The organism is Zhengella mangrovi (genome assembly GCF_002727065.1).
Taxonomy (GTDB): Bacteria; Pseudomonadota; Alphaproteobacteria; order Rhizobiales; family Rhizobiaceae; genus Zhengella; species Zhengella mangrovi.
Genome location: NZ_PDVP01000018.1, coordinates 57672 through 102738, shown reverse-complemented (window position 1 = coordinate 102738; position 45067 = coordinate 57672). Strand labels below are relative to the sequence as shown.

General features: G+C 65.8%; 40 protein-coding genes, 1 tRNA gene and 1 pseudogene (1 of these 42 running past the window's edge). 19 read left to right on the top strand and 23 right to left on the bottom strand.

Annotation, left to right across the window (positions count from 1 at the left end):
* The first annotated feature begins 130 nt into the window (after window positions 1–130).
* Entirely contained in the window at window positions 131–568 is a 438-nt protein-coding gene (locus CSC94_RS20915) for a SufE family protein (RefSeq protein WP_099308320.1), read from the top strand.
* Between the two features lie 12 nt (window positions 569–580).
* Here CSC94_RS20915 and CSC94_RS20910 read toward each other — a convergent pair whose 3' ends face one another.
* On the bottom strand, window positions 581–1159 hold the full coding sequence (locus CSC94_RS20910; protein ID WP_099308319.1) for a DUF6456 domain-containing protein: 579 nt from the start codon (window positions 1157–1159) through the stop codon (window positions 581–583).
* The gene (locus CSC94_RS20905; protein ID WP_245408446.1) at window positions 1140–1604 is read right to left on the bottom strand and encodes a helix-turn-helix domain-containing protein; all 465 of its coding nucleotides are present in this window, start codon (window positions 1602–1604) and stop codon (window positions 1140–1142) included. Before CSC94_RS20905 ends, CSC94_RS20910 begins: the two co-directional genes overlap by 20 nt.
* Before the next feature lie 298 nt (window positions 1605–1902).
* On the opposite strand from CSC94_RS20905, the pseudogene CSC94_RS25080 reads away from it, so the two are divergent.
* Window positions 1903–2010 (top strand): annotated as a pseudogene (locus tag CSC94_RS25080) (cytoplasmic protein); the annotation flags it as partial.
* Window positions 2011–2197: 187 nt separating this feature from the next.
* On the opposite strand, the gene CSC94_RS20895 reads toward CSC94_RS25080, so the two are convergent.
* The 8 genes from CSC94_RS20895 to CSC94_RS20860 all read right to left on the bottom strand — a co-directional run bounded on the left by CSC94_RS20895 (window position 2198) and on the right by CSC94_RS20860 (window position 8813).
* Window positions 2198–2629 (bottom strand): Ros/MucR family transcriptional regulator, encoded by a 432-nt coding sequence (locus tag CSC94_RS20895; protein ID WP_099308317.1) that lies wholly within the window; start codon window positions 2627–2629, stop codon window positions 2198–2200.
* A 312-nt stretch (window positions 2630–2941) separates the two neighbouring features.
* Entirely contained in the window at window positions 2942–3295 is a 354-nt protein-coding gene (mnhG, locus tag CSC94_RS20890) for a monovalent cation/H(+) antiporter subunit G (RefSeq protein WP_099308316.1), read from the bottom strand.
* Window positions 3292–3624 (bottom strand): cation:proton antiporter, encoded by a 333-nt coding sequence (locus tag CSC94_RS20885; protein ID WP_099308315.1) that lies wholly within the window; start codon window positions 3622–3624, stop codon window positions 3292–3294. Before CSC94_RS20885 ends, mnhG begins: the two co-directional genes overlap by 4 nt.
* Window positions 3621–4094 carry a Na+/H+ antiporter subunit E gene (locus CSC94_RS20880; protein WP_099308314.1) on the bottom strand — a complete coding sequence of 158 codons (474 nt, stop codon included), beginning with the start codon at window positions 4092–4094 and terminating at the stop codon, window positions 3621–3623. The genes CSC94_RS20885 and CSC94_RS20880 overlap by 4 nt, the downstream gene beginning before the upstream one ends.
* A complete protein-coding gene (locus CSC94_RS20875; protein WP_099308313.1) occupies window positions 4091–5659 on the bottom strand; it encodes a Na+/H+ antiporter subunit D in 1569 nt (522 codons plus the stop codon). The genes CSC94_RS20880 and CSC94_RS20875 overlap by 4 nt, the downstream gene beginning before the upstream one ends.
* 7 nt (window positions 5660–5666) lie before the next feature.
* Window positions 5667–6044, bottom strand: coding sequence for a Na+/H+ antiporter subunit C (locus CSC94_RS20870; protein WP_099308312.1), 378 nt, complete (start codon window positions 6042–6044; stop codon window positions 5667–5669).
* Entirely contained in the window at window positions 6044–6463 is a 420-nt protein-coding gene (locus tag CSC94_RS20865) for a Na+/H+ antiporter subunit B (RefSeq protein WP_099308311.1), read from the bottom strand. The genes CSC94_RS20870 and CSC94_RS20865 overlap by 1 nt, the downstream gene beginning before the upstream one ends.
* A gap of 4 nt (window positions 6464–6467) precedes the next feature.
* Window positions 6468–8813 (bottom strand): putative monovalent cation/H+ antiporter subunit A, encoded by a 2346-nt coding sequence (locus CSC94_RS20860; protein ID WP_099308310.1) that lies wholly within the window; start codon window positions 8811–8813, stop codon window positions 6468–6470.
* 217 nt (window positions 8814–9030) lie between these two features.
* Here CSC94_RS20860 and msrB point away from each other — a divergent pair, with 217 nt between their 5' ends.
* Window positions 9031–9435, top strand: coding sequence for a peptide-methionine (R)-S-oxide reductase MsrB (gene msrB, locus CSC94_RS20855; protein ID WP_099308309.1), 405 nt, complete (start codon window positions 9031–9033; stop codon window positions 9433–9435).
* Window positions 9436–9445: 10 nt separating this feature from the next.
* Here the strand turns inward: msrB and CSC94_RS20850 are convergent, their stop codons facing one another.
* Window positions 9446–10078 carry a glutathione S-transferase family protein gene (locus CSC94_RS20850; protein ID WP_099308308.1) on the bottom strand — a complete coding sequence of 211 codons (633 nt, stop codon included), beginning with the start codon at window positions 10076–10078 and terminating at the stop codon, window positions 9446–9448.
* Between the two features lie 204 nt (window positions 10079–10282).
* On the opposite strand from CSC94_RS20850, the gene CSC94_RS20845 reads away from it, so the two are divergent.
* The 4 genes from CSC94_RS20845 to CSC94_RS20830 all read left to right on the top strand — a co-directional run bounded on the left by CSC94_RS20845 (window position 10283) and on the right by CSC94_RS20830 (window position 15605).
* The gene (locus CSC94_RS20845; RefSeq protein WP_099308307.1) at window positions 10283–12385 is read left to right on the top strand and encodes a S9 family peptidase; all 2103 of its coding nucleotides are present in this window, start codon (window positions 10283–10285) and stop codon (window positions 12383–12385) included.
* Window positions 12386–12389: 4 nt separating this feature from the next.
* Complete coding sequence (locus CSC94_RS20840) at window positions 12390–12842, top strand: YqaA family protein (protein ID WP_342585968.1); 453 nt, start codon at window positions 12390–12392, stop codon at window positions 12840–12842.
* A 108-nt stretch (window positions 12843–12950) separates the two neighbouring features.
* On the top strand, window positions 12951–14450 hold the full coding sequence (locus CSC94_RS20835; RefSeq protein WP_245408445.1) for an MFS transporter: 1500 nt from the start codon (window positions 12951–12953) through the stop codon (window positions 14448–14450).
* 63 nt (window positions 14451–14513) lie between these two features.
* Complete coding sequence (locus CSC94_RS20830; protein ID WP_133122958.1) at window positions 14514–15605, top strand: hypothetical protein; 1092 nt, start codon at window positions 14514–14516, stop codon at window positions 15603–15605.
* On the opposite strand, the gene CSC94_RS20825 is transcribed toward CSC94_RS20830, so the two are convergent.
* The 4 genes from CSC94_RS20825 to CSC94_RS20810 form a co-directional block, all read right to left on the bottom strand.
* Window positions 15594–16502 carry a c-type cytochrome gene (locus tag CSC94_RS20825; protein WP_099308304.1) on the bottom strand — a complete coding sequence of 303 codons (909 nt, stop codon included), beginning with the start codon at window positions 16500–16502 and terminating at the stop codon, window positions 15594–15596. The genes CSC94_RS20830 and CSC94_RS20825 overlap by 12 nt on opposite strands.
* Window positions 16503–16525: 23 nt before the next feature.
* Window positions 16526–16960, bottom strand: coding sequence for a c-type cytochrome (locus tag CSC94_RS20820; protein ID WP_099308303.1), 435 nt, complete (start codon window positions 16958–16960; stop codon window positions 16526–16528).
* A gap of 194 nt (window positions 16961–17154) precedes the next feature.
* Window positions 17155–17751 carry a superoxide dismutase gene (locus CSC94_RS20815; protein ID WP_099308325.1) on the bottom strand — a complete coding sequence of 199 codons (597 nt, stop codon included), beginning with the start codon at window positions 17749–17751 and terminating at the stop codon, window positions 17155–17157.
* 126 nt (window positions 17752–17877) lie between these two features.
* Entirely contained in the window at window positions 17878–18744 is an 867-nt protein-coding gene (locus CSC94_RS20810) for a branched-chain amino acid aminotransferase (protein ID WP_099308302.1), read from the bottom strand.
* A 163-nt stretch (window positions 18745–18907) separates the two neighbouring features.
* Here CSC94_RS20810 and CSC94_RS20805 point away from each other — a divergent pair, with 163 nt between their 5' ends.
* A complete protein-coding gene (locus CSC94_RS20805) occupies window positions 18908–19570 on the top strand; it encodes a haloacid dehalogenase type II (protein WP_099308301.1) in 663 nt (220 codons plus the stop codon).
* Between the two features lie 160 nt (window positions 19571–19730).
* On the top strand, window positions 19731–20486 hold the full coding sequence (locus CSC94_RS20800) for a L,D-transpeptidase (protein WP_099308300.1): 756 nt from the start codon (window positions 19731–19733) through the stop codon (window positions 20484–20486).
* Window positions 20487–20576: 90 nt separating this feature from the next.
* On the opposite strand, the gene CSC94_RS20795 is transcribed toward CSC94_RS20800, so the two are convergent.
* On the bottom strand, window positions 20577–22169 hold the full coding sequence (locus tag CSC94_RS20795) for a helicase HerA-like C-terminal domain-containing protein (RefSeq protein WP_099308299.1): 1593 nt from the start codon (window positions 22167–22169) through the stop codon (window positions 20577–20579).
* A 220-nt stretch (window positions 22170–22389) separates the two neighbouring features.
* Between CSC94_RS20795 and CSC94_RS20790 the strand changes: the two genes are divergently transcribed.
* Both CSC94_RS20790 and scpA read left to right on the top strand, forming a co-directional pair.
* Entirely contained in the window at window positions 22390–23826 is a 1437-nt protein-coding gene (locus CSC94_RS20790; protein WP_099308298.1) for a methylmalonyl-CoA mutase subunit beta, read from the top strand.
* Complete coding sequence (scpA, locus tag CSC94_RS20785; protein ID WP_099308297.1) at window positions 23823–25952, top strand: methylmalonyl-CoA mutase; 2130 nt, start codon at window positions 23823–23825, stop codon at window positions 25950–25952. Before CSC94_RS20790 ends, scpA begins: the two co-directional genes overlap by 4 nt.
* A 30-nt stretch (window positions 25953–25982) precedes the next feature.
* Here scpA and CSC94_RS20780 read toward each other — a convergent pair whose 3' ends face one another.
* Complete coding sequence (locus CSC94_RS20780; protein WP_099308296.1) at window positions 25983–27518, bottom strand: phospholipase D family protein; 1536 nt, start codon at window positions 27516–27518, stop codon at window positions 25983–25985.
* 8 nt (window positions 27519–27526) lie between these two features.
* Window positions 27527–28606, bottom strand: coding sequence for an AI-2E family transporter (locus CSC94_RS20775; protein WP_245408444.1), 1080 nt, complete (start codon window positions 28604–28606; stop codon window positions 27527–27529).
* 114 nt (window positions 28607–28720) lie between these two features.
* Here CSC94_RS20775 and CSC94_RS20770 point away from each other — a divergent pair, with 114 nt between their 5' ends.
* Window positions 28721–30091: a TIGR03808 family TAT-translocated repetitive protein gene (locus CSC94_RS20770; RefSeq protein WP_099308294.1), complete on the top strand. Its 1371-nt coding sequence runs from the start codon at window positions 28721–28723 to the stop codon at window positions 30089–30091.
* 9 nt (window positions 30092–30100) lie between these two features.
* Here the strand turns inward: CSC94_RS20770 and CSC94_RS20765 are convergent, their stop codons facing one another.
* Window positions 30101–31108, bottom strand: a complete 1008-nt coding sequence (locus CSC94_RS20765) for an asparaginase (protein WP_099308293.1) — start codon at window positions 31106–31108, stop codon at window positions 30101–30103.
* A 53-nt stretch (window positions 31109–31161) separates the two neighbouring features.
* Here CSC94_RS20765 and CSC94_RS20760 point away from each other — a divergent pair, with 53 nt between their 5' ends.
* On the top strand, window positions 31162–31899 hold the full coding sequence (locus CSC94_RS20760; protein WP_099308324.1) for a DUF3750 domain-containing protein: 738 nt from the start codon (window positions 31162–31164) through the stop codon (window positions 31897–31899).
* Window positions 31900–31905: 6 nt separating this feature from the next.
* Here the strand turns inward: CSC94_RS20760 and CSC94_RS20755 are convergent, their stop codons facing one another.
* Window positions 31906–32655, bottom strand: a complete 750-nt coding sequence (locus tag CSC94_RS20755) for an SDR family NAD(P)-dependent oxidoreductase (protein WP_099308292.1) — start codon at window positions 32653–32655, stop codon at window positions 31906–31908.
* Window positions 32652–33818 carry an acetyl-CoA acetyltransferase gene (locus CSC94_RS20750; protein ID WP_099308291.1) on the bottom strand — a complete coding sequence of 389 codons (1167 nt, stop codon included), beginning with the start codon at window positions 33816–33818 and terminating at the stop codon, window positions 32652–32654. Before CSC94_RS20750 ends, CSC94_RS20755 begins: the two co-directional genes overlap by 4 nt.
* A 230-nt stretch (window positions 33819–34048) precedes the next feature.
* Here CSC94_RS20750 and betC point away from each other — a divergent pair, with 230 nt between their 5' ends.
* Genes betC through betB form a run of 3 tightly spaced genes read left to right on the top strand, consistent with a single transcriptional unit; the run spans window position 34049 to window position 38741 of the window.
* A complete protein-coding gene (betC, locus tag CSC94_RS20745; RefSeq protein ID WP_099308290.1) occupies window positions 34049–35575 on the top strand; it encodes a choline-sulfatase in 1527 nt (508 codons plus the stop codon).
* A gap of 37 nt (window positions 35576–35612) precedes the next feature.
* Window positions 35613–37262 carry a choline dehydrogenase gene (betA, locus tag CSC94_RS20740; RefSeq protein WP_205853381.1) on the top strand — a complete coding sequence of 550 codons (1650 nt, stop codon included), beginning with the start codon at window positions 35613–35615 and terminating at the stop codon, window positions 37260–37262.
* Between the two features lie 15 nt (window positions 37263–37277).
* A complete protein-coding gene (gene betB, locus CSC94_RS20735; RefSeq protein WP_099308288.1) occupies window positions 37278–38741 on the top strand; it encodes a betaine-aldehyde dehydrogenase in 1464 nt (487 codons plus the stop codon).
* A 10-nt stretch (window positions 38742–38751) separates the two neighbouring features.
* Here betB and CSC94_RS20730 read toward each other — a convergent pair whose 3' ends face one another.
* Window positions 38752–40992 (bottom strand): AGE family epimerase/isomerase, encoded by a 2241-nt coding sequence (locus tag CSC94_RS20730; protein ID WP_099308287.1) that lies wholly within the window; start codon window positions 40990–40992, stop codon window positions 38752–38754.
* A 22-nt stretch (window positions 40993–41014) separates the two neighbouring features.
* Window positions 41015–42532 (bottom strand): phosphomannomutase/phosphoglucomutase, encoded by a 1518-nt coding sequence (locus CSC94_RS20725; RefSeq protein WP_099308286.1) that lies wholly within the window; start codon window positions 42530–42532, stop codon window positions 41015–41017.
* 194 nt (window positions 42533–42726) lie between these two features.
* Here CSC94_RS20725 and CSC94_RS20720 point away from each other — a divergent pair.
* From CSC94_RS20720 to CSC94_RS20710, 3 genes are all read left to right on the top strand, one after another.
* Window positions 42727–42803 (top strand) — tRNA-Pro (locus CSC94_RS20720).
* Window positions 42804–43090: 287 nt separating this feature from the next.
* A complete protein-coding gene (locus CSC94_RS20715; RefSeq protein WP_099308285.1) occupies window positions 43091–44806 on the top strand; it encodes a thiamine pyrophosphate-dependent enzyme in 1716 nt (571 codons plus the stop codon).
* A gap of 150 nt (window positions 44807–44956) precedes the next feature.
* Window positions 44957–45067, top strand: partial view of an acyl-CoA synthetase gene (locus CSC94_RS20710; RefSeq protein WP_099308284.1) — the 5' portion only. Its footprint extends 1494 nt past the window's final position; the window shows 111 of its 1605 coding nt (coding positions 1–111); it begins with the start codon at window positions 44957–44959; its stop codon lies beyond the right edge, outside the window.

The following is a 45067-nucleotide window of genomic DNA, read 5'->3' as shown; positions in this document are numbered from 1 at the left end:
AATTGCTCTTCTCTGCCGCAATCGCGAACGCGAAACCGGTTTCCACTTTCGCTGCAATTGCTCTTCTCTGCCGCAATCGCGAACGCGAAACCGGTTTCCACTTTCGCTGCAATTGCTCTATATCGCTCGCATGAGCGAAACCAGAACCCTGCCGACCATCGAATCCATCCGCGAGGACTTCTCCTTCCTGGACGATTGGGAAGACCGCTACCGCTATGTCATCGACCTCGGCCGCGAGCTGCCGGCGATCACCGAAGCGGAGCACTCCGACACCAACAAGGTGAAGGGCTGCGTCAGCCAGGTCTGGCTGGTCACCGATGCCGGTGACGGCGCCGATCCGGTCATGACGTTCCGGGCCGATTCCGACGCGCATATCGTGCGCGGGCTGGTCGCCATCATGATCGCGCTTCACACGGGCAAGCGCGCCAGCGAGATCCTTGCGCTGGATGCCGAGGGCACGCTTCGCGACCTTGGCCTGGACGAACACCTGACGCCGCAAAGGGCCAACGGCGTGCGGGCGATGATCGCCCGCATGCGCAAGGAAGCGGAAAGCCGCCTGGCCGGCTGAGCCCGCAGCGCCTCAATCCATCGGGACCCCATGCGTCGGCCTGTGGTCCCCGGTTCCCCAGTGGCGGAGCCTGCCGGGCACCGCGCCCCCGCGCGGCACGAGACCATAGTGACGGGCCAGCAGGCCAAGCCCGGTTTTCACGACGAGCTTGGCGGACCGGCGCGGCCACTGGCGCTCAAGTTCGACCTGTTCCATCCCCTTCAGAAAACAGCAGATATCGAGCAGCAGGCCGGACAGGTCCGGCCCGACGGCGTCCAGCGCACGGTCGATCCGGCGACGGGCGTCGAGCGCGGCCGCCGTGAGATCGGCCAGGCCCCCTGCTCCGCCGCCGCGATGGCCGGACGCAGCCTGGAACTGCCAGTTCGTGCCAAGGCCGGGGCGGATGCTTGCCTTCTCGCAATCGCTCCGGAACCGTTCCCCGGCCTCGATCTCCGCGGGCGTCAGAAACGCCGATCCGTCGCGTGACTTGTGGCGGGCAAGAACCGCGAGCGGCGATTCCGCCGGGTTCATCCTGCCGGCCGCGATCGTCTTGGGCGCTTCAACGGCCTTGCGCCTGCGCGATGCGCGCCCGTCACTCGGCCGCGGTGCCATGGTCCATGCCTCCCTGTGCAAACAGGCGCGTGGCGAGGTATTCCACACGGCCGGCAAGGGTATCGAAATCGGGATCGTCGCGCAGGTCCTCGATCAGGTGGCAGGCATGAACCACCGTTGTCCGGTCACGGCCGAAGCCCTTGCCCACTTCGCCCATCGTCAGTTGAAGGGCGACATGGGCGACGTACATGGCCAGTTGCCGCACGCGAACGACCGGTTTGATGTTGCGGCCGGGGGAGCGGATTTCCTTGCTCGAAACGTTGAAAAGGTCGGACACCAGGTCGATCAGCCCGTCGCAGACGGCGGCCGCATATTCGTCACGCCGCTTCGGCAAGGCTGCTGCCGGTGCGAACCGGTCCATGCAGGTCTCGGAAACGAGGGGCACCGCCGCCGGCCACTCTCCCTTCGCCGTTTCCTCGACGCCAGTTCTCAATGGTTCAGCCACGATCCGCACTCCCAGTTTGACAGGACTATTTTCCTTATAGTCCGAACCCGAGCTTGCGTGAACATAACAGGAACTTTGTGGTTGAGAAATTTCCCTCGACAGCCCTGGGCTGTCCACAGGCAGGGAGGCGGGCGGAAGATGCAGGCCGTCAAGACGATGGAGGATCATCATGCACCAGACGCCGGACGGCATCCGGATCACGTCCGCCACGCCCGCCCATGGCACAGGCGGAGAGACGCCACCCTGGCCAGTCCCCGCGGACAGGACGAAGCTGCAGGCGATGAGGGCGAAGGTGAGCCGTCTACTGGAGCGCGAGCGCCTGCGCGGCCTGGCCGGTCACTGGAGCTACGACTTCAACCGGCACGTCGCGTTGCGGCAATTGCGCGACCGGCTCGCGGCCCAATAGGGCTGGGTGTTGGAGGCTTGGCGACCTCGCCGGCGGATCCCGCCGTTCCCGTCCAAGCGCCCTTCGGCACGGCGTGCCGAGCGGTGCTGCCGCCAGGGCAGCGGGGCCAAAGAGGGGCCAAGAAACGAAACAGGCGGCCCTCATCGCTGGGGACCGCCTGTCTGAAATCCGGACTGATCTTCTCAGATCACTTTTCCTTGGGCTTGCGACCAAGCCCCATTTCCTTGGCCAGGCGCGAACGCGCTGCCGCGTAATTCGGCGCGACCATCGGGTAGTTGGGATCCAAGCCCCACTTTTCGCGGTAGGCTTCCGGCGTCAGGCCATAGTGGGTCATCAGGTGACGCTTCAAGGACTTGAACTTCTTGCCGTCCTCAAGACAAACAATAAAGTCGTCGTGAACGGACTTCTTCGGATTTACGGCCGGCTTCTGCTTTTCAGCCATCGGCAGACCTTCGACCCGGGCTCCGCCGGCACGGCCGAGCGCGGCGTGGACATCGGCGATGAGAACCGGAAGTTCGGTCACCGGAACAACATTGTTGCTAACATAGGCAGCAACAACATCGGCGGTAAGTTCGATCAGGTTTTCTACGCCTGCTTCAGATGTTTGCGTGGTTTCCATTTCATTTGCCCCGTTTCGATCAATGCTTCTTGTTCTTTGCAACGCGATTAGAATGTGGCTGAAATGCGATTTTTCACATCTACGCGAGTCGCGCTGACCGCACCATATATTGCATTCATTTTTGAAATTGCAAGAGTAATATATTGGCGTTCTTGCGGACCCCTAGTTTTGAGCTGGCGGAATTCGGCCTGCCCCAAGGGAAATTGAAACTCTACACGGAATGATTGTTACTGGAATATTTATTTGAATGCATTGATTCTTAATAATTGCCCGCTGAAATGGAATTTCCTTCCGTCGCGAGACCAAGCGAAATCAATCGTCGGCGCCGATCCGCGAATCCGGGGGCATTTCGTCAAGTACTGTTCCCTTCCACATCGGGTAGCCGACAGCATAAGCGGCCTTAGCAAGAAGATGTGAAGATATTGGGGCCGTCAGCAGGAAGAAGACCACGCCGGCCAGCGCACGCAGCGTCGTCCCCGTGTCCTGGGCATAGATGGCCAGCGCGATCAGCATCACGCCCGAACCGAGCGTTCCCGCCTTGGAGGCCGCGTGCATGCGGCTGTAGACATCGGGCAGGCGGTTGATGCCGATGGCCGCGACGACCGCGAAGGCCGATCCGATGATCAGCAGGGCTCCGGTGAGGTAGTTGGAAAGAATCTCGATCATGTCCGGTCCCGAACCTCCCGTTCGCGCCCGGGTGGCAGAACGCCTTCCGTCTTGCCGCGCGCCAGCACGAAGCGGGCAAAGGCAACGGTGGCCAGAAAGCCGACCAGGCCCAGCGCAATGGCGATGTCCACATAGAGCGTGTAGCCGGTCCGGATGCCGATGACCGCGATGAAGCCGATGGCGGCGGCGACCAGCATATCGAGGCCAAGAATCCGGTCGGGCAAGGTCGGCCCGCGGACGACCCGGTAGACGGTCAGCAGGAAGGCGGCGCTCAGCAGCGCCAGCGCGATGAGTTCGGATGCGGCCAGGAACAGTTCGTCGGGTCTCACCGGAACGCCTCCATGATCTTGCGTTCGAAACCTTCGGCAATGTCGGCGCGCGTGCTGTCGGGATCGGAGCAGTCGATCGCGTGCACATAGAGCGTCGATCGGTCTTCCGAAACGTCCACCGACAGGGTGCCAGGCGTCAGCGTGATCAGGTTGGCCAGAAGCGTGATCTCGAAATCGCGGTCCACCCGGAGCGGATAGGCAAAGATGCCCGGCTTGAGATTCATGTTCGGCGACATGACCATGACGGCCACCTTCCAGGCCGAGAGCACCAGTTCCCAGATGAACAGCCAGGCGAGCGAAAGGACGCGCCAGGCGCGCTGGAAATACCCGAGCGACCCCACCTGCTCGCGGATGAGGTAGAGGGCGCCCATGCCGAGGACGAATCCGAAGATCAGGTTGACCAGCGAAAAGGAGCCGGACATCAGCCCCCAGGTCAGGGCGAGCAGGATATTGACCAGATAGAGGTTCATGCGCCACCTCCCGCCGGCAGGACCGCGTTCACGTAGCCGGATGAAAACAGGATGGTGCGGGCGGCCGCGTGGGCGACATCCAGCACCGGCTGCGGATAGAAGCCGATGAAGACCACGGCCGCGGTCAGAAGCACGACGGGCGCATAGGTCTTCCACGTGATCGGATCGCCAGGCACCATGGTCGCCGGTTCCTCGGCATGATTTCTCCAGAACGCCAGGGCGAAGACGCGACCGAGCGTGATGGTCGTCAGCAGGCCGGTCAGCAGAACGGCGAAGGCCAGCCACCAGGCGCCCACGTCCAGCGACGCCTTGACCACGAAAACCTTCGGCCAGACGCCGGAGAACGGCGGCAGGCCGGCGACGGCAAAAAACAGGACCAGGGCCAGTGCGGCCATGAAGGGATGCGCCCGGTACAGGCCCGCCAGGCTGTGCAGGGATACCGACCCGCCGGCTTCCGCCATCAGGCCGACCAGCATGTAGACGGCGGTCATGGCGATCATCGAGTGCAGGGCGTAGAGGATGGCGGCGGTCAGGCCAAGCTCGCTGCCCAGCGCCAGGCCCGCCAGCATGACGCCGATTCCCGAGACGACGACGAAGCCGACGGCGCGGCGGATATCCGACTGGGCCAGCGCGCCGAGGATGCCGAGCACCATGGTGAAGGCGGCAACCCAGGCGATGACGATGGCCAGCATGTCGCGCTCGACCGGGAAAAGCATGACCAGAACGCGCAGCAGCGCATAGATGCCGACCTTGGTCAGCAGGCCGGCAAACAGGGCCGAAACGATGATCCGTGGCGTGTGATAGGACGCCGGCAACCAGAAGTTCACCGGGAAGGCCGCAGCCTTCATGGCGAAGGCGAACAGGAAGAGCGTCGCCAGCGTCATGACCGGCGCCTGCCCCTTGGCTGCAGCGATCTTGCCTGCCAGATCGGCCATGTTCAGCGTACCGAAGGCGCCGTAAAGCAGGCCGACAGCAATCAGGAACAGGGTCGTGGCGACCAGGTTCAGAAACGCATACTTGACCGCGCCATCGATCTGTTCGTGCTCGGACCCCAGCACCAGCAGACCGAAGGACGAGATCAGAAGCACCTCGAACCAGACATAGAGGTTGAAGATGTCGCCGGTGAGGAAGGCGCCGTGAACGCCGGCCATCATCAGGAGGAAGAACGTGTAGAAGCCGTAGCGCCGTCCCGTGGTGTCGATATCGCGGAAGGAAAAGAGCACGGCGGCAAAGGCGACCAGGCCGGCCACCGTGGCGAGCCCGGCGCCCAGCACATCGGCCTGGAAGGTGATGCCGAAGGGCGGCAGCCAGCGGCCCATGGTCATGACGATCGGTCCGTGCTCGATGACCCGCCACAGCAAAGCGGCATCGGCGAGCAAGAGCAGCGCGAAAGCGATGATGGAAACGACCATGTGCTGCTGCGTTTCCTTGCGGAACATCAGCAGGGCGGCGCCGAAAACGATGGGAATGACGACAGGCGCGACAACCAGCCAGTCGGCTGCAGCGACCGGCTGGAGGACCATGGCACTGGCGAGGTCGGCGTGAGGGGAAGCGGCTCCGGCCATGACTGCCTCAATATCCCAGCGGCGGCAGGCGGTCACCCTCGGGCTCGGCCAGGCGCATTTCGTCGGTGTCGTCGGTGCCGATATCCTGGTAGGCGCGGTAGGCCAGGACCAGGAGGAAGGCAAAGAAGGAGAAGGAAATCACGATCGCCGTCAGGATCAGCGCCTGCGGCAGCGGATTGGCGACCGGGACAGGCGGGGTATAGAGCCCGTCAGGGATGATCGGCGGGGTCTCGCGCAGGACGCGCCCGGCCGTGAAGATCAGCAGGTTGACCGCATTTCCGAGCAGGGCGACGCCCAGCAGGATCCTGATCGTGTGCTTGGACAGAAGAAGATAGATCGCGACGGCAAAGAACAGGCCCACGAGGACCGAGAGCGCGGTTTCCATCAGTCGTCCTCCCTTTCCTCGAGCGCGAGCGCGATCGACGTGATCGATCCGACGACCACAAGGTAGACCCCGATGTCGAAGACCATCGGCGTTGACAGCGCCAAGGTGACGCCGAAGAATTCCGGTTCCACCCACAGGCCGGTCATGAACGGCACGCCGACGAACAGCGAAGCCAGTCCGGCCATGGCGGCGACAAACAGGCCGAAACCGGCGATCGCCATGGGATGGAAATACATCGCCCGGCGGACCGGCGACACGCCGCAGGCAATACCGTAGATGGCGAAGGCGGAAGCGGCGATCAGGCCGCCGATGAAGCCGCCGCCCGGTTCATTGTGGCCGCGCAGAAGCACGAAGAGCGAGAACAGCACCATCAGGCTGGTCAGGTAGGGCGCGACAGAGCGGAAGATGATCGTGCGCATGGTCTCAGCCCTCCCCCGTTCCGGCGGCAGCGCCACGACGCGGCTTGCGGATGCGGATCAGCGCCAGGATCGCCAGGCCGGTGATCATCACGACGGAAATTTCGCCCAGCGTGTCGAGGCCACGGAAGTCGACGATGATGACGTTGACGATGTTGCGGCCGTGGGCGATGACCCGCGAATTGGCGTTGAAGAAATCGGTCAGCGAATTGTCGAACGGGATCTGCGTGATCTTGAGCAGCGCCAGGCCGAAACCGATGCCCGCCAGGCCCGCGACGGTCATGTCCATCAGCTTTTCCCCGGTCGGGCGGTGATCGGCCGGCGACAGGCGCAGGCGTGTCATGACCAGGGCGAGGATGACGACCGACAGCGTCTCGACCATGAACTGGGTGAACGACAGGTCCGGTGCGCCGAGCAGCATGAAGATGACGGCCACGGCAAAGCCCTGGATCCCCAGGGAGACGATGGCCGTCAGCCGGTTCTTGGCGATGATGACGGCGGCGATGCCGATCACGGCGATGGCCAGGATCGTCCATTCGTAGAAAGGAAGCTGCGGGAAGGCCGGCATGGCCGGTCCCTCGCCGAAAAGCCACATCGGCAGGATCAGCGCCAGCGCGATCCCGGCGAAGGTGACCGTCATGTAGACTTCCATCTTGCCGTTGTGGATCACGCGCGTGAACAGGCCGGCGAGACGGACGAGGCCGCGCATGACCTGGTCGAAGCCCTTGTCGGGTCCCCAGCCAATGGCGTTCAGCAGCGCCGTCATCATCCCGCGGATTCGCTCCAGGTTCCAGTAGAACAGGATGCCGAGCGCGATGGTGAAAAGCGAAAGGTAAAGCGCAGCGCCCGGGTGCGGGACCACGGTGATCTCGACCGGCACAGGGGTGCCGGCCACGGCGCTGGCCATCGGGCCGGAGAAATAGGCGTGGCTGGTGGCCGAGAAGAGCGCGGCGAGCAGTCCGCACAGGCCGAGCGTGGCGGGCCCAAGCCACAACAGGACCGGGCCTTCATGCGCATGCTTGGGGGTTTCCACCGGCTCGCCCAGAAACGGTTTCAACGCCACGGCGAAGCCGATGACGAACATCAGGCCGTTGCCGATCACGGCGGTCGCCAGCACGGCGATGCTCCAGGCATCGCCCTGAACCATGGCGTAATACATCTCTTCCTTGGCCAGGAAGCCGAAGAAAGGCGGCAGGCCGCCCATTGAGAAGGCAGCGAGGACGGCGGCGGCAAAGGTAACGGGCATGGCCTTGCGCAAGCCGCCGAGCCGTGTGATATCGCGGGTGCCGCTTTCATGGTCGACCAGGCCGGCAACCATGAAGAGACCGCCCTTGAACATCGAGTGGGCGATCAGGTAGAGCACCGCGCCGGCGATGGCGCCCTCGTTGCCGAAGCCGGTCAGCATGACCAGAAGCCCGAGCGAAGCGACCGTGGTATAGGCCAGCATGAGCTTCAGGTCCGTCTGCCGCGTGGCGAGCAGCGTGCCGACGATGAGCGTCGTGCCACCGAAGATCGGCAGGACGGTTTCCCAGAGTGCCGTCTCGCCCAGGACAGGGTTGAGGCGCATCAGGAGGTAGACCCCGGCCTTCACCATGGTCGCCGAGTGCAGGTAGGCGGAAACCGGCGTTGGCGCCTCCATGGCGTTGGGCAACCAGAAATGCAGCGGGAATTGCGCCGACTTGGTGAAGGCGCCGCCGAGGATCAGCAGGAAGGCCGCCAGGTAGAAGGGGCTTTCGCGCATCGTGTCCCCGGTTGCCAGCAGCAGCGACAGTTCCGAAACGCCGGTCACGTTCCAGATCACCAGCAGGCCGGCGAGCAGCGACAGGCCGCCGAGACCGGTGACGACGAGGGCCTGGATCGCGGCGCGGCGCGAGGCCGCGCGCGAATGGTCGAAACCGATCAGCAGGAAGGACGTGATCGACGTCAGTTCCCAGAACACGAACAGCGTCAGGAAATTGTCAGCGACGACAAGGCCCTGCATGGCGCCCATGAACATCAGGATGAAGGAGAAGAAACGACCCTGGTCCTCGTGGCCTTTCAGGTAGCCGCCGGAATAGAGCACGATGAGCGCCCCGATGCCGGTCACCAGCAGCGCGAACGTCAGCGAAAGACCGTCGAGGTACCAGGAGAAATTGACATTGACCTCCGGCACCCAGGCATATCCGCCCGTCACCGGGCTGCCCGCGGCGATTTCGGGCAGGAAGCCGGCGAAATGGACGAGGTTGAACAGCGGCACGAGCGCCAGCAGCCAGGCTGCATTGTGGCGCAGGGCGCGCGTCAGCAGCGGTGCGATCGCAGCCGCGAGAAACGGCAAAAGAAGCACAAGGAAGGTGAGAGACGGGGCCGACGCCATGTCCTGTTCCGGTTTCTTGTGTTTATGGCCCGCCCTCCCCGGCGGTACCCGCTGACCTCCAATTATGGAATTGTAGGGCGCGCGGCAAGAGTACGACTTGCCGCAATGCAATCGGGTTGCAGGTTATTCAATGAAAACAGCACAGGCCCGCCATGAAAAAGCGGCACGGCTCCCTATATCGGTGATTGGAACCGCTCAAGAACGGAGATGATCCAGCGTGGACAAGACAAAGATCGAGAAGTCTGATGCGGAATGGCGCACGCAACTCAGCCCGGAACAGTATGACGTGCTGCGCAAGCACGGCACGGAGCGGGCAGGAACCTCGCCGCTCAACCACGAAAAGCGCCACGGCATGTTCCATTGTGCCGGTTGCGGCAAGCCGCTGTTCCGCTCCGATGCGAAATTCGAATCCGGCACCGGATGGCCAAGCTTCTTCGAACCGGCGGCGCCGGAAGCGGTGAGCGAGCACGAGGACCGTTCATGGTTCATGCGCCGGACGGAAGTGCGCTGCGCCGACTGCGACGGACACCTCGGCCACGTGTTCAACGACGGCCCCGCACCGACCGGCCTGCGCTACTGCATGAACGGTGTGGCGCTGACGTTTGAACCCGACGAGACGTAGGCGGAAAGGCTCAACCACCCTGCATGCGGGCAATATGTGCGCCGTCGATGGCCTTTGCTGCCTTGTAGGCGGGCCGTTCGCGGAGGCGCGCGGCATAGTCGCGCAGTGCCGGCGTTTCCGGAATGGTGCCAAACTGGATACCCCAGTCGACCTGCGACCCGACATAGATGTCGGCGGCCGTGAAGCGGTCGCCACAGACATAGTCGCGGGTCTCGAAAATCGCGGAAAGGACACCCACGGTGCGCTCGTAGGAGCCGTAGCCCAGCCGGCCCTGGAGCTGGAGGTCGTCGCCGGGCGACCAGCCCATCGACCGGTTCACCACGGCCTGCTCCACCGGCCCGGCGGCAAAGAAGGTCCAGCGAAGAAAATCGGCCTTCTCGGCCAGTCCGTCGGGCTGAAGGCCGGCCCCGGGAAACGCATCAGCGAGATAGAGGCAGATTGCCGCAGCCTCGCTGACGGCGTGGCCCTCATGCACGATCGCGGGCACCTTGCCCATCGGGTTGACGGCCAGGTAATCGATCGACTTCATCTCCGGGCCATAGCCCAGGATGATCTCGTCGTACTCGGCGCCGGCCTCGTGGAGCGCCCAGCGGGCGATCTGCCCGCGACTCATCGGGTTGGTGTAAAAGGCGATCCTGGACATGGTGCAGACTCCGGCGGGTTCGGGCCATCACCTTGTCGAAGCACCGTGCCGCAATCAAGTCCTGCCGGCGAGGCCCGGAGGCGTGGCCCCGTGTTCGAGCCCGCGACACGGGGTGTTTTCTTCCTCGCCCAACCCTATTAAGGCTGCAGCAGGGCAACGGCCAGCGGTCCGGTGCCACGCCTTCAGCAAGACAGACAGGACGCCATGACCAGGACACATGCTTTTCCCGACCGGCCCGCGCCGCACGCCCCCAGGCACGGCGCGACCGATACCCGCCATGGCATCACGCGATCCGACGACTATGCCTGGATGCGGGCGGAAAACTGGCAGGAAATGTTCAAGGATCCCTCGGTCCTGGACCCGGAAATCCGTGCCCACCTGGAGGCCGAGAACACCTACCAGAGCGCCATGATGGCGGACACGGAAGACCTGCGCAAAACCCTGTTCGCGGAGATGAAGGGACGGATCAAGGAGGACGATTCCTCCGTTCCGATGAAGGACGGCCCGTTTGCCTACGGCTCCTCCTTCGTGACCGGTGGCGAACAGCCGCGCTTCTTCCGCACGCCGCGCGACGGCGGCGAACGCCAGATGCTGCTGGACGGCGACAAGGAGGCGGAGGACAAGGCCTATTTCCGGCTGGCGAGCGCCGACCATTCGCCCGATCATGCCCGCCTGCTTTGGGGTCATGACGACAAGGGATCGGAATTCTTCACGCTGACGGTGCGCGACCTGGCGACGGGCAGCGATCTTCCCGACCGGGTGGAAGACACCGGCGGCAGCGGCACCTGGGACGCGCAGTCCGGCGGCTTCTTCTATTCGCGTCTCGACGAGAACCATCGCCCGTCCAAGCTGCTCTATCACCGGATCGGCAGCGACGCGGCCGAGGACCGGCTGGTCTACGAAGAAGCCGATCCGGGCTTCTTCATGGGCTGCGGCGGGACGCGCGACAACCGCCACATCCTGATTTCGATCCACGACCACGAGACGTCGGAATACCGCATCCTGCCGGCAGACGGTTCCTCCTTCGAGCCGAAGCTTGTTGCCGCCCGGCAGAGCGGGCTGCAATACGACCTGGAGGAAGGCGGCGACATCTTCTTCATCCTGACCAACGCCGATGGCGCCAAGGATTTCAAGATCATGACGGCGCCGGCTGACAATCCGGTTCCGGCCAACTGGACGGAACTGGTGCCGCATGTGCCCGGCCGCCTGATCCTGGCAGCGCTGGGATTCGCGCGGCATCTCGTGCGCCTGGAGCGCAAGGACGGGCTCCCGCGGATCGTCATCCGCGAGCGGGCCAGCGGAGAAGAACATGCCATCGCCTTCGACGAGGAGGCCTATTCGCTGGGGCTGATCGGCTCGCTGGAATACGACACCGATGTGATCCGTTTCTCCTACTCGTCGATGACCACCCCGTCGCAAGTGTTCGACTACAACATGGCGACACGTGAACGGGTGCTGCTGAAGACGCAGGAAGTGCCGTCCGGGCATGATCCGGACGATTACGTGACGCGACGCGTGATGGCGCCGGCCGGCGACGGCGAGACAGTCCCGGTATCGCTGCTCTACCACAAGGACACGGCGCTTGACGGGTCGGCGCCCTGCCTGCTCTACGGCTATGGCTCCTATGGCATCACCATTCCCGCCGCGTTCAACACCAATTGCCTGAGCCTGGTGGACCGCGGCTTCGTCTATGCCATTGCCCACATCCGTGGCGGCAAGGACAAGGGCTACCACTGGTACGAGGAAGGCAAGCGGGAAAAGAAGACGAATACGTTTTCCGACTTCGTCGCAGCCGCGGATCACCTCGTCGCCGAAAGCTTCACGTCGCATGACCGGATCGTGGCGCAAGGCGGCTCCGCGGGCGGCATGCTGATGGGTGCCGTGGCCAACATGGCGCCGGAGGCCTTCGGGGCCATCGTCGCGGAGGTGCCTTTCGTCGACGTGCTCAACACGATGCTCGACGACACGCTGCCGCTGACGCCGCCGGAATGGCCGGAATGGGGCAACCCGATCACATCGGAAGCCGATTACCGGACGATTGCCGCCTACAGCCCCTACGACAACGTGGCCGCCCTGCCTTACCCGCCGATCCTGGCCGTTGCCGGGCTGACCGATCCCCGGGTCACCTACTGGGAGCCGGCCAAGTGGGTTGCGAAGCTGCGCGAGTTCTCGACGTCCGGCAACCCGGTGCTGTTCCGGATCAACATGGATGCCGGCCACGCAGGGGCCTCCGGACGTTTTTCGCGGCTGGAGGAGATCGCCTATACCTATGCCTTCGCGCTGAAGGTGACCGGCAAGGCGGGATAGGCCCGTGGGACTGACTGCCAGCCTGCTGGCCGGTCTCTTCCTCTCCGCCTTCACCTCGGCAACGCTGCTGCCGGGCACCTCGGAAGCCGTGCTGGCCGGACTCGTCGCGGCGGGATCGGTGCCCCTGCTGGCGCTCGTCCTCGTCGCCTCGGTCGGCAACGTGCTCGGTTCCTGCGTCAACTGGTGGCTGGGCAAGCAGGCCGCGCGGTTCGGGGCCAAGGCGGCCGGCGGCGGCACCCCGCCGGCCCGCGTGGCACGCGCCCAGGCCTTCTATCACCGCTACGGCTACTGGTCGCTTCTGGCGAGCTGGGTGCCGGTGATCGGCGACCCGTTGACCGTTATCGCAGGCCTGATGCGGGAGCCGTTCTGGCGGTTCGTGGCCATTGTCGCGATCGCCAAGACCGGGCGCTACGCGGTCCTCGCCGCCGGGCTTGCGGCCGCGGGTCTGCAGGGGTAGAGCGAAGCCGGTTTGCCGGCCAGAGCCTCTGGCCGGCCCCGGCAAACGCCTTATGTAGCTTTCTGACTTTTCCCGTACCGTCTATTTTCTTCGACCAGGATTGGCTTCATGACCCAAGTTTCGCCTCCCGCTGCTGCTTCCGGCATGGAAGGTCACCCGCAGCGCTGGCCCGCCCTTTTCACGCTGCTGACGGCGGCGTTCATGAACCTGATCGACGTGACGATCGTCAACGTCGCCCTGCCGACCCTCCAGGAAAACCTCCACGCCGGGCCGAGCGAGATCGAATGGGTGGTCGCGGTCTACGTGCTGGGCTTCGCGCTTGCCCTGCTGCCCTTCGGACGGCTCGGCGACATGGCCGGCCGCAAGCGCATGTTCATGCTGGGCGTATTGCTCTTCACGCTGTTTTCGGCGCTGTGCGGCCTGGCTCCCAACATCGAGACGCTGATCGTGGCGCGTACCTTCCAGGGCCTGGCGGGCGGCATGATGACGCCGCAGGTGCTCGCCATTGCACAGGTGATCTTTCCGCCGCGCGAGCGGGCCCAGGCGTTTTCGCTGTTCGGCCTCGCCGCCGGTCTTGCCTCGGTGGTCGGCCCCCTGCTCGGCGGAACGCTGATCGGAGCGGACTTCATGGGCCTCGACTGGCGGCCGATCTTCCTCGTCAACATTCCCGTCGGCCTGGCGGTGCTGGTCATCGGCCAGAAAATCATCCCGGACCTTCCCGGGCACCCCGATGTCGGGACCGACTTCAAGGGCGTTCTCATCGGCGCGCTAGGCGTATTCCTGCTGATCTTTCCCATGGTCGAAGGCCACAACTTCGGCTGGCCGGCCTGGCTGTTCGCGCTGATGGCTGCCGCCTTCGCGTTCTTCGCGCTGTTCTTCCGGCACACCCGCCGCCAGCAGGCGGCGCGCCGTCCGCAGCTCATCCCCTACTCGCTGCTCGCCAACGGCAATTTCATGCTTGGCGCGGGGATCGCGACGCTGTTCTTCTCCGGCGTGGCCGGCTTCTTCATGGTGTTCGCCATCTTCCTGCAGACCGGGTTCGGCCTGACGCCGTTGCAGTCCGGCCTGACCACCATTCCGTTCCCGATCGGCGTCCTGACCGCCTCGCTTCTGTCCGGCCGGCTGAAAGGCCGTTATCCGCGTCAGCGCCTCGTCGGCGGCGCCGTGCTGATGGCCGCCGGCATGGGCCTGCTGGACATCGTCATCTCGTCGATGGGCGACACCGCCACACGCTCGCTCATGGCTGCGCCGCTGTTCATCGGTGGCCTCGGGCTCGGCATGGGCATTGCCTCGCTGTTCCAGACGATCCTTGCCGGCGTGCCGCACAAGGATGCCGGCGCGGGATCGGGCACGCTGCAATCGTTCCAGCAGATGGGCAACGCGCTCGGGATCGCGGTCTGCGGCCAGATCTTCTTCGCCACGCTCGGCGTGCAGAAAGCGAGCGGCGCCGACATGCACCCGGCCTTCATCGCATCGATGAAAGGCGCGCTCATCTACGAGATCGCCGCCTTTCTCGCGGTCGCGGTGCTGGTCAATTTCCTCAAGGCGCCACCGACGGGCCATGACGAACCGTCGCGGGCGCAGCCGCCGACGCCGGTGGAGGCCTGACGCCAGCCCAATGCCGCCGCATTTTCAAGCCATCGTAACGCCAGTTCAATTTCGGAGCGGCGGTTGGCACGTACGATCAGGGTCTTGTGGCTGGCAGTAACGATCTGTCTCTGGGCAGCGGCTGCCGTGCCTCTGTTCCTGGCAGCGCGCGGCCTGGCGCCCCTGTTCCTGCAGGACGATCCGGTTCTGCGCGCCGAAGCGCTCGTAGCCGGAGCCCGGGCGCCCGACTATGAACGGGAGATCGGGCGCGCGCTGAAGGAAGACGACCCGGACCTGGCCGCCGAACTGGCAAACCTGGCAGAATTCCGGGCCGTGCCGCTGTCCCCTGCCCTGCTGTCGCAAGTTGCGGCCGCCAACCGGTTCGACCTGATGCGCAGCGCGGGGTCCGTGATGCGCGGTGCCGTGTTCGGCGAGATGACGTCGCCGGCCGGGACAGCCGCCGCCATCGCGACCGATCTCACCTCCATCGGCGACGTTCGCGACCTCGTCCGCGAGGCCGCCGCCTATCCCGACCACGATCCGCTGATCGTCGCGCTCGCGGGAACCGGACTGGCGCTGACGGCGGGCACGATCGCGTCAGGCGGCACCAGCGTCGCGATCACCGGCCCCGCCAAGCTGGGCGCCGGCCTGCTGAAGCTCGCCCGGCGCAGCGGCAGGCTGACCGCGCGCCTGTCCGGCGATCTCCTCAACCTTGCAAGACGGGCCATCGACAGCCGGGCGCTGGCCGTCACGGCCCGCCAGGCCGGACGGCTTGATCTCGTCGCGGCCCGACGCAGCGCCGCACGCGTCATGCGGCCCCGCGAGACCCGTCTGCTCGGCGAGGCAGCGGAAAGCGTCGGCGCCATCGCCGGCAAGGAAGGGCCGCGCGCGGCCCTGGCGGCCCTGTCGGTGGCGGAAACCAGCGGAGACCTGAACGCGCTGCGCCGGATCGCCAGCCGCTTCAAGGGCCACTTCCGTGCCGTGCTGCGTCTCGCTCCGGAGGCGCGGCGAGGCCTGTTGCGGATCAGCAAGCTGACATGGCGGATCGGCGAACTGGCTGCCCTGGTGCTTGGGTGGACGCTGGGCGCATTCGCCCTGCTGACGCGCCTGATCCGGATCGTGTTCCGCCTTTTCGTGGCAGGTGGCGCGCGGCTGGCAGGGGTCCTACCCGCCTGACGCGGGCAAAGCCTTCAGGTAGGCGGCGATGGCATCGCGATCCTCGGCCGGCAGTTTGGCCATGTTTTCCTGGACGGCGACCATGGCGCCACCAACGGAATCGAATTCCGGCGTGAATCCGCTTTCCAGGTAGTAGGCGATATCCTTGGCTGACCAGGAGCCGATGCCGCTCGGCGTGATGTCGGGGATCTTGCCCTTGCCGTCCGGTGACGGCCCGCCCTTCAGCCAGCTGGCGTATTCCGGTCCGCCCAGGACGTTACGCGGCGTATGGCACTCGCCGCAATGGCCGAGCGCCTCGACCAGGTAACGCCCGCGCCTGAGCTGATCGGTCGCGTCGGCCGGCAGGTCGACGATAAAGCCCTCGCGCAGGAACAGCCATTTCCATCCGCCAAGCAGCCGGCGGATGTTGAAGGGAAAGGAGACCTCGTGCGGCGGGGCTTTCTCGGTCACCGGCGGCAGGGTCTTGAGAAAGGCAAAGAGATCGGAAAGGTCCTTGCCCGTCATGCGCTCGTAAGTGGAATAGGGAAAGGCCGGATAAAGATGCTCCCCGGCCGGCGAAACGCCCCGGAGCACCGCGTTGGCGAACTGTCCGAGCGTCCACGAGCCGATCCCTGCCCGGGGATCCGGGGAGATGTTGGGGGCCACGAAAGTGCCGAACTGCGTGACGAACCGCTCCCCGCCTGCAAGCACCAGCTTTTCGTCGCCCTTGGCGCCGGGCGCGGCGTGGCAGGCCGCACAGCCCGCCGCATAGAATATGCGTTCTCCGGCCGCGGCGTCTCCCTGCGGCAAGGCGGCTATCTCATCAGCCGACAGCGTTTTCGGCGCGGTGATGAACCAGAAGGCAAGCCCGCCGGCAACCGCCAGCAGGACGAGGAAAACGGCGAGCTTGCGAATCATGGATCAACTGCCCCGCAGATCATTCACTTCTTGATGCGGAAATTTTCGTGGCAGGACTTGCAGTTGCCACCGATCTTGCCGACCGCCGCGCCGAGCGAGGCGACATCGGTGGGCGGGTTGTCGAGCGCGGCCTGGACATCGGCGCGCCACTTTTCATTGGCGGCCGCGAAGCCGGCAGCGTCTTCCCAGACCTTCGGCGACGCGGTCGAATCGCCACCGCCAGAGCCCTCGGGGAAATGGTTGGCGAAGGTCGCGGCGATGAAACGCATCGCTTCGAGACCGCCTTCGACCTTCTTGGCGTCGAACGCGATGTCGCCCTTCGCCATGCCGGCCAGCGTGGCCATCACGAAGGAGTTGGCCTGCATCGCGCCTTCGCGCATCGCCAGCGCATCTTCTTCAGCCCTGGCCGTGCCGGCCATCAGAACTACCGCGGACACCGCGATCGCAAATTTCATCATCGAAACAGTCCTTCCTTGGGTTCAACCTGCCGGGGCAACAGCCACGGGTACACGCCATCATATTGATTCCCCCGGGAATCGGGATCACGGTTCCGTGAGGTCACCTGCGTCAAAATGCAACTCAGCGTTCACAGATTGATGACAGCACAAGAAAAACCCCGGTACAGGACCGGGGCTTTCCATTCGCCTGGCGATCAGGCCTTCTCGTACATTTCCAGGACATAGTCCCAGTTGATCAGGCTATCAACAAACGCCTCGAGATATTTCGGGCGGGCGTTGCGATAGTCGATGTAATAGGAGTGTTCCCAGACATCGACGCCGAGGATCGGCGTGGCGCCATGAACCAGCGGGTTCTCGCCGTTCGGCGTCTTCATGATCTCCAGCTTGCCATCCTTGACGGCGACCCAGGCCCAGCCGGAGCCGAACTGCGTGGTGCCGGCGTTGATGAAGTCGGCGCGGAACTTGTCGTAGCCGCCGAGATCGGAATCAACAGCCTTCTGCAGGGCGCCCGGCAGGGACTTTCCGCCGCCGCCCTTCTTCATCCAGTTCCAGAAGTGGACGTGGTTGTAGTGCTGGGCGGCGTTGTTGAACAGGCCGGGGATCTTGCCGTGGCTCTGCCTGACGACATCCTCCAGCGAAAGGCCGGCCATGCCGGCTTCCTCGGCCAGCTTGTTGCCGTTGTCGACATAGGCCTTGTGGTGCTTGTCGTGATGGTATTCCAGGGTTTCCCGGGACATGTACGGAGCCAGCGCTTCATAGTCATAAGGCAGGTCGGGAAGTTCGAAAGCCATCTTCATCTCCTCTTGGCGAATTTTGAATTGCGGCTGCCGACAGACATATGGTGCCAACGGCTGGCGGCAAGAAACCAGCGCCTTTATTTCCAGAAAAAGCCGAGACTTGCAAACCGTCTTCGCGGTTCAGGCGTGCGCCCATTCCCAGTAGAGATCGCGCGCCGTGCGGGCGACGGGTCCTGCCTGGAGCTCCCGATCCTCGATGCGGATGACCGGAACGACCTTGGAATGATTGCCGGTGGAGAAGATCTCGTCGGCGGCCATGAAGTCGTCGATGGTCAGCGTCTTTTCGGTGACGGTCATCCCCTTGGCGCGCAACAGCGCGATGGTGCGCGAGCGGGTGATGCCCGACAGGAAGGTGCCGTTCGGCGCCGGCGTGAAGACCTCGCCATCGCGCACCATGAAGATGTTGGACGTCCCTGTCTCCGCGATATTGCCCAGCATGTCGCGCACGAGGCAGTTGTCGAAACCGCGGGACCGCGCTTCGAGAACCGCGCGGGCATTGTTGGGATAGAGGCATCCGGCCTTGGCATTGGTCGGCATGCACTCGATCGTCGGACGGCGGAAGGGTGAAACCGTGACGGAAAAGCCCGATGGTGCGATCATCGGCGTTTCGAACAGGCAGAGCGCGAAGCGGGTCGATTCGGGATCGGCCGGCACGCCCATGTAGCCGCCGTGCTCGGCCCAGTACATCGGCTTGACGTAGATGGCGGTCTTGCCATCGAACCGCTTGATGCCTTCCCAGGCCAGGGCCTCGATCGCCTCGGCGGTCATGGTCGGCTTCATCAGCAGGGCCTCGGCGGACCGGTTCACGCGCTGGCAATGAAGGTCGAGGTCCGGCGCCACGTTCTCGAACCAGCGCGCACCGTCGAAAACGGTGGATCCCAGCCACATGGCATGGCTGCGCGGTCCGATCAGCGGCGGATTGCCCTCGTGCCAGTCTCCGTCAACCCAGGTCCAGGTGGTGGATTGCGCGGTCGTATCGACAGCCATTGTTTTGCGCCCCCGTCGGTTCAGCGTTTTCATCGGGGCGCCATCGAAAGCCCAAAAGCATGGCAGGTCAATCCTTTGGCCGCCGATGTGCGCGTGTTTTCGCCAACTCTCCCTTGACGCCCGCGGCGAGCGGGCCGAAAAGTCGCGAAGCCAGGAGGATCCCATGCCCTACAAAGCCTTCGTCTTCGACGCCTACGGCACGCTGTTCGACGTCCATGCCGCCGTGCGCCGCCATGCCGCAGCGGCCGGACCCGACGGACAGGCCCTCTCGGAGATCTGGCGGGCCAAGCAGCTCGAATATTCCTGGATCCGGGCAATGACCGGTGCCTACCGCGATTTCTGGCAGTTGACGGAAGAAGCGCTCGATTTCGCCTTCCAGAAGGTTCCCAGCGTCGACCGGGGTCTGCGCCAGCAGTTCCTCGACGCCTACTGGAAACTCGATTGCTACCCGGAAGTGCCCGGCATCCTGAAGACGCTGAAGGACCGTGGCGCCCGGCTTGCCATCCTGTCGAACGGCTCCCCGGCGATGCTCGACGCCGCGGTCCGGTCCTCCGGGCTTGACCTGCTGCTCGACGACGTCTTCTCCGTCGATCCGCTCAAGACCTTCAAGACCAAGTTCGAGGTCTACGACCTGGTCAGCGCGAACTGGAAGCTCTACCCGGATGCCGTCTCCTTCCAGTCGTCGAACCGCTGGGACATTGCCGGCGCGGCGCATTTCGGCTTTCATACGGTCTGGATCAACCGGACCGGCCAGCCGGACGAATATGCCGACATGCCGGCAAACCTGATCCTGCCGTCGCTGGACGGGCTCGTCACAGTGTTGTGATTGTCAAGAAACTCAAGCAGGCGCTACTTGAGGACAAATCGCAGCCAGGACGGCGGCCAACACATTGTGGCCAGAATCAAGCCCGCATGAGGGACCGGATCAGGAACCGGCGCGGCGATGATGCGTTGCCATGCCGTCACCGCAGGAGAATGGACCGACCATGAACGATCTGAAAGCAACCCTGTCGCGCCGACGCCTCCTGGCCGGGGCCGGCTCGGTCGCCGCCCTCGCCCTTTCGGGTTGCAGCACGACCCGCACCCGGACCCGGTCCGTCGAGCCCGTTGCTCCGCCTGCCCCGAAGGCGCCGGTCATCGGCCTGGCCGAGCCGGCGCTGATGTATGCGCCGGTCGAGGACAACGGGTTCAAGGTTCCCGGCGTGCCGTGGCAGAAGGTTCCCAGGCAGTTCCGCCGCCAGCTTGTTCCGAACCTGACCGGCGAGCCGGCCGGCATGCTGATCGTCGATACCAACAACCACTTCGTCTATTTCACGCAGGATGACGGGATGGCGATGCGCTACGGCGTCGGCCTGGGGCGCGAAGGGTTCGAGTGGACCGGTCGCGGTTACATCGAGCGCAAGGCCGTCTGGCCGAAATGGCACCCGCCGGAAGAGATGATCGCCCGCGAGCCGAAGCTGGAGAAATACCGCACGACCTACGACAAGGAAAACGACCAGTGGCTGGGCGGCATGGACGGCGGCCCGATGAACCCGCTCGGCGCGCGTGCGCTTTACATCTACGAGGACGGCAAGGACACGCTGTACCGCCTGCATGGTTCGCCCGAATGGTGGTCGATCGGCAAGAACGTGTCGTCCGGCTGCGTGCGGCTGATGAACCAGGACATCATCGACCTCTACAACCGGGTGCCCGAGCAGACACCGATCCTCGTCACCAACACGCTGGCTGCGCCGGTCTCCTGATCCGGTCCGGATGGCTACCCGAGAAAAAGCCGGCCCCGGGGCCGGCTTTCCTTCTTCCGTGCACGGCTCCGATGGGCCGGTGCTGCGTGATTACCGCCGCAGGCTGCCGAGGATGCCGCGCACCAGCGCCCGGCCGAGCGAGGAGCCGACCGAGCGCACAACCGACTTGATCGCCGCCTCGGTCACGCTCTGGCGGTTGGATGTCCGCCGGCGCGACGACGAGCGGCTCTTCGTCGACGGGGCCTCGTCCGATCCCCAGCCGGGAATGGTCCAGCCACCGGAGGAATCCCGCTCTTCCTTTTCGCGGTTGCGCAGTTCCACCTCGCGGCGGCTTTCCTCCTCCTCGCGACGCTTGGCTTCCTCTTCCTCCAGGGCCGCCTGCTTGGCGCGCTTTTCCAGCACCTCGTAGGCGGATTCACGATCGACGGTCTCGTCGTACTGGCCGGCAACCGGGCTGAGCTGCATGATCTTCTTGCGTTCCGCGTCGGTGATCGGACCCAGCCGCGACGACGGCGGGCGGACGAGAGTCCGCTGCACCATGGACGGCACGCCCTTCGTCTCCAGCGTCGAGACCAGGGCCTCGCCGACGCCGAGCTTGGTGATCTGCTCGTAGGTGTCGAAATCCGGGTTGGGACGGAAGGTGTCGGCCGCCGTCTTCACTGCCTTCTGTTCCCGCGGCGTGTAGGCGCGCAGGGCATGCTGGATGCGGTTGCCAAGCTGGGCCAGGACCGTGTCCGGCACATCGAGCGGATTCTGGGTGACGAAATAGACCCCCACGCCCTTGGAGCGAATCAGACGGACAACCTGCTCGATGCGTTCGAGCAGGATTTTCGGCGCCTCGTCGAAGAGCAGGTGCGCCTCGTCGAAGAAGAAGACCAGGCGCGGCTTCTCCGGATCGCCGACCTCGGGCAGTTCCTCGAAGAGTTCCGACAGGAGCCACAGCAGGAAAGTGCCGTAAAGGCGCGGGTTCATCATCAGCTTGTCGGCGGCGAGCACGTTGACGGCGCCGCGGCCATCCGGCGTGGTGCGCATGATGTCGGCAATGCGCAGGGCGGGTTCGCCGAAGAAGTGGGTGCCGCCCTGGCGTTCAAGCACGAGCAGCGAGCGCTGGATGGCGCCGACCGAGGCCTTCTGCACGTTGCCGTAGCGTTTCGAGATCTCGTCGGCATGCTCGGCGACATGGACGAGGAGCGACTGCAGGTCCTTCATGTCCAAGAGCAGGAGGCCCTGCTCGTCGGCGATCTGGAAGGCGATGTTGAGTACGCCTTCCTGGGCTTCCGACAGGTTCATGAGGCGGGCCAGCAGCAACGGTCCCATTTCGGAGATGGTGGCCCGGATCGGATGGCCCTGCTCGCCGAAAAGATCCCAGAAGATCACCGGGAACTCCTGGAACTCGTAGTCCTCGAGACGAATCATCTCGGCGCGCTTGGCGAGGAAATCCTTGGGTTCGCCGATGGCGGCGATGCCGGAGAGGTCGCCCTTGATGTCGGCGGCAAAGACCGGAACGCCGGCGTTGGAAAAGGATTCCGCCAGGATCTGGAGCGTCACCGTCTTGCCGGTGCCGGTGGCGCCGGTGATCAGGCCGTGCCTGTTGGCATACTTGAGGAGCAGTTCCTCGGGCCGCTGGTAGCTGTCGTCCGGTGTCCGGCTGGCACCGATGAAAATCCTGTCCGCAGCGCTCATGACTGCCCTCCATTCGCACCTAGATGCAACCGCATATATCCAAGCACCGCCTTCGCCACAATGGCGTGACGCCCCTGATGTGGCCGGCGGGGTCACAAAGTGTTGCAACCGCGCCGCGGCAAACGGCCGATGGCACGGTTGGGCCATTGTGCCCATTGCTCCTTGCCGAACACGCCCATAAAGTCAAAACAGGGTTTCGACATGCCGGATCGGAGGTGGAATGGACGCGGCGGTCCTCAAGCAGGTTTCATTCGATGCACTCGGCATGGACCACTGGCGGCAACTGGCGGAAAAGGCGCTGAAGGGCGCGGACTACGAGAACACTCTGGTTTCGCACAGCGACGACGGTATCCGCATCGATCCGCTTTCGCCGCCGGCCACGCCGCGCCTGGTGACAGGCGCCCATGGCGGACAGCCGTGGACGATGGTGCAACGGGTGGACGATCCCGACACGGAGCGGGCGACGCGCCAGATCGCCGAGGACCTGGACGGCGGCGCCAACGGGCTTGCGCTGGTCTTCGAAGGCGCGCCCAATGCCTTCGGCTATGGACTGACTGCCAGCCCGGACACGCTCGCGGCCGTTCTGGACGCCGTTCCGCTCGACCAGACGCACCTCCGGATCGACGTCCACCCCTCCAGCCGCAATTCGCTCGACTGGATGGTGGCGCTGCTGATGAAGAAGCGGGTCAACCCCGCCTCGCTGTCGCTGTCCTTCGGCATCGATCCGGCTGCAATCTTCGCCGGCACCGGGCGGCTGCGGATGTCGATCGCGGCACTGCGCGCCTCGATGCCGCAGTCGCTGGCGCACTTCTTCGCCATGCAGGTTCCCGGCGTTCTGCTGGAAGCGGACGGGCGCGTCTATCACAACGCCGGCGCGACCGAGGCCCAGGAACTGGCGGCCATGCTTTCGCTCGCCGCCGGGCACATGCGCATGTTCGAGGAAGCCCGCCAGCCGCTGGTCTATGCGGCGCCGCATATCGGCTTCTGCGTCTCGGCGGACAGCGACCAGTTCATGACCATGGCGAAGATCCGCGCCCTGCGCCTGCTATGGACGCGGCTGCAGGAGGCCTGCGGCATCGAACCATCGGCCACCTCCATCCATGCGGAAACCTCGTTCCGCATGCTGACCCGGCGCGATGCGGAGACCAACCTGCTGCGCAACACGATTGCCTGCTTCAGCGCCGCCGTCGGAGGTGCGGACACGATCTCCGTGCTGCCGCACAGCTTCGCCCATGGCCTGCCGGACGATTTCGCACGCCGCCTTGCGCGCAACACCCAGCTCGTGCTGGCCCAGGAAAGCCGGCTCTGGTTCGTCGCCGATCCGGCCTCGGGATCCGGCGCCATCGAGACGCTGACCGATCGCCTTTGCGAAGCCGCCTGGACGGAATTCCAGGCCATCGAGGCGGAAGGCGGCATCCTGCAAAGCCTGCTCGACGGGGCGTTCCAGGTCCGCGTGAAGGCGGCCGCAGAAGTCCGCGCCAAGGCCTATCGCGATGGCGAGCGGGTGCTTGTCGGCTCGACGATCTACCCGCCGGGTGACGACCGGCCGGTGACGACGTGGCAGGCCGAGCGCCGCCCGATGCCGACGGACGGGTCCGTGCGCTGCGAACGGCTCGACATCACCCGGATCGAGCAGATGGCCGGAGGGGCTTCATGATACCCGATTTCACCCGGATCGGCTGGCAGAAGCCCGACAGCAATCCGGCATCGGTGGCGGACGGCGAAGCCTGGACGACGCCGGAAGGCATCGCCGTCGCGCATGCCTATGGCGAGAAGGAGCTTCGCGGCCTGGGCTTTCTCGACAGCATTCCGGGCGCGACGCCGTTCATCCGCGGCCCCTACCCGACGATGTACTTGCAGCGGCCTTGGACAATCCGGCAATACGCCGGCTTCTCGACGGCAGAGGAGAGCAATGCCTTCTACCGCCGCAACCTGGCGGCGGGACAGAAGGGCCTATCGGTCGCCTTCGACCTGGCGACCCACCGCGGCTACGATTCCGACCACCCGCGCGTGGCAGGCGACGTGGGCATGGCCGGGGTCGCGATCGATTCCATCCTCGACATGCGCCAGCTTTTCGACGGCATCCCGCTCGACGAGATGAGCGTCTCGATGACGATGAACGGCGCGGTTCTGCCGATCATGGCGCTCTATGTCGTGGCGGCGGAGGAACAGGGCGTTTCCCAGGACAAGCTGTCGGGGACCATCCAGAACGACATCCTCAAGGAGTTCATGGTCCGCAACACTTACATCTACCCGCCCAAGCCCTCCATGCGGATCATTTCCGACATCTTCGCCTATACCTCGACGCACATGCCGCGGTTCAACTCGATCTCGATTTCCGGCTACCACATGCAGGAAGCCGGGGCGACGGCGGACCTGGAACTGGCCTACACGATCGCCGACGGCATCGAATACGCGCGTGCCGGCGTCGCCGCCGGGCTGGATATCGACACGTTCGCGCCGCGCCTTTCCTTCTTCTGGGCCGTCGGCATGAACTTCTTCATGGAAGTGGCCAAGCTGCGTGCCGCACGCCTGCTCTGGGCGACGCTGATGAAGAAGGAATTTTCGCCCGACGACGAGCGGTCCCTGTCGCTGAGAACCCATTGCCAGACCTCGGGGTGGTCGCTGACGGCGCAGGATCCCTGGAACAACGTGATGCGCACCATGGTGGAAGCCATGGCGGCCACGCAGGGGCACACCCAATCGCTGCACACCAATTCCTTCGACGAGGCGCTGGCGCTGCCGACCGACCATTCGGCGCGGATCGCCCGCAACACACAGCTCGTGCTGGCCCGCGAATCCGGAACGACGCGGATCATCGATCCCTGGGGCGGCTCGGCCTTCGTCGAACGGCTGACGCATGACCTCGCCGTTCGCGCTCTGGCGCATATCGAGGAAGTGGAGAACCTCGGCGGCATGGCCTCGGCCATCGAGAAGGGCGTGCCGAAGATGCGGATCGAGGAGGCATCGGCGCGCACACAGGCGCGGATCGACACCGGCCAGCAACCCGTGATCGGGGTCAATGCCTACCGGCCGTCGGACGACCGCGAGGTCGACGTGCTGAAAGTGGACAACGCGGAGGTGCGCGCGCGCCAGCTTGCCAAGCTGCAGGAACTGAAGGGCACGCGGGACGTGGGCGCCGTGGACAAGGCGCTGACAGACCTGACCGAGGCCGCCAAAAGCGATGGCAACCTGCTCGCTTTCGCCATCAAGGCGGCCCGTGCGAAGGCCACGGTGGGCGAGATCAGCCTGGCGCTGGAAAAAGCCTTCGGGCGGCATGTCGCCGACATCCGCACCATCGCCGGCATCTATCGCCGCGCCGCCGGTGAAGATCCGAAGGTGGAAGCCGCCATCGAGCAGGTCGAGGCCTTCGAGGAAAAGAACGGCGAGCGCCCGCGCATTCTCGTCGCCAAGATGGGCCAGGACGGCCATGACCGCGGCCAGAAGGTCATCGCCACCGCGTTCGGCGACCTGGGGTTCGACGTCGTGGTCGGCGCCATGTTCCAGACCCCGGAGGAAGTGGCGGACCTCGCCGTCGAGCACGATGTCCACGTGATCGGCGCATCGTCGCTGGCCGCCGGGCACCTGACCCTGGTACCCGAACTGCGCGAGGCGCTGGAAAAGCGCGGGCGGAGCGATATCCTGATCGTGGCGGGCGGCGTCATCCCGCCGCAGGATCATGACGCGGTGCTCAAGGCCGGTGCAGCGGCCATCTTCGGCCCCGGCACGGTGATCGCGGAGGCCGCCGGCGCGGTCGTTTCCCTGCTGATGGCGCGGGAGTGATTGCCCGAAAGCCGGCAGGACCGACGGATTTCACAACAGCCACTCCACCGGCAGCCAGCCGATGACGGTCAGCAGGACGCTGCGCAGGAGCGAACCGCCGGGTTCGTCGTGGCGCGTGACCGTTTCGTCGCCCTTCCGGCCGCGCCAGACCAGGTGGCCATCGCGGTCCAGCGACATGGCCCAGGCCGCCTCGGGCACGGCCGTGGCAAAGCTCCTGTCCAGTTCACCTGCAAGCTCGGCGTCATCGATCACCAGCCCCATCTCGCAATTCAGCAACGCCGAGCGGGGATCGAAATTGAAGGAGCCGACGAAGATGCGTTCGCCATCGACGGTGAAGGTCTTGGCGTGGAGGCTGGACGCGGAGGAGCCGACAAGGCCCAGCCGGTCCCTGCCGCCGGGGGCACCCGCGCCGCGCCTGAGTTCGAACAGCGCAAGACCGTCGCGCAGCAGAGGCTTGCGGTATTTCGTGTAGCCGGCATGCACCGCCACCACGTCCGTGGTCTCCAGCGCATTCGTCAGCACCGACACGGCAATGCCTTTCCGGGCCCAGCCGGAAAAGGTGGCTGCCCCATCCTTTCCGGGAATGAAATAGGGCGAGACCAGATTGAAGCGCCCGGACGGTTCGCCGATCTCGCGAAAGAGGCACCGGATCAGCAGGCGATCCTCGGGCACCCGGCCCCTCCCCTTGGCGGGATCGTCGGAGTGAAGGTCCGCTCGCGTCCATCGGAACAGGTCTTCGCCGGCGCCGAGCCGGCGTACGAGGCCGGACTCGTCCAGCGCATCGCAATACTCAGCGAATTCCGGTGACAGGCGGACCTCTTCCGCTTCCTTTTCCAGCACCGCGGTCGATGCCTTTCGGTGCGGGATGATCCGTTCGGCAGGGATGGCCGATGCGCTGGCCCAGTAGGCATCGAAGTCGCGCGATACCGCCGGAACGACCTCCCCGACGGCGAGCACGTCGAGATCGATGAACAGGCTGTCGCCGGCCGCGAAATACTCGTCCCCGATGTTGCGCCCACCGACGATCGCCGCCCGGCCGTCCACCAGCAGCGACTTGTTGTGCATGCGGCGGTTCAGCCGGAAGAAGTCGAAAGCATAATTGAGAACGCGCGGCCAGCGCAGCATGAAGGGGTTGAAGATGCGCACCTCGATGTTGTCGTGGCAGGCGAAGGCGGCCAGTTCCGCGTCGAAGTCCGGCGTGCCGGCATCATCCACCAGGAGACGGACCTTCACCCCCCGGTCGGCGGCATCGAGCACGGCCTTCATCAGGACGAGGCCGGTCTTGTCGCGCTGCCAGACGTAGTAGCGCGCGTCGATGGACGAGGCGGCGGCCCGGACGAGGGCGAGCCGGGCCACGAAGGCGTCCATGCCATCGGGCAGCGGCAGGATCCCGGTCAGGCCCGGATGCGCGGCCACCTGCTCCTCCAGCCCGCCGGCCAGCGCGCCGGTGGTGGCCGGGGGATGCGCGGTCGTCGCCGACGAAGCCGGGACGGGTGGCGGAAAGGCCAGCCTCAGTCCGGACAGGAACACGGCGACCGCAACGATGGCGAGAACAAGCACCAGCACGTTGCGGCTCAGGGCGACCGGGATCGCGGCGGCGCCGGCGCCGTGCCGTCGGCGGACAGCAGCACCGACAGGCCGCGCGTGGACGGCGAAGCGGCCAGGATGATGGACAGGATGGCGGTCAGCGGCACCGCGAGGATGGCCCCCGGCACGCCCCACAAGGCCGACCAGGTGGTCAGGGACACCATGACGACGAAGGGGCTGAGATTGACCGACTGGCCGATCATGCGCGGCTCGATGACATAGCCGACCGTCATCTGTGCCGCCGTCAGCGCCAGGGCAGCAACCATGGTCTGCCCGACCGAGCCGAACTGCGCCAGGCTGAGCAGGACCGGGAAGGCGACGCCGACAATCGATCCGACATAGGGAATGTAGTTCATCAGGCCGATAAGGATGGCCCAGAAGGCCGCGAAATCAATGCCCAGGGCGATCATGATGAGGTAGGACGTGACGCCGAGGATGATGTTGATGACCGTCTTGACCGCCAGGTAGTCGGTGATCGACCGGTTGATCGAGGCGATCACGTCATGGGCGCGCTCGGCCCGTTCGGCATCGCCGGCAACACTGGTGAGCTTGGCGGCGAACTGGCCGCGCTCGGCCAGCAGGAAGACGGCATAGAAGACGATCAGGATGATCTGGCCGCCCATCGCGGTAACCTGGCCGAGCGTTCCGGTGATGATTGCCTGCAGGCTGACGCGGCCGGTCAGGTAGGTCCGCAATGTCTCCCAGGTCGGCGTCTGCTCGAAGCCGGCCCACCTGGTCAGGCGCCCGGCAAGGCCGACGAGGTTCTGCTGGTAGGTCGGCGCGACGCTGGCCAGCTTGTCGACGGTGGAACTGAAGATCATCGCGATCATGAACAGGATCGCCGCGAACCCCGCGGCCACGACCAGGTTCCGGAACCAGCGCGGCGTCCAGCTGAGGACCGGCACGCGGCTGAGCGATTCTGCTGCGGCGGTCAGGATGTAGGCGCTGATGATGGCGGCGAAGACCGGCCAGAGCACCTTGGAGCCGACCCACAACAGCCAACCGGCCAGGCTGACGACAAGCAGCACATAAGCCACCTTGCGCGCGCTATCCGCAACGGCAATCACGTCTCCCGGCTCCTTCGGTTGCGGGGCAATGCCCGGCAATAGGCAAGAGTTGCAGGCCATCCTTCTTGGCACGGCCCCCGCATGTCAACTGTTTTGACCGTGGGACCCGTGCCAATGCTGGACAGACGCCGTTTCCTTTCCGCCCTTCTGCCCGCGACGGCCGTGGCCGCCGTGCCATTTCCGGCCAGTGCGCGTGCCCTGCTGGAACGCACCGCCATGCGCGGATCGCTCGATGCGGGCGACCTCGGCGTGCGGCCGGGGGCACTGGATGACCAGTCGCGGGTGTTCCAGGCGATGCTGGACGAGGCCGACCGGCGCAACCAGGCGGTGTTCCTTCCGCCCGGCATCTATCCGGTTTCGAACCTCACCCTGCCCAAACGGGTCCGGCTGTCCGGCGTTCCCGGCGCGACGCAAATTGTCTATACCGGCAACGGCCACCTGTTCGGCGGCGAGGACTGCGAGATGTTCTCGCTTGAAGGCCTGACCATCGATGGCCAGAACCGCTGGCTCTCGGACCAGACGCAGGGCCTGATCGACCTGCGCCGCGTCGGGCGTGTCATGATCGACCAGTGCGACATCATCGGATCCGGCAAGAGCGGGCTGACGCTGGAGCGCTGCGGCGGGCGGGTGGAACGCTCGCACATCTCCGGCGCGCAGGACTATGCGCTCTATGCGGTGGAATCCACCGGGCTGACCGTGACCGGCAACACGGTGGAAGACTGCGGCAACGGCGGCATCCTGATCCACCGCTGGCAGGACGGCCCCGACGGTTCCTTCGTGACTCACAACCGCATCGCCAGGATCGGCGCACGCCGGGGCGGCACCGGGCAATATGGCAACGGCATCAACCTGTTTCGCGCCAGCGGCGTGACGGTGGCCAACAACAGCGTATCCGACTGCGCCTTTTCCGCCATTCGCGCCAATTCCGCCTCCAACATGATCGCGCAGGGCAATTCCTGCCTGCGGTCCGGCGAAACCGCCCTCTACGCGGAATTCGCCTTTGAGGGCGCGGTGATCGCCAACAATATCGTCGACGGCGCCGCCAACGGCATTTCGGTGGTCAATTTCAACCAGGGCGGCCGGCTCGCGGTCATCCAGGGCAACGTGGTGCGCCACCTCTCCACCGAAGGCCCCTACCCGGCCGATGCGCCGGGCTTCGGCGTGGGCATCACGGCAGAGGCCGACACCAGCATCACCGGCAACACGGTGGAAGGGGCGCCGCGCTACGGCCTGCACCTCGGCTGGGGCGAATTCCTGCGCAACATCACGGCTACCGGCAACATGATCCGCGATTGCGGTACCGGCATCGCGGTCTCGGTGGCCGACGGCGCCGGCCGCGCGGTGATCTCCGACAACGTGATCGACGCGGCGCGCAAGGGCGCGATCGTCGGCTACCGCTGGAGCGAGCCGGCCACCGGCGACCTGGCACGGGCTAGCGCGTCCGACTGGCCGAACCTGACCGTGGAACGCAACGCTGCCGGCTGACAGGCCGGATCAGACGAGAGGCGACGCGGGCCGCATTTCGCCGACCGCTTCGCCGTTGCGGTTGAGCACGGGATGGCGGGCATATCCTTCCAGGCAATCCGCCAGGGCATCGTCCCGCCCGGAGGCCGCGTAGGCGAGGACCGCGGCAACCATGACCTCGGCGGCGCGCGGAGCGCCGTCATCGGCCTTCAGCGCGATCGCCAGTCCCTGTTCCGGCAGGGCTGCGCAATAGACGCCTTCCGCCCCGACCTTGAGAAAGACCCTGCCCGGAGCGGCCTGCATGACGCGGGTGTCGAACCGGTCGGTGCCGGCGACATACCAGGGCGCGGCCATGCAGGCATCCAGCAGGCGACGCGCGGCAGCGGCGCGCTGCGGCTCCAGCCCGCGGCCGGTTGCCATGCGGGCAAAGCCGCGCGCCAGTGCCGTCAGCGGCACCGCATAGGTGGGGATGGCGCAGCCGTCGATGGCAGCATTGCCGCCGTCGTGAGCGGCGCCGGTCACGGCCGTCATCGTCTGCGCGATCAGCGTCTGCTCCCGGTGCCCGGCGGTCACGTAGCCGCCGGTCTCCCAGCCCATGTGGCGACAGGTGCAGAGAAAGCCGGCATGTTTTCCGGAGCAATTGTTGTGCAACTGGTCCGGGCGGGCCATGGCGCGGGCCTGTTCGATCAGCACCGCCGGTTCGGACGACCAGTGGCTGCCGCATTCCAGGTCCGTTTCGGCCAGGCCGGCACGGGCCAGCATGGCGGCGGCGCGCTGCACATGTCCCGGCTCCCCGGAATGGGACGCGCAGGCCATGGCGAGGTCGGCCGTCTCGAAGCCGAGGGCATCCGCCGTCCCTGTTTCCACCAGCGGCAGAGCCTGGATCGCCTTGACGGCCGAGCGCGGGTAGACCGGCCGGTCGATGTCGCCGGCGGAGGCCACGACGTGGCCGTCCCCATCCATGACGACGAAGGCGCCCCGGTGACGGCTTTCGACCCGGGCTCCACGCGTGACCTCGACCAGTACGGGATTGTCCATGCTTTGACCTCAATTCAAGGTTCACTATCATCATGGCCTATCCGGGGTGGACCATGAAATCAATCAAGAGACTTGCGGCGCTGTTCGCCATCCTCTTTCTGCTGCCGTCGCTGGCATCGGCGGCGTGGTGGGTCACCACGGAGCGCCCCGGAAGCTGGCGGCAGGCCGACTGGTCGGCTTCCGGCGTCCTGCCTCCCGCCGCATCGCTCAAGGAGCCGGTCATCCATATCATGGCGGCGCGCACCGGTGGCCTGAAAGGCGCCCTTGCCGTGCACAGCTGGATCGTCACCTACGATCCGACGGACGGCCACTACAACCGCTACGACAAGGTCGGCTGGGGCCTGCCGGTGCGCCGGAACGCCTACCCGGCGGACGGACGCTGGTATTCCAACACGCCCTTCATCGTGAAAACGGTGCGCGGGGCCGAAGCCGCGAGGCTCATTCCCAAGGTCGAAGCGGCGATTGCCGCCTATCCCTACAATTTCCGCGGCGGCTACACGATCTGGCCGGGCCCGAATTCCAATTCCTTCGTTGCCTTTGTCCTGCGCCGGGTGCCCGATCTTGGCGCTGTGCTGCCGGCAAACGCGGTGGGCCGGGATTGGCGGCCGGGCTTCATTTCCTTCGACCATGCGCCGGGCTGGACCGATGTCCACGTCTCGCTCGGTGGCGTCATCGGCCTGGCCGCGGGCCTAAATTCAGGCCTCGAGATCCAGGTCCTCGGCCTTGTCGCGGGTGTCGACGTCATGCGCCCGGGACTGAAGATCCCCGCCATCGGCCGGGTGGGACTCTGACGGCCACTAGGGCGCCTTGTCCTCCATGATGCCCGCGGCGAGAAAGCCGCCGTCCACGGCCAGCGTGTGGCCGGTGATGAAGCTCGCCTCGTCGGAGATGAGAAAGGCGACGGCGGCGGCGATCTCGTCGGGATCGCCGTAGCGGGCCAGCGGCAGGCGCGGCAGCCAGAGGTTCCGGTCGGCAGCAGTGTGCAGGCGGGTGACCATCGGCGTTTCCACCGGGCCTGGCGCGATGCAGTTGACCCGGATGCCGTCCTTGCCCAGTTCGCCGGCCATGACCTCGGTCATCATCTTCACCCCGGCCTTGGAGGCGCCATAGGCGACGCGCCCCTTGTTGGCCCGCAGGCCGGAAACGGAGGCGATGTTGACGATGGCGAGATCGTCGGCGCGGCGTTCCACGGCAGCCGTGGAGGCAATGAAGGAGCCGACGAGATTGACGTCGAGAATCTGGCGGAAGAGCTCGGCCGAGGTTTCCATGGCCGGCAGGTCGCGGGCGATGCCGGCGCTGTTCACCAGGGCTGCGACGGGACCCAGCGCGTCGACGATCCGGTCGAAGGTCCCGGCGACTTCCTCCTCGTCGGTGATGTCACAGGCGAGGACGAGCGCGTCCTCGCCTTCCAGTTCCGCCTCTGCCTCGGCCAGCGTGGTCGGATTGGCATCGATGATGGCCACCGTCCAGCCGTCAGACAGCAGACGTTCCACGACGGCCAGCCCGATGCCGGAAGCGCCGCCGGTGACGACGGCGACCCGGTTCACTTGATGCGCTCCAGGATGGAGACGTAATTGGCCACCGCGGCGCCACCCATGTTGAAGATGCCGCCGAGCGTGGCGCCCTCGACCTGGAAACCATCGGCTTCGCCCATCAGCTGCATGGCGGTCAGCGCATGCATGGAAACGCCGGTGGCGCCGATGGGATGACCCTTGGCCTTCAGGCCGCCCGACGGGTTGACCGGCAGGCGCGCGCCCTTTTCCGTCTGCCCTTCCAGGGCCACTTTCGCGCCCTCGCCCGGCTTTGCCAGGCCCATGGCCTCGTATTCGATCAGTTCGGCAATGGTGAAGCAGTCGTGGGTCTCGACGAAGGACAGGTCTTCCAGGCCGACGCGGGCCTGTTTCATGGCCTGGGCCCAGGCCTCGGTGCAACCTTCGAACAGCAGGATGTCGCGCTTCGACATGGGCAGGAAATCCTGCACGTGGGCGTTGCCGCGGATGGCGACGGCGCGCTTCATCGACAGGGCGGTTTCCACGTCGGTCAGCACGATGGCGGCGGCACCGTCCGACACCAGCGAGCAGTCGGTGCGCTTCAGCGGGCCGGCGACAAACGGGTTCTTCTCGCTTTCGGTGCGGCAGAAGTCGTAGCCGAAGTCCTTGCGCATCTGGGCGTAGGGATTGCCGACACCGTTGCGGTGGTTCTTGGCCGCGATTTTCGCCAGCGCGTCGGACTGGTCGCCATGGCGCTGGAAATAGGCGCTCGCGATCTTTCCGAAGACGCCGGCGAAACCGGCCGGCGTGTCGCCGTCTTCCGGAAGGTAGGAGGCGCGCAGCAGGTTCTTGCCGATCTCGGGCCCGGGCGTCGTGGTCATCTGCTCGGCACCGACCACGAGGACGACACGGCCGGCCTTGCTCTCGATGGCGCGGATGCCCTGGCGCACGGCGGCCGAACCGGTGGCGCAAGCGTTCTCGACGCGGGTGGCCGGCTTGAAACGGAAACCGTCATCGGCCTGGAGCACGAGCGAGGCGGTGAAATCCTGCTGCGAGAAGCCGGCATTGAAATGGCCCAGGACGATCTCGTCGACATCGCCGGCGCCAAGGCCCGCGTGGTCCAGCGCTTCCCGGGCCACTTTCACGATCATGTCTTCCAGCGTGATGTCGGAATGGCGGCCAAAGGGCAGATGCGCCCAGCCCACGATACATGCAGTCATTGTCTCTCTCCCGGTTGACCGGCGCGGGCCAGGCCCGCTCTGCCGTGGCGGCAATTTGGACCGGCTTCCCGCGTACGTAAAGCCTCGGCGCGATGTTAACCGGCTGTGCGCGAATGCGAGTGCCGCCAACGGGCCCGAATTGACAGGAGCGGGGGTGCCGTGGCATTGTCCGATCAAATTGAACCGCTGTTCAATAAAAAAATCCCAGCCCCCGATCCGGAGAAACGCGCGTGCCTTCCAAGCCGAACATTCTCGTCATCATGGTGGACCAACTGAACGGAACCCTGTTTCCGGACGGTCCCGCCGACTGGCTTCACGCGCCGAACCTGAAACGGCTATCGGCGCGCTCGACGCGCTTCCGCAACGCCTACACCGCCTCGCCGCTGTGCGCGCCGGGCCGGGCCTCCTTCATGTCCGGGCAGTTGCCCCGGCGCACGCGGGTCTACGACAACGCCGCGGAATTCGCGTCCGACATTCCGACCTACGCGCATCACCTGCGCGCGGCGGGCTACTACACCTGCCTGTCCGGAAAGATGCACTTCGTCGGCCCGGACCAGTTGCATGGCTTCGAGGAACGGCTGACGACCGACATCTACCCGGCCGATTTCGGCTGGACGCCGGATTACCGCAAGCCGGGCGAGCGCATCGACTGGTGGTATCACAACCTCGGCTCTGTCACGGGCGCCGGCGTGGCCGAGATTTCCAACCAGATGGAATATGACGACGAGGTCTGCTTCAACGGTGTGCAGAAACTCTACCAGCTTGCCCGCGAGAACGACGATGCCGACCGGCGGCCGTGGTGCTTGACCGTGTCCTTCACCCATCCGCACGACCCCTACGTGGCGCGGCGCAAGTACTGGGACCTCTACGAAGACTGCGCCCACCTGGAGCCTACGGTCGCCGCGATCCCGTTCGAGGCGCAGGACCCGCATTCGCAACGCCTCTACAAGGCCAACGACTACACGAATTTCGACATCACCGACGAGAACATCCGCCGGTCGCGGCAGGCCTATTTCGCCAACATCTCCTATCTCGACGACAAGGTCGGGGAACTGCTGGCCGTGCTGGAAGCAACGCGCATGGCCGACAACACGGTCATCGTGTTCTGCTCCGACCATGGCGACATGCTGGGCGAGCGCGGGCTCTGGTTCAAGATGAACTTCTACGAAGGCTCGGCCCGCGTGCCGGTGATGATCGCCGTGCCCGGCCAGAACGGGCGGCTGGTCACCGACCCGGTCTCGACGCTGGACCTGCTGCCGACCCTGGCCGATCTCGCCGGGATCGACCTGTCCGGCATCATGCCGTGGACGGACGGGGTGAGCCTGGTGGCGCAGATGGCCGGCGAGGCCCGGCAGACGCCAGTGATGATCGAGTACGCGGCGGAAGGGTCCTATGCGCCGCTGGTCTGCATCCGCGAGGGCGACATCAAGTTCGTGCACTGCGAACTCGATCCGCCGCAGCTCTTCAACCTGGCCGACGACCCGCAGGAACGGGTGAACCTGGCCGCCGATCCGGCGCATGGCGAAACCGTCCAGGGCTACATGAAACGGGTCCGCGAGAAATGGGACATGGGCGCCTATGACGCGGAGGTGCGGCAGAGCCAGGCCCGGCGCTGGGTGGTCTACCCGGCACTCCGGAACGGCTCCTATTTCCCGTGGGACTTCCAGCCTCTGCAGAAGGCCTCGGAGCGCTACATGCGCAACCACATGGACCTCAACGTGCTGGAAGAAAACAAGCGTTACCCGAGGGGTGAGTGACATGACGTCGGGCAAGCATTTCGACGACGCGGCATCGCTGACCGCCGACTACGTGATCGTCGGATCGGGGTCGGCCGGATCGGCCATGGCCTACCGGCTGTCGGAAGACGGCAGGCATTCCGTCATCGTGATCGAGTACGGCGGCACGGATGCCGGGCCCTTCATCCAGATGCCGGCCGCCCTCTCCTATCCGATGAACATGAAGCTCTACGACTGGGGCCTGGAAAGCGAACCGGAACCGGGCCTCGGCGGACGGCGGCTCGTGACGCCCCGGGGCAAGGTCATCGGCGGGTCGTCCTCGATCAACGGCATGGTCTACGTGCGCGGCCATGCCCGCGACTACGACCACTGGGCGGCTTCCGGCGCGCATGGCTGGGGCTATGCCGACGTGCTGCCCTATTTCATGCGGATGGAAAATGCCGATTCCGGGGACGCGTCCTGGCGCGGCAAGACCGGGCCGCTGCACGTGCGCCGTGCTTCCATGGAAAACCCGCTCTACGGCGCCTTCATCGAGGCGGGCCGGCAGGCCGGGTTCGAGGTCACCGACGACTACAACGGGCAGAAGCAGGAAGGCTTTGCCGCCTTCGAGCAGACCATTCACAACGGCGAGCGCTTCTCGGCTGCCAAGGCCTATCTGCGCCCGGCGCTGAAACGGGAAAACGTGAGCCTCGTCAAGGGGCTGGCGCGCCGCGTCACCATCGAGAACCAGCGGGCGACCGGCGTCGAGATCGAGGTCCACGGCCAGGTCCAGAGGGTTCATGCGCGGCAGGAAGTCATCCTGGCCGCGTCGGCGATCAATTCGCCCAAGCTGCTGATGCATTCGGGCATCGGCCCGGCGGCGCACCTGCGCGAGCAAGGCATCGCCGTCGTCGCCGACCGTCCCGGCGTCGGGCAGAACCTCCAGGATCACCTGGAGCTCTACATCCAGCAGGAGTGCACCCAGCCGATCACGCTCAATTCCAAGCTCGGCCTGATCTCCAAGGCCATGATCGGCGCGGAGTGGCTGTTCCTGAAGCGCGGCGACGGCGCGACGAACCATTTCGAGGCCTGCGGCTTCGTGCGCTCGGCGGCCGGCGTCGACTATCCCGACATCCAGTTCCATTTCCTGGCCGGCGCCATCCGCTACGACGGCAAGGCAGCCGCGCCCGGGCACGGCTTCCAGGCCCATGTCGGACCGATGCGTTCCAAGTCGCGCGGTACCGTCACGCTGCGTTCACCCGACCCGGCGGACAAGCCCGTCATCCGTTTCAACTACATGAGCCACCCGGACGACTGGACCGAGTTCCGGCATTCGATCCGCCTGACCCGCGAGATCTTCGCCCAGGATGCCCTGGCGCCCTATCGCGGCCGCGAGATCTCGCCGGGGGACGATGCCCGGAGCGACGACGCGTTGGACGCCTTCATCCGCGACCATGCCGAGAGCGCATTCCACCCGTGCGGCACGTGCCGGATGGGCGCGGCCCATGACCCGATGGCGGTTGTCGACCCGGAGAACCGCGTCATCGGCGTGCAAGGCCTACGGGTGGCCGACAGCTCGATCTTCCCGCGTATCACCAACGGCAATCTCAACGCGCCGTCGATCATGGTGGGCGAAAAGGCATCCGACCACATTCTGGGCCGCCAGCCCCTCGCGCCGTCCAACCAGGAGCCGTGGATCAATCCGCGCTGGCAGGTCAGCGACCGGTAGACAAGAGAAGGAACCATGCGCGCACAACCCGCCGCCTCCCATTTCATCGACGGCAAGCCGTTCGAGGACACCTCCGGCCCCCTGCTGGAGAGCCAGTACCCGGCGACCGGCGAAGTGATCGCACGGCTGCACGGTGCGACAGATGCCGTCATCGAGGCAGCCGTCAGGAGCGCTGGGGCGGCGCAGGCGGCCTGGGCCGCGCGGCCGGCAGAGGAACGCGGCGCCGTGCTGCGGCGGGCAGCGGCCCTGCTGCGGGAACGCAATCGTGCGCTTTCCGAACTGGAGACGCTGGATACCGGCAAGGCGATCCAGGAGACGCTGGTGGCCGACGCGGCCTCCGGCGCCGACTGCCTCGACTACATGGGCCGCGTGGTGGCCGACTACACCGGCCGGCACATCGACCTCGGCGGACCCCATGCCTACACCCGCCCGGAACCCTTCGGCGTGACGCTCGGCATCGGGGCCTGGAATTACCCGATCCAGATCGCGTGCTGGAAATCGGCCCCGGCGCTGGCCATGGGCAACGCGATGATTTTCAAGCCGTCGGAGGTCACGCCGCTGTCGGCACTGAAGCTGGCGGAGATCTACGCCGAGGCAGGCCTGCCCGCCGGCCTGTTCAACGTGGTTCAGGGGCATGGCGACGTGGCGGCCAAGCTGGTGGAACACCCGGTCGTGGCCAAGATCTCGCTGACGGGGTCGGTGCCGACGGGAAAAAAGGTGCTTTCCACCGCCGGCGGCCTGATGAAGCCAGCGACGATGGAGCTTGGCGGCAAGTCGCCGCTGATCGTGTTCGAGGATGCCGATATCGAGAGCGCCATCGGCGGCGCCATGCTGGGCAATTTCTATTCCACCGGCCAGATTTGCTCGAACGGCACGCGGGTTTTCGTGCACGAGTCGATCCACGACCGCTTCATCGAGCGCCTTGTCGAGCGCACGCGAGCGATTCGCATGGGCGATCCTATGGACGAGGCGACCGAAATGGGTCCGATGGTTTCGGCAGCCCAGTACGACAAGGTGACGGGCTATATCAGGACCGGCGAAGCGGAAGGCGCAACGCTGGCCTGTGGCGGCAAGAGCCCCCGCCTCCAGGGCCTCGAGGGCGGTCATTTCATCGAGCCGACCGTATTCACCGATGTCAGCGACGGCATGACGATCGCCCGGGAGGAGATCTTCGGTCCTGTCATGGCCGTCCTTTCCTTCCGCGACGAGGACGAGGTCATTGACCGGGCCAACGGAACGCCGTTCGGACTGGCGGCCGGCGTGTTCTCGGCCGATATCGAGCGCGCAAGGCGTGTGGTGCATCAACTGCAGGCCGGGACCTGCTGGATCAATGCCTACAACCTGACCCCGGTCGAGATGCCCTTCGGCGGCGTGAAGCAATCGGGCATGGGACGCGAGAACGGAATCGAGGCGCTGGCCGCCTGGAGCCAGGTGAAAAGCGTCTACGTGGCCGACGGACCGGTCGACAGCCCGTATTGACGAGCGGCGGTCAAGGCCTTGGCTGGACCTCCAGGTAGCGGGTGAGCGCGCAGACCAGGTGGTAGAAAATGGAGGCCGGCACGTCGCCGGCCCTGGCCGCCCCGTTCTCGTCGATCAGGTCGATCCACAGGCCGCGCGGGGCCGGGTCGACATGCCAGCGGAACAGGCGCGCGACGCGGGATTCAATTTCCGGCTTCATGTCCGGTCCACCGCCCTCGCCGTCAAGCGCGATGGCGGCCTTGATCGCCTCGGTCTGCGGCCAGGAGCGGGACAGCCGATCGAGCGGCACCCCGGCGCGCGAGACTGCGTTGTAGGCAAGGCCCGTGGCGCGGTTCAGGCCGTTGGCGACAGCCGAGGCGTAAAGCTTGCGCGCATAGGGGACGAGATCGCCCTGCCCGGTGGCATTGGCGAAATCGGTCAGCAGCGAAGCCCATTCGAAGTGGTGGCCAGGTTCGGTCCACTGGCCGCGCTCGCCGGCTTCGGGCTTCCAGTCGCCGTCGAAGAATTCGCCCAGCGTCCAGGTGTCCGCATCGAACAGCGAGTGGCGGAACAGGTCGACGATGCGTGCGGCGCGGCGCAGGTACGTCCGCTCGCCGGTGGCGTGGTACCAGGCCAGGAAGGCTTCCAGCAGGTGCATGTGCGGGTTGGACCGGCGCAGGTTCTCACCGTCCGAGGTTTCCAGGTAGCCACGCAGGTTGGCATCCTCGAGGTGCTCGTCGAGGAAATCGAAGGTCTCCAGGCCCAGCGCAAGCGCGTCGGCGTGCCCGGCCCGGTGCGCATGGGCCAGTGCGAGCAGCACGAAGGCATGGTCATAGGTGTCCTCGACCGGATCGAGCACCGAGCCATCGGGATTGAACGTGCGCACCCAACCGCCGCGCGCGGTGCGCCCCTTGCCCGCCATGAAATCGATGCCGTGGGCGATCAGGTCGTCGGCCGGTCCATCCCAGCCGTGCGCCTTGGCGACGGAGAAGGCATAGACCTGGCGCGCCATGGTGCGCATCCGCTTGGGTTTCAGGCGCGGCTGGCCATCGAAGCCCAGCGTCTCGTGAAAGCCGCCATGGACCGGGTCGACGCCGGCGGTGGACCAGAGCGGCAGGGTTTCCTCGAACAGCCAGTGGCGGACCCGGTTGACAAAGGCGCCGGCCTCGATCACGCGGTCGTGGCTGGGGGTGTAGCGCGTTTCGAGCCGCCCTGTCTTTTCAAGCTGTTGAACGACCTTCTTGACGTTCTGGCTCTCGCTGACGGGCGCGACGAAGGTGGCGTCGGCGGTGGCGACGACGGCCACGTCCTTCAGGCCGATGACCGACAGCAGGCGGCCGCTGGAGCGCAGGTAGCAATCCCGGCAATCGATGGCGACCACGTCGCCGATGATGACATTGCCGGCCGGATCGGCCTCCGACACGTCGAGGAGCGACTGCCAGGAGCCGAGATCGTTCCAGCGGAACCTGGCCTCGACCATGGCGATGTCGCCAAGCTTTTCCATGATGGCATAGTCGATGGAATCGGACCGCACCGCCATGTAGTCGTCTTCGTGCAGGAAGGTGCCGGCGACCTCCTCGCGGGCCCTTCCAAGGGCAGTGGCGACACCGGACCAGATGCCGGGTTCGAGCCGTTCGAAGGCCGTCTGCATGGCCGAGGCGCGAAACAGGAAAATGCCGGCGTTCCAGTAGAAATTGCCCGCGTCCAGGTAGGCCTGCGCCGTCGCCAGGTCGGGCTTCTCGACGAATCGGGCGACATCGCGCACCGGAGCGCCGGTTTCCGCCCCGGCCTCGATGTAGCCATAGCCGGTCTCGGGATGGCTCGGACGCACGCCGAAGACCACGACGCGGCCGGCGCGCGCGGCCTCCACGCCATCCTCGACGGTGGCCCAGAAATCCGCATCGGTGGAAATCACGTGGTCGGATGGCACGACGAGGACGAGATCGTCGCCGAAATCACGCAGCGTGACCTGGGCTGCGAGCGCCACGGCGGCGGCCGTGTTGCGCCCCATCGGCTCGTAGAGCGCGCGGCCGCCCTTGAGGTCCTGGCCAGCCAGTTCGGCGTTCACGCGCCCGGCGTGGCGCTCGGTGGCGATGATGCAGACCGGGCTTTCGCCCGCGGTGCGGCCGGCCATGCGGCGCACCGTCTGGAGAATCATCGAGCCGCCGCCCGAGAGATCGTGAAACTGTTTCGGGTTGTCTTCCCGCGACAGCGGCCAGAGGCGCGAACCGACGCCTCCGCTCATCACGAAACTGACGATCCTGGCGCTCATGCGGACTTCCCCTGCCCCGTCTTCAGATGGTCTGGTTATAGGCACCGACTTGCGGGTTTTCCCGCAAAATCGCATCGACGGCCTCGAAAACCGCGCGCTTGCGGTCCTCCGATACCGGGCTTTCGACGACGACCACCAGTTCCGGCTTGTTGGAGGACGCGCGAACGAGGCCCCAGCTGCCGTCGGACAGGCCGACCCGCACCCCGTTGACCGTCACGAGGGTCTCGATCCGTTCACCGGCAACGGTCTGGCCGGCGCGCTTCATGGCCACGAACCGGTCCGTCACCCGCTCGACCACGGCGTATTTCTCCTCGTCGTCGCAATGGGGCGACATGGTCGGCGAGCCGAACGTGAGCGGGAGATCACGGTAGAGATCGGCCATCGACCGCGCCGGGTTGCGTTCCAGCATGCGGCAGACGGCGAGCGCCGTCACCAGCCCGTCGTCGTAGCCGCGGCCATACGGCGTGTTGAAGAAGAAATGACCCGACTTCTCGAAACCCGCCGCGGCGCCGAGCTCGGCCACCCGCCGCTTGATGTAGGAATGCCCGGTTTTCCAGTAGTCCGTCTTCGCGCCATTGGCGGCGAGCACCGGATCTGTCTTGTAGAGCCCGGTCGACTTCACATCGACAACGAATTGCGCACCGGGGCGCTCGGCCGACATGTCGCGGGCCAGCATGACGCCGACCTTGTCGGCGAAGATCTCGTTGCCCTCGTTGTCGACCACGCCGCAGCGGTCGCCATCCCCGTCGAAGCCGAGCCCGACGTCGGCCTTGTGCATCAGCACGGCGTCGCGGATGGCATGGAGCATCTCCATGTCTTCCGGGTTCGGGTTGTAGCGCGGGAAGGTGTAGTCGAGATCGCAGTCGAGCGGGATGACCTCGCAGCCAATGCGCTCGAGCAGGTCCGGGGCAAAGGCGCCGGCGGTGCCGTTGCCGCAGGCGGCGACGACCTTGAGCCGGCGCTTCAGGCGCATGGAGCCGGCGAGGTCCGCCAGGTAGCGCTCGCGGAAACCGGGAACGAATTCATAGGTTCCCCCGCCGGCGAGGTCGAAATCGCCCGACAGCACGATATCGCGCAGCCGGCCCATCTCGTCGGGTCCGAAGGTCAGCGGACGCTGGCAGCCCATCTTCACGCCGGTCCAGCCATTGTCGTTGTGCGAGGCGGTCACCATGGCGACCGAGGGCACGTCGAGAGCGAACTGGGCGAAATAGGCCATGGGCGACAGCGCCAGGCCAATGTCGCGCACCCTGGCGCCGGCGGCCATCATCCCCTGGACGAGCGCCAGCTTGATGGCCATGGAATAGGAGCGGAAATCGTGCCCGGTGACGATGTCCGGACCGGCGCCGAGACGCCGGATCAGCGTTCCGAGGCCCATCCCGAGCGCCTGCACGCCCATGAGATTGAGTTCGGGCGCCTTTTCGGATGCCGGATGGCCGAACCACCAACGGGCATCGTACTCGCGGAAACCGGTCGGCTTGACGAGCGGAACGGTCTCGAAGGTGAAGGTGTTCGGCTTGGCCGCGGGCACGGGCTTCTGCATGGACGGGTCCGTATCGATGAATGGGTGGCGCCACTTTCATCGCAAAAGACTTATGTCCGATTAAGGCGGCGGGAAACAATCCGTTCCGGCCCTTCCGCAACGCCTGCAGCGGCCCGCCGATTTTCTGCAAAATTCTCCCGCGGGGCGCTTGCAGGATGACGGTGCTACGGTTATAGAACCGCCCGACTGGTTCGCGGAGTGTAGCGCAGCCTGGTAGCGCACCTCGTTCGGGACGAGGGGGTCGCAGGTTCAAATCCTGCCACTCCGACCAGCCAGATCAAGGACTTGGGGTGATTTTTGGCCAGACGGCCGCCCGGTCCCGATTTCCCGACAAAACCACCTTCGGAAATTGTCCGGTGAATCACCGCGCCGGCGTGGATCCGTTCTTTCGCGGCGGTGCCCTCTCCCCCGTTTCTCCATCCGCCTCGCGCCATACGGGAACGAATGCCGCGGCCGCGGCGTTGTCCATCGGGCGGAGCGTGGTCGCGCAAACCCGGCAAAGCCTCATTCGCGGCTTGCCGATCATCCACCGCCCCGGACAGCATTCGGGGAGACGGCATGAGCAGAAACGTCGCTGACATCATCGTCGAGACACTGATCGACGCGGGCGCGCAGCGCTGCTGGGGCATCGTCGGTGACACCATCAACCACTTCACCGATGCGGTCCGGCAATCCGACCTCCGCTGGATCCACGTGCGCCACGAGGAAGCCGGCGGTCTGGCGGCGGGTGGCGAAGCCTACATGACCGGCGAACTGGCGGTCTGTGCCGGCACCTGCGGCCCGGGAAGCCTGCATTTCGTCAATGGCATGTTCGAGAGCCACCGGGACGGCGCGCCCGTCGTGCTGATCGCCTCGAACGTGGCACGGACGGAGAGCGGCCTCGACTTTCCGCAGGAGGTGGACCAGGCGCGCATCTACGACCAGTGCAGCGTGTTCTGCGAGACCATCGCCCACCCCGACCAGGCGCGGCGCATCACGGCCATGGCCGCCCAGGCGGCGCTGACCAAGGGCGGCGTCGCGGTGGTCATCGTCAACGGCGACATGTTCACCGAGACAACCGACGACACGCTGGCCTGGGCGGTGCACCGGCCCGATCCGGTCATCCGGCCTTCCGACACGGAACTCGACCAGTTGGCAGGCATCCTGAACGAGGCCGGGGCGGTGACCATCTATGCCGGCATCGGCGCGCGCCTGGCGCATGACCAGGTCGTGGCGCTCGCGGACCGGCTGAAGGCGCCGGTGGTCCATTCCAGCCGGGCCAAGGAATTCATCGAACCGGACAACCCCTTCAATGCCGGCATGACCGGCATTCTCGGCAACCGCGCCGGCGCCGAAGCCGTGGACAAGGCCGATATCATGCTGTGCCTGGGAACGGATTTTGCCTGGACGCAGTATTATCCCGAGGGCAAGCACGTCATCCAGATCGACCGGGACGCCACCCATATCGGGCGGCGCTCCCCGGTGCGCCTCGGCCTCGTCGGCGACGTCGCTCCCACGCTCGACGCCCTGCTGCCGCTTCTTACGCCGCGCGAGGACGAGGCGCACCTCAAGGCAGTGCTGGACCAGTGGGAGAGCGACCGGGAGGCCTATGCGGGTCGCGCGGACGAACCGGATGCCGGGCTCATCCATTCGCAATTCGTGACCCGGACACTGGACCGGCTGGCGGCGGAGGATGCCCTGTTCACCGCCGATGGCGGCTCACCGATGGTATGGCTGCTGCGGCATCTGACCGCCAGGGGCCAGCGGCGCTTCCTGACCAGCCTGCTGCACGGCACGATGGCGAACGCCTTTCCGCAGGCCATGGGCATGGCGGCCGCCTACCCGGGGCGGCAGGTTATCGCGATGGCCGGAGACGGCGGGCTTTCCATGCTGATGGGCGACCTGCTGACGCTCGGGCAGGAAGACCTTGCCGTGAAGGTGCTCGTCTTCGACAACGGCTCGCTCGGTTTCGTGGAAATGGAACAGCGGGTCGAGGGACTTCTGGATTCCTACACGTCGCTGACGAACCCCGACTTTCCGAAGCTCGCCGAGGCCTGCGGTCTTGCCGGCTGGCATGTCGACCGCGCCGACGACCTGGAAAGCACGATGCGGCGGTGGCTGGACAGCGACGGGCCCGCCCTCCTCAGCGTGGCCGTCAACCGTATGGAACTGGTCATGCCGCCGAAGATCGAGGCGTCTCAGGTCGCCTCAACCGCCCTGTTCGGCATCAAGGCCGTCCTCGACGGGCGCGGCAAGGAGGTCGTCGCCCTGCTGCGCGACAATTTCCTCAAGTGATCGCGGCCGGTTCTTCATCCGCGCCGCCTGCCGTTACGGGCAGGTGACAAACCGGGCGGAGTGTTCCTATTCTCCCACGCGAAAAATCAACGCGACCCCGGTTACGCCTAAACGCGGCACCAAGGGGAGCAGCCAGTGCGGGAGGACATCATGACAGACATAAACGACCCGACGCTCGAAAGCGCGATCCGGCGGGCACGGGGCCAGCAACTGGGCGACCTCCTGCGGCGCAGCGCGCTGCGTTTTCCGGACAAGACCGCG

Bases quoted from the DNA above. Each gene is read 5' to 3' on its own strand.
- CSC94_RS20915 (WP_099308320.1), top strand. From the start codon at position 131: ATGAGCGAAACCAGAACCCTGCCGACCATCGAATCCATCCGCGAGGAC.
- CSC94_RS20910 (WP_099308319.1), bottom strand. From the start codon at position 1,159: ATGGCACCGCGGCCGAGTGACGGGCGCGCATCGCGCAGGCGCAAGGCC.
- CSC94_RS20895 (WP_099308317.1), bottom strand. From the start codon at position 2,629: ATGGAAACCACGCAAACATCTGAAGCAGGCGTAGAAAACCTGATCGAA.
- mnhG (WP_099308316.1), bottom strand. From the start codon at position 3,295: ATGATCGAGATTCTTTCCAACTACCTCACCGGAGCCCTGCTGATCATC.
- CSC94_RS20880 (WP_099308314.1), bottom strand. From the start codon at position 4,094: ATGAACCTCTATCTGGTCAATATCCTGCTCGCCCTGACCTGGGGGCTG.
- CSC94_RS20875 (WP_099308313.1), bottom strand. From the start codon at position 5,659: ATGGCCGGAGCCGCTTCCCCTCACGCCGACCTCGCCAGTGCCATGGTC.
- CSC94_RS20870 (WP_099308312.1), bottom strand. From the start codon at position 6,044: ATGGAAACCGCGCTCTCGGTCCTCGTGGGCCTGTTCTTTGCCGTCGCG.
- CSC94_RS20865 (WP_099308311.1), bottom strand. From the start codon at position 6,463: ATGCGCACGATCATCTTCCGCTCTGTCGCGCCCTACCTGACCAGCCTG.
- CSC94_RS20860 (WP_099308310.1), bottom strand. From the start codon at position 8,813: ATGGCGTCGGCCCCGTCTCTCACCTTCCTTGTGCTTCTTTTGCCGTTT.
- CSC94_RS20850 (WP_099308308.1), bottom strand. From the start codon at position 10,078: ATGTCCAGGATCGCCTTTTACACCAACCCGATGAGTCGCGGGCAGATC.
- CSC94_RS20845 (WP_099308307.1), top strand. From the start codon at position 10,283: ATGACCAGGACACATGCTTTTCCCGACCGGCCCGCGCCGCACGCCCCC.
- CSC94_RS20835 (WP_245408445.1), top strand. From the start codon at position 12,951: ATGACCCAAGTTTCGCCTCCCGCTGCTGCTTCCGGCATGGAAGGTCAC.
- CSC94_RS20825 (WP_099308304.1), bottom strand. From the start codon at position 16,502: ATGATTCGCAAGCTCGCCGTTTTCCTCGTCCTGCTGGCGGTTGCCGGC.
- CSC94_RS20820 (WP_099308303.1), bottom strand. From the start codon at position 16,960: ATGATGAAATTTGCGATCGCGGTGTCCGCGGTAGTTCTGATGGCCGGC.
- CSC94_RS20815 (WP_099308325.1), bottom strand. From the start codon at position 17,751: ATGGCTTTCGAACTTCCCGACCTGCCTTATGACTATGAAGCGCTGGCT.
- CSC94_RS20810 (WP_099308302.1), bottom strand. From the start codon at position 18,744: ATGGCTGTCGATACGACCGCGCAATCCACCACCTGGACCTGGGTTGAC.
- CSC94_RS20805 (WP_099308301.1), top strand. From the start codon at position 18,908: ATGCCCTACAAAGCCTTCGTCTTCGACGCCTACGGCACGCTGTTCGAC.
- CSC94_RS20800 (WP_099308300.1), top strand. From the start codon at position 19,731: ATGAACGATCTGAAAGCAACCCTGTCGCGCCGACGCCTCCTGGCCGGG.
- CSC94_RS20795 (WP_099308299.1), bottom strand. From the start codon at position 22,169: ATGAGCGCTGCGGACAGGATTTTCATCGGTGCCAGCCGGACACCGGAC.
- CSC94_RS20790 (WP_099308298.1), top strand. From the start codon at position 22,390: ATGGACGCGGCGGTCCTCAAGCAGGTTTCATTCGATGCACTCGGCATG.
- scpA (WP_099308297.1), top strand. From the start codon at position 23,823: ATGATACCCGATTTCACCCGGATCGGCTGGCAGAAGCCCGACAGCAAT.
- CSC94_RS20770 (WP_099308294.1), top strand. From the start codon at position 28,721: ATGCTGGACAGACGCCGTTTCCTTTCCGCCCTTCTGCCCGCGACGGCC.
- CSC94_RS20765 (WP_099308293.1), bottom strand. From the start codon at position 31,108: ATGGACAATCCCGTACTGGTCGAGGTCACGCGTGGAGCCCGGGTCGAA.
- CSC94_RS20760 (WP_099308324.1), top strand. From the start codon at position 31,162: ATGAAATCAATCAAGAGACTTGCGGCGCTGTTCGCCATCCTCTTTCTG.
- CSC94_RS20750 (WP_099308291.1), bottom strand. From the start codon at position 33,818: ATGACTGCATGTATCGTGGGCTGGGCGCATCTGCCCTTTGGCCGCCAT.
- betB (WP_099308288.1), top strand. From the start codon at position 37,278: ATGCGCGCACAACCCGCCGCCTCCCATTTCATCGACGGCAAGCCGTTC.
- CSC94_RS20730 (WP_099308287.1), bottom strand. From the start codon at position 40,992: ATGAGCGCCAGGATCGTCAGTTTCGTGATGAGCGGAGGCGTCGGTTCG.
- CSC94_RS20725 (WP_099308286.1), bottom strand. From the start codon at position 42,532: ATGCAGAAGCCCGTGCCCGCGGCCAAGCCGAACACCTTCACCTTCGAG.
- CSC94_RS20715 (WP_099308285.1), top strand. From the start codon at position 43,091: ATGAGCAGAAACGTCGCTGACATCATCGTCGAGACACTGATCGACGCG.